This is a genomic window from Priestia sp. SRI_019 (genome assembly GCF_057586255.1).
This window is the reverse complement of the sequence record NZ_JBYCZN010000004.1, coordinates 113,517-171,187: the sequence shown is the minus strand read 5'-3', so window position 1 is coordinate 171,187 and position 57,671 is coordinate 113,517. Positions and strand designations below refer to the sequence as shown.

The following is a 57,671-nucleotide window of genomic DNA, read 5'->3' as shown; positions in this document are numbered from 1 at the left end:
TATCAGCCTTTGACTGATGAAGAAAGAGAAAAACTAACGGATAAACAAGCTGAGCAGTGGGATGATAAGGCGAAAAGCGGTTTGTTAAAAGGAGACTCAATTCTATCAAGCGGCCTAAACCAAATGCGTTCCAACTGGTATGCCTCTGTATCAGGAGTGAGCGGAGCATTTTCGCAGCTAACCGACATCGGTATTTCAACTAGTGCAAACTATAGCGATCGAGGCAAGCTAGTCATAGAAGGTGACGGAACTAAATTAAAAGAAGCAATTGAAAAAGATCCGCAGTCTGTCATGGATTTATTTATGAAAAGTGGAAGTACAACAAGTGAAAAAGGGATTGTACGACGTTTACGGGATACGATTACTCAAACCGTATCCAAAGTTGAGCAGCGCGCTGGCCGTTCAACATGGACAAGTGAACAATTTTTGCTTGGGCGGAATTTAAAAAGCGTAAACAGCCAAATTACTAGTTTTGAAAGCAGGCTCACACAGGTAGAGGACCGGTATTATCGGCAGTTTACAGCAATGGAAAAAGCCATTCAAAATGCAAATGCTCAAAGCGCGCAGTTATCGCAATATTTTAGTTAAGAAGGAGTGAACGTTTATGGCAGCAAATAATCCATATCAAGCGTATCAGCAAGGAGCTGTTCAGACTGCTTCTCCAGGAGAGTTAACGCTTATGCTGTATAACGGGTGTTTAAAATTTATCAAACTTGCACGAACAGGCATACAGGAAAAAAATATTGAGCTGAAAAATACGAATCTGTTAAAAGCACAAAATATTATTCAAGAATTAATGATTACCCTTGATACAAACGTGCAAGTTGCTAAGTCTATGATGGCTATGTATGACTATATTAACCAGTGTTTAATTGAAGCAAATACAAAAAATGACACAGCAAGCTTGGATGAAGCCGAACAATATGTAACAGAATTCCGCGATACGTGGAAGCAAGTTGTGCAGCTTCACCGCCAGCAAGTCCATGGAAGCGGCGGTCAAGCATAAATATGATTAACGACCTATATCAGCTAACGGATGAGATTTATCGGCTTATTCAAACATTTTGTGACAAAAATCGAGAAGAAGGCATTCAAAAGTTAGAGTATCTTCTATTAAAAAGACGTGACCTCATAGAGAAACTGCCGCCAAAAAATAGGGATAATGAATCGATGGGTAAGAAAATTGTCGAAATGAATAAGGAAATTGATCAAAAGCTCATCTTAATTCGGCATCAAATTATGGTAGATCTCCGTTTGCTAAAAGCGAAAAAAAAGCATAATAACAGCTATGTAAACCCTTACGAAACAAAAACGTTTGATGGGATGTTTTACGATAAAAAAAATTAATTCTGCGTAAAAAAATACAACCCTTCTTCTTATGGAGAAGGTCTATTTTTTTGGTTTTTTCATAAACTTTTCTCAGGTTCCATAAATTTTCACTAAATTTTCAAAAAAATTTAATAGTTTAGGAAGGGATTGTGTCGGGTATTGTAGAATTGTAGAGGTATAGCAATGGATTAAAGGAGGAGTTCGAACATGATGTATAACATTCGCGGTGAAAACATTGAGGTGACTCCAGCAATTAGGGAATACGTAGAGAAAAAGCTTGGTAAGTTAGAGCGTTATTTCGACGAAACACCAACTGCTGACGTAAATGTAAACTTAAAAGTCTACAATAACGATCAAAAAATAGAAGTCACAATCCCAATGAATGATCTCGTATTGAGAGCTGAAGAGACACACAGTGATTTATACGCAGCTGTCGATCTTGTCCTAGATAAATTAGAGCGTCAAATTCGTAAACATAAAACAAAAGTAAATCGAAAAATGCGTGAAAAAGGCGCTGAGAAGTATCTGTTCGCAGCATTAGAAAGCGAAGCGAACGTAGCTGTTGCAACTGAAGAAGATGAATTAGAGCTAGTTCGTACAAAACGATTTAATTTAAAACCAATGGATAGCGAAGAGGCTATTTTGCAAATGAATATGTTAGGGCATAGTTTCTTTGTATTTACAAACGCTGAGACCAACATTACAAACGTTGTATATCGAAGAAAAGATGGACGATATGGATTGATTGAACCAAACTAAGATTATAGGCTCTCTTAAACAAGAGCAGTAAAGTAAAAGCAGCGTGCCTCCGCACGCTGCTTTTTAGCTGCTTAAAAAAATAGTTCCATCACTACATAGCGCGTAGAAGATTTGGTGAATACACGCGTGGTTTCTTTCATGTTGAACACCTTATAAAAAGAGACTTTATTTTCTCGTGCGTTACACCAGATCTTTCTTACCCCAAGGTTCTTAGCTTTGAGAAAAACCTCCTCTAGTAGACGACTGCCATATCCTTTTCCTTGTTCATCTTTGAGAGTAGCAAATTTTCGAAATTGAGCTTCATCCCCTGTTATAAATAAAGAAACAACTGATTTTAACTCTCCTTCTTCAAACAGTCCATAGTGAATGCCTGATGGATCATCTTTCAGCTGAATATAACTGAAATCTTTATCAGGCCACATGACGGTATGTCGGACTTTCCAAGCTTGTTCTTTTGTAATCGATTGAACGTTCATTCTACATTCCCCTTTTTTATTGTAAGAGTGAGGAAGGGGAAATCACAATAGAAAATAACTCGTTAATAGAGTAGTACTCGTAAAGAGACAGACGAAAAAGGGTACAAGTTGCTACTTGTTTAGCTGCAATGTTACAATTTTACTCAGAATGTTTTATAATGAAAGATACAGATATGAATGAAAATAGTATAAAATGTACTGATTATAAATAGAGGAGCGTTTTAATATGCTTGGATTATTTAAAAAAGTGTTTGACGGCAATCAACGTCAAATCGGCCGTTTAGAAAAAATGGCGGACCAAATTGATGCGTTAGGTCCTGAAATTGCGTCTTTAACGGACGATCAGCTTCGTGAAAAAACAGCTGAATTTCAACAACGCTACCAAAATGGCGAATCGCTCGATAACCTATTAGATGAAGCTTTTGCGGTTGTACGTGAAGCAGCGAAACGTGTGTTAGGCATGTATCCGTACAAAGTTCAGTTAATGGGGGGTATTTCTCTGCATGAAGGGAATATCTCGGAAATGAAAACGGGTGAAGGTAAAACGTTGACAGCTACTATGCCTGTGTACTTAAACGCTATTACAGGAAAAGGTGTACATGTAGTAACAGTCAATGAATACTTAGCGAGCCGTGATGCTAGTGAAATGGGTCGTTTATACGAATTCTTAGGCTTGAAAGTAGGGTTGAATTTAAACCATTTAACGCGTGAAGAAAAGCAAGAAGCATATGCAGCTGATATTACGTATAGTACAAATAATGAACTCGGATTTGATTATTTACGTGATAACATGGTGCTTTACAAAGAACAAATGGTTCAACGTCCGCTTCATTTTGCCGTAATCGATGAAGTTGACTCTATCTTAATTGATGAAGCACGTACGCCGCTTATTATATCCGGCAGCGCGCAGAAATCAACTGCGCTTTATATTCAAGCTAATGCATTCGTTCGCACGCTTGATAAAGAAACCGATTTTACTTTTGATATCAAAACAAAAAGTGTTCAGCTAACCGAAGAAGGTATGTCAAAAGCCGAGCGGGCATTTGGCATTGAAAACTTATTTGATATTTCACACGTAGCACTAAACCATCACATCAATCAAGCGCTTAAAGCACATGTAACTATGCAAAATGATGTGGATTATGTAATTGATGAAGATCAAGTCGTAATCGTTGACCAATTTACTGGTCGTTTAATGAAAGGAAGACGTTTTAGCGACGGCTTACATCAAGCTATCGAAGCTAAAGAGAACGTTGAGATTCAAAATGAAAGCATGACGTTAGCTACAATTACATTCCAAAACTACTTCCGTATGTATGAAAAATTATCAGGTATGACGGGTACAGCTAAAACGGAAGAAGAAGAATTCCGTAATATCTACAACATGCACGTTGTTGTTATTCCGACAAACAAGCCAATTTCACGTGATGATAAAGCGGATTTAATTTATAAGTCAATGGAAGGCAAGTTTAATGCGGTAGTAGAAGATATTGCCGAGCGCCACGCAAAAGGACAGCCTGTTCTTGTTGGTACAGTTGCGATCGAAACATCTGAAATTTTATCAGCTTTATTAAAGAAAAAAGGCATTCGCCATCACGTGTTAAATGCAAAACAGCATGAGCGTGAAGCGGATATTATTGAAAATGCGGGTCACAAAGGCGCGGTAACAATCGCAACAAATATGGCCGGTCGTGGTACGGATATCAAACTAGGTGAAGGTGTCGTTGAAGCTGGCGGTCTTGCTGTAATTGGTACAGAGCGTCATGAATCACGCCGTATTGATAATCAGCTCCGCGGACGTGCTGGACGTCAAGGTGATCCAGGGGTATCTCAATTCTATCTATCCATGGAAGATGAATTAATGCGCCGATTTGGTTCAGATAATATGATGGCAATGATGGATCGCCTTGGTATGGATGACTCACAGCCAATTCAAAGTAAAATTGTAACAAGAGCTGTTGAATCCGCTCAAAAACGCGTTGAAGGTAATAACTTCGATGCGCGTAAACAATTGCTTCAATATGATGACGTGCTTCGTCAACAGCGTGAAGTTATTTACAAACAGCGCTTTGAAGTGCTTGATTCAGACAACCTTCGTGCGATTGTAGAACGTATGATTGAATCAACGCTACAGCGTGTGGTTGAAGTAAACACACCGCGTGAAGAATTAGAAGAAGAATGGAATTTACAAGCGATTATTGATTACGTAAATGCTAATGTTCTTGAGGAAGGTGAAGTCACAGAAGAAGATCTTCGCCGTAAAGAGCCTGAAGAAATGGTAGAACTGCTGGTAGATCATGCAAAAGCTCGTTATAATGAAAAAGAAGAGCAGCTCCCTGAAGAACAAATGCGTGAATTTGAAAAAGTTGTTGTTCTTAGAGCAGTTGATTCTAAATGGATGGATCATATTGATACGATGGACCAGCTTCGCCAAGGTATCCACCTTCGTGCGTACGGCCAAACAGATCCTCTTCGCGAATACCAAATGGAAGGTTTTGCGATGTTTGAAAATATGATTGCAACCATTGAAGAAGAAGTGACGAAGTATATCATGAAAGCAGAAATTAACAACAACCTTGAGCGTCAAGAAGTAGCACAAGGCCAGGCGGCTGTTCATCCAAAAGAAGGAGACGCGCCGGCTAAGAAGAAGCCAAAAGTAAATGCGATAGAAGTTGGCCGAAATGATCCTTGTATCTGCGGAAGTGGCAAAAAGTATAAAAACTGCTGCGGTAAAGAATCATAAAACAAGAGTCAATTAGTATAGAATGAACTAGTACAGGAAGGAAATGAGTCTTCTCATTTCCTTCCTGTGCGTCAAAAATAAAATAGAGGTGTTTAACTCATGGATTTAGTAGAAATTAAGCAAGAACTTGACAAAACAGCTAAGCGATTAGCGGACTTTAGGGGGTCTCTTTGACCTCGATACAAAACAAGCTCGTATCGATGAATTAGATGAGACTATGGCTGATCCAAATTTTTGGAATGACCAGCAGGCAGCTCAGACTGTTATTAATGAAGCCAATGGTTTAAAAGATGCAGTAAATCAATTTAACCACTTGGATGAAACATACGAAAATTTACAGATATCTCATGAACTTGTAAAAGAAGAATACGATGAAGATTTAGCAGAAGAACTAGTTAGTGAACTAAAAGAGCTTATTTCAGGCATGAACGACTTTGAATTACAGCTGCTTTTAAGCGAGCCGTATGATAAAAATAACGCCATTTTAGAACTGCACCCAGGTGCTGGTGGAACAGAATCACAGGATTGGGGTTCAATGTTACTACGTATGTATACGCGCTGGGCGGAGAAAAAAGGTTTCAAAGTAGAAACGCTTGATTACTTACCTGGAGATGAAGCTGGTATTAAAAGTGTAACGCTTTTAATTAAAGGTCATAATGCGTACGGGTATTTAAAAGCTGAAAAAGGCGTTCATCGTCTCGTTCGTATTTCTCCGTTTGATTCATCAGGCCGTCGTCATACGTCATTCGTATCGTGCGACATAATGCCGGAATTTAACGATGAAATTTCAATTGATATTCGTACGGAAGATTTGAAGGTTGATACGTATCGTGCAAGCGGTGCCGGAGGTCAGCATATCAATACAACAGATTCAGCTGTTCGTATTACTCACCTCCCAACTAATGTAGTCGTATCTTGTCAGACGGAACGTTCACAAATTAAAAACCGTGAGCAAGCAATGAAGATGTTAAAATCTAAGTTGTATCAATTAGAAATTGAAAAGCAGCAAGAACAGCTAGCTGAAATTCGCGGAGAACAAAAAGATATTGGGTGGGGAAGTCAAATTCGTTCGTACGTATTCCATCCGTACTCATTAGTAAAAGATCACCGCACAAATACGGAAGTCGGAAACACGCAAAGCGTAATGGATGGAGATCTAGATCCGTTTATCGATGCGTATTTACGTTCTCATATTTAATCAAAAGGCAGCATACTTAGGTATGCTGCCTTTTTTTAAATTGTTGGGACTTTGTAAAATTTGGATGAAGAAAAACGAGCGTAAAGAACTATTGTTAAAAAGAAAATCGAGAAAATACAGAAATTTAAAGGTTGCTGTCGTAAGTTCGCTTATTTTGTCAATGAAATAAAATGGTTAAAAATACCTGATTTGCGGCAAGTGCTTCTTTACAATCCTTTATACCCCTTTTACAAACAGGATTTATAATTTGAGTTAAATCATGAGGAAGGGGCATGTGCAGTGGAAAATAAATCATTAAACGAATTAATAGAGCAAGTGAAACAGAATAGCTTTTCTTCGAGTAAAGGGTTTGATAGACGGCGTTTTTTACAAGGAGCTGGAAAAGTAGCAGGAGTATCACTTGGCTTAACAATTGCTCAGTCTATTGGTTTAAATGCAGTAGAAGCTTCAGCTGCAGCGCCTAAATTTTCAAGTTATCCGTTCACTCTAGGTGTCGCATCAGGAGATCCTTTAGCAGATAGTATTGTTCTTTGGACAAGATTAGCACCAGACCCGTTGAATGGCGGGGGGATGCCTAATCAACCTATTCCAGTAAAATGGGAGCTTAGTGAAGATGAAGACTTTCATCGAATTGTCAAACGAGGAACAGAAGTGGCTAGACCTGAACTTGCTCATTCGGTTCACGTTGATGTAAAAGGATTAAAGCCGAGTCATATTTATTATTATCGATTTAAAAGCGGTCATGAGTTAAGCCCTGTTGGAAAAACAAAAACACTTCCTTCAGCAAATGCAGAAGTAGCCAGCATGACGTTTGCGTTCGCTTCGTGTCAGCAATATGAACATGGGTACTTTACAGCCTATGAGCATATGGTTAAAGAACAATTAGATTTTGTCGTTCATTTGGGTGATTACATCTATGAATATGGACCAAACGAGTACGTGGCTGCAAGCGGAAATGTTCGTACTCACAGCAGCGCAGAAATTCAAACGCTGCAAGACTATCGAAACAGGCATGCTCAGTACAGGTCAGATGCCAATTTGAAGTCTGCTCATGCTGCTTTTCCATGGATTGTGACGTGGGATGATCATGAAGTAGAAAACAATTATGCAAATGTAATTCCTGAAAAAGGCCAATCAGTAGAAGCATTTATCCAACGTCGCGCTGCAGCTTATCAAGCTTATTACGAACACATGCCTTTGCGCCAAACATCCTTGCCTCACGGAACGGATATGAGATTGTATCGTGATTTTTCATATGGCAAACTAGCTTCTTTTCAAGTGTTGGATACGCGTCAGTACAGAGATGATCAAGCAAACGGAGACGGAACAAAGCCGCAAACGCCAGAATCTCTTGATTCCAAACGTACGCTATTGGGGAATGAACAAGAAAAATGGCTGTTTACTAATCTTGAAAAGTCATCGTGTCACTGGAATGTGCTGGCTCAACAAATTTTCTTTGCACCAAGAAAATTTGGAACGGCTGCTAAGCCTACATACAGCATGGATGCATGGGATGGGTATACGGCGAATCGTCAGCGCGTCATGGATTTTATTGAACAGAAAAAGTTAGACAACGTCATTGTACTAACTGGAGATGTACACGCTAACTGGGCTTCTAACTTATACGCGGATTTTGCTAACCTTAATTCAAGAATTATTGGTGCAGAGTTCATCGGCACCTCCATCACTTCCGGAGGGAACGGAGCAGATAAAAGAGCAGACACGGATAAAATTTTAAGTCAAAATCCACACCTCACATTTTTTAATGATTATAGAGGATATGTAAGGTGTACGGTAACTCCTGATATATGGCAAGCCGATTATCGCGTTGTGCCTTTTGTAACAGAGCCTGGTGCAGAAATTTCAACTCGAGCTTCCTTTCAATATGAAAAAGATGGAAAAGGTATGAAGGAAGTTGAAGTAAATAACGTGCCGCGTGGACTAAAGATTTCTAAGGAAGTAGAGGAAGATCGTATGCGGGCACATGGGAAAGCACATGAAAAACAAGAGTTGAAAAAGAAAGAAAAAGTCCACCAGTAAACTGAGTAAGAAAAAGGAGGTCAAGTATGTTTTCTAATATTGGAATCCCTGGTTTGGTTATTATTTTAGTTATTGCGTTAATAATTTTTGGACCGTCTAAGCTGCCAGAAGTTGGAAGAGCGTTTGGACGAACATTAACTGAATTTAAAGGAGCAGCAAAAGGGCTTGTATCGGATGATGAAGGTGTTAAAGAAAAGCAGACCGCAACTGTTTCTGAACAAAAAGGGAATGAATCCACATCGTAAGTAAGGAAATAGACGAGGAAACTCGTCTATTTCTACTTGTCAGAAAGGAGAGAAAGACAATGGGAGAAATGAGCTTGATGGAGCACCTTGAAGAATTGCGTGTTCGTATTATTAAAACACTTTGTGCATTTGTAGTTTTACTTATTGTCAGTTTTGTATTTGTACAAGATATTTATCAGTGGCTAGTAAAAGGTTTGGACGGCAAGCTTGCGGTACTTGGACCAAGTGAAATCGTATGGATTTATATGGTGATTGCATTTGTTTTTGCGCTGGCCTTTACACTGCCAGTAGCTGCTTATCAAGTATTTCGGTTTGTTTCACCTGGTTTAAAAAAGGAAGAATATAAGGTTCTGATTACCTTCATTCCATTCTTTTTTCTTTTGTTTGTAAGCGGGCTGGGGTTCGGTTATTTTGTTCTGTTTCCAATGGTTTTAGCATTTTTAACGGGCTTGTCGAATGATCAGTTTTCACTGATGTTTACGGCGGAGCATTATTTCCGTTTTATGCTTAATCTGTGTTTACCGTTTGGGTTTTTATTTGAAATGCCTTTGGTTGTTCTATTCTTAACGCGCTTAGGGGTTCTAAACCCTTTAAGATTAGCTAAAGCAAGGAAGTTCTCTTATTTTGCTTTAATTGTGATATCTGTACTTATTACTCCTCCTGATTTTATTTCGGATATTTTAGTCATTGTCCCGCTTCTGCTTTTATATGAGCTCAGTGTCACAATTTCACGCGTAGTATACAAAAAACGTTTAGGAAACGAATCAATTGCTTAATCGTATACATAAGTGTGATGAGAGAATTCATGAAATTGAAACAAAGTCCTTGTAAACAGAGTGTTTTAAACATTCTGGAGTAGGTTATAATAGAGTGAAAACTCTACAGCAAGGGGGAGAAGGCTTGAAAAAAGTATTACTGACGTTAACAATCGGTCTAGCGCTTGTTTTGTCCGCGTGCGGCGGAGGAAGCTCTAAAAATGAATCTGCTGGTGAATCTTCAGCGAGTGCAGAAGACATTGTGAAGAAAAACTGTACAGGCTGTCACGGAGTAGATTTAGGAGGAGCGAATGGACCAAGCTTGCAGCATGTAGGCAGCAAGCACTCAGAAGCTGAAATTGAAAACATTATTAACAATGGTCAAGGCGGTATGCCAAAAGGACTAATTAATGAAGAAGATGCAAAAAAAGTTGCTGCTTGGCTGGCAAAGAAAAAATAAGACGGATATCCGTCTTATTTTTGTGTTAAAGCTGCTTTAATTCTTGGTTTAAAACAATGGCTTGCTTTTGAGCTTTGACATCTTTTGCTATGTCTCCAGGTGCATTGGCTTCTCCAATGATGTATCCACTAAAGGAAGAGCCAATAAAATCGACAATGTATTGAAATTGCATAATAAGAGGAAGAGCTTTTACAGATGCGCCTGTGCCCCCTACTACTAATACATACACGCGCTTATTTTTCATTTGTTCTTTAAAGTTGATTGTCGAATCTCTAAGACTTTCAGACCAACGATCCACAAAGTTCTTCATTAATCCGCTCATACCGTACCAGTAAAGAGGCGTAACAAATAAAATAGTGTCGCGCGCTGCCATCTTTTTCGCTATATCATAATAATCATCTTGTTGATTGGTAAACCCAAGTTCATCGTGACGCATATCAGTAATAGGGTTAATGGTATGCCGGCGCAAGTAAACTTCTTCCGTATTGATATCTTTTAAGACTGCTTTAGCTAATTCCTCCGTATTTCCGTTTTCTCGTGAACTTCCATAAATGGTGATCATGTTATCCCTCCTCATCGTTTTTCTTATTTATCATACCTTGTTTGTAAAAAAAGTAGACATGAATGTGCTTTGTCTAACGATATTCGTAAAAAATGAACAGCAAAAAACAACAGAATTAAAAATAAGGATAAATTCTCATACCCTGCTAAAAATATCCTACTTATGTCATATTTGAAATAAAAATGTAATATTTTTGGGGCTTATTTTCACGAAGAGTGATGTTATAATGAGAAAGCGCGTGAGAAGAGTCGAATTTTTGGTTTGGATTGTAGAGTTTTGTCGTATTTTGACAAGTTTTACATAGTATTAAAATAACACACTTGATTAGGTGATTACTTATGATTGAAATGCAAAATGTATATAAAACGTATCCGAACGGTGTAAAAGCAATCAATGGCATTAGCATCAAGATTAATCAAGGTGAGTTTGCTTATATCGTAGGACCAAGTGGAGCAGGAAAATCCACTTTTATTAAAATGATGTATCGTGAAGAAAAGCCTTCTTCAGGAAATATCATTGTAAACGGTGCAAATGTAGCAAAAATAAAAGATAGCAGAGTTCCTATCTTTAGACGTCATATTGGTGTAGTCTTTCAAGATTTCAAGCTGCTTCCAAAATTAACGGTCTATGAAAACATTGCTTTTGCACTAGAAGTAATTGAGCAAAGTCCCGAAGAAATTAAAAAGCGAGTGCTAGAGGTGCTAGAGCTTGTTAAGTTAAAGGGTAAAATGGATTCTTTCCCTGATGAACTATCTGGAGGCGAGCAGCAGCGTGTGTCTATTGCACGTTCAATTGTGAATAGTCCTAAGGTTGTCATCGCCGATGAACCGACAGGGAATCTTGATCCGGAGACTTCGTGGGAAATCATGGATATCTTTGAGGAGATTAATAAACGCGGTACGACTATTTTAATGGCAACGCATAACCGTGAAATTGTAAATACAATTCGAAAGCGTGTAATTGCGATTGAAAATGGAAATGTTGTGCGCGATGAAGTAAGAGGTGAATACGGATATGAAGGCTAGAACATTCGGGCGCCACTTACGTGAAGGATCTAAAAGTTTAGGAAGAAACGGCTGGATGACATTCGCATCTGCAAGTGCTGTTACCGTGACGCTCTTGCTTGTAGGCGTATTTTTTATGTTGATGATGAATTTAAACCACATTGCTAAATTGATTGAAAATGATGTGGAAATTCGTGTTCACGTTGATGCTGCAGCGACAGCAGATGATCGAAAAGCAATGAAAGAAAAGCTAGATGCAATTAAGCAAGTTGATACGGTGACGTTTTCTTCTAAAGATAAAGAGTTAAAAGATTTAATTAATAGTATGGGTGATGAAGGACAAGCTTTTGAACCGTTTGAACAGCAAAACCCATTAAATGATGTATTTGTTGTTAAAACAAAAGAGCCGACTGATGTCGCAAAAGTAGCTAAACAAATTGAGAAATATCCGTATGCAGCAAAAGTTCAATACGGACAAGATCAAGTTGAAAAGTTATTTAAAGTGCTGAAAGTAGCTCGTAATATTGGAGTAGTGCTGATTTTAGGGCTTCTATTTACAGCAATGTTCCTAATTTCAAATACAATTAAAATTACGATTGTAGCTCGCCGTGAAGAGATTGAAATTATGCGCTTAGTTGGAGCTACAAACTCCTTTATTCGCTGGCCGTTCTTTATTGAAGGTCTGTTTTTAGGAGTGCTTGGTTCTATTGTACCAATTGCAGTTATTATCGGTGTATACAGCGTTTTATATAATGAAGTTCAACCTAAGTTTGATGGATTCTTTGAACTTTTACCTGCCTTTCCATTCGTGCTTCAAGTGTCGCTATTATTAATAGTGATCGGCGGTCTAATTGGGATGTGGGGAAGTACATTATCCATCCGTAAGTTCTTACGAAAATAAGAATAGATTTTTAACATAATAGATTACAACAACCTCACATTTGATGTTTATCAAATGTGAGGTTGTTGTGTAATTACACATAAAAATAGAAAAAAGTGCTAATGGGGGTCTTGCTAATGCCCGTTTATACGGGGAAATATGTGCAGATGGGGAGAAACAAATGACACGTAAGACATTAGTAATGACAGCAGCAGTTTTAGTTGGACTAAGTGCGGCTTGGATAGGTAATGAAAAAATTGCTTATGCAGAAAGTGCCAGCACTACTAAACTCAGTGATTTAGAGAAAAAAAGTGATGATGTGAACCAAAATATTAATCAAAATAAAGAGAAATTAAAAGAGGTTCAAGAAAAGCAAAAAAACGAAGAAGCTGAGATTGCACGCTTGGATTCAGAGGTCGGACAAACGAATGCAGATATCCGCAGCCGTGAATCTGAAGTAGAAAAAGCAAAGCAAGACATCGAAAAGCTGAAAAGCGAGATTGACGTTGTAAAAAAACGAATTGAAAAACGAAATGAGCTATTAAAAAAACGTGCTCGTGCTTTACAAGAAAATGGCGGGTCTGTGGATTACATAGATGTACTGCTAGGCTCTGAAAGCTTCGGAGACTTTATTAGCAGAGTGAGTGCGGTTTCGACAATTGTAGGGGCTGACCGTGATTTGTTAATGCAGCATGAAGCCGATAAAAAGGCAAAAGAAGAGAAAGAAACAAAAGTTCAAAACAAGCTAACGGAAGTAAATCAAGCGCTTGAAGAACTTAAAAATCTTCGTGCGCAGCTGCAAAAACAAGTGGATGAAAAGAATCAGCTCATGCAAACGCTCAAAGATCAGGAAAAAGAATTTAATGAAGAAGCCGTTGGATTAGAAGAGCAAGCTTCTATTTTAGCTGATCAAAAAAATGCAGCACAAGCTCAACAGCAAGAAATTGAAACAGCCGGGGCAACAGAGGGGGCACCCCCTGTTACAAGCGGGTCGTTTATGAGGCCGGCAAAGGGCCCGGTAACATCTCATTTTGGGTATCGAGAAACGTTTGGAAGAGGACACTACGGTATTGATATTGGAAAGCGAGGAGAAAGTGTGCCAGTTGTAGCCGCAGCAAGCGGAAAGGTAATTAGAGCATATCATTCTTCTTCTTTTGGTAATGCCGTATTTATTCGTCACAATGTAGAAGGTCAGACGTGGGTTACAGTTTATGCTCATTTAGAGAGCTACAGCGTCTCAAGCGGTCAATCTATCAATAAAGGTCAACAATTAGGTTATATAGGGAACACAGGACGTTCGTTTGGTGCTCACCTGCATTTTGAATTGCATAAAGGCGATTGGAAAGGCAAAAGTTCCGCTGTAAACCCTGAAAGTTATATTAAATTTTAAGTTCCTAGCATACGTGGTACAAGCTCAACATATAGTTTAACAAAAAGGCATCGCACTTGATTTGTGTGATGCCTTTTGCTACAAATAACACATGCATCCTTTTTATTACATAGTTTTGGTTGTATCTATTATAATAAGAAGAGATGGCTTAAGGTTGAGGAGGATGAAAGAACTTGAATCGGAAAATCGTTGCACTATTAATGGCACTCTCCTTAGTTGTTGGAGCAGCAGGTACATATTTTGGCATTCAGTATGCAAATGCTGGAACGGTCAGTACCCCCCTTACAACTTCTTCAAATGATAGTAAAGTGGAAAAGGAAGAGCTAGACAAAATCAAGCAAGCTTATGAACTGATATCTTCAAAATATTACAAAGATGTAGATGACAAAAAATTATTAGATGGCGCAATCCAAGGGATGGTACAAACCTTAGGAGACCCTCACTCATCTTACATGGATAAGAAAACGGCACAGCAATTCACGCAGTCTCTTGATTCATCGTTTGAGGGAATTGGCGCTGAAGTAAGCATGGTAGATGGAAAAGTAACAATCGTAGCTCCGTTTAAACAATCTCCTGCGGAAAAAGCAGGATTAAAACCAAATGATCAGATTTTAAAGATCGATGGTAAAAGTATCGCGGGTCTGGAATTGAATGAAGCAGTATTAAAAATTCGCGGTAAAAAAGGCTCTACCGTGACATTAGATGTTCAACGACCGGGCGTGAAAGAAATGATGAAAGTAAAAGTTGTAAGAGATGAGATTCCAATTGAAACCGTCTATTCTTCTGTTAAAAATGTAAACAATAAAAAAATTGGCTACATGGAAATTACGTCATTCTCTGAATCAACGGGAGACGAATTTACGAAACAGTTGAAAAAACTTGAAAATAAAAATATTGATGGCTTAGTTCTAGACGTTCGAGGAAATCCTGGTGGCTATTTAACGAGCGTTGAAAAAATGCTTGATAAATTAGTGACGAATAAAAAGCCATATATCCAAATTGAAGATCGTAACGGTGAACGTCAAAAAGTGGTTTCTTCAATGAAAAAGCAAAAGGATTATCCAATTGTGGCCTTGATTGATGGAGGGAGTGCATCCGCTTCTGAAATTCTTGCCGGGGCATTAAAAGAAGCAGGAGGATACAAGCTAGTCGGTGAAAAATCCTATGGAAAAGGAACCGTTCAACAAGCTGTTCCAATGGAAGACGGCAGTAATTTAAAATTAACGTTCTATAAATGGCTAACGCCTGATGGAAACTGGATTAACGAAAAAGGTATAAAACCAACGGTAGAAGTCAAGCAGCCGGATTATTATTATGCAAATCCAATTCAAGTTGATAAAAAGCCATTAACACGTGATATGACAGGTGACCAAGTGAAGAATGCTCAAGTGATGCTAAAAGGCCTTGGCTTTGAACCTGGACGTACAGACGGATATTTTAGTAAAGAGACAGAAACAGCTGTAACTGCATTCCAAAAAGCCAATAAGCAAAAAGCTACAGGTGAAATCGATGAAGATACAGCAGCGCTTTTACAAACAAAACTTCTAGAAAAAATTAAATCAAAAGATGAAGATCGTCAGCTTCAAACGGCTTTAAAGCTAGTTAGTCAATAAGAAGTAGAAAAAGTTCCGTGCTTTTCCAAAGCACGGAACTTTTTTAGTAAAAACAACATTGTCGGTTAGTGATGCATTTTGATAAAATAAAGAAGCCTATGATACATAACAATCAATCGTAAATGTTGTAATAAAAATGTGAAAAATACAGGTGGTGAAAAAATGGATTTTGCATTAGAGCTCTTAAAAGGTATCGGGCGTTTGTTTTTACATCCGTTAACTTATCTATTTCTGCTCGTCTCGTTTTTTGTAGGTCTTTCTCGCGTCAAGAGAGAGCGTCAGAATTTTCATGTTCGCGTGTTTGATTTTATTTTAGAAGCAAAATATTTATTTTTTCCAGGTATCATTATTGGGTTGATTTTATCCGTTGTTACCGTGTTGCTAGGTGTCTATGTATCTATAGGAATGATTGTACTTGTAGCTGTTTTAACTTTTATCATAAGCGGTCCGTGGACGTTTAAATGGCTTTCTCCTTCTTACACCGTAGGACTGGCTGTGCTTGCAACCTTGCTTATTCCGGCATCTGGTTTCGGTGAAGGATTTATTCAAACGTGGTCTGTGCAAGCTCATAACGCAGATTTACCTTCTCTGACTATTTTAATGTCTCTGCTTGTATTAGCAGAAGGATATTTAATTTGGAAATTTGGAGCAAAAGGTACGTCTCCAGCCATTGTGAAAAGTAAAAGAGGGCAGGAAATTGGAGCTCATTACTCTCAAAAATTATGGGTTGTCCCGCTTTTTGTCTTAATTCCAGGCAGCGCCATTACGTCTGTGTTTCCATGGTGGCCTGTGTTATCTATTGATGGAACATCATTTAGCCTGTTTTTTGTTCCTTTTGCTATCGGTTTTTATCAGCGAATTCAAAGTATGGTGCCGTTTAAATCTATTGAATTTACCGGTAAGCGTGTATTAGCATTAGGCGTGGGATTAACGATCATTACGATTGCTGCTATTTTTTATCCTCTTGCCGCTGTAGCTGTTGTTATTCTAGCGATCATAGGAAGAGAGTGGATTCGTTTGCAGCAGCGTCGAAGCGATGAAAAAGCGCCCGCACTGTTTACTAAGCGTACACAAGGTTTGGTTGTATTAGGAATCATCCCTCATTCTCCGGCAGAGAAAATGGGTTTGAAAGTAGGAGAAGTGATTATTAAGGTAAATGGAATCGCTGTATCTGAGGTCCATAAATTTTATGAAGCATTACAAGTTAATAACCGTGCTTTTTGTAAGCTAGAAGTTATTGACGAAAATGGAGAAGTTCGCTTTACTCAGCGAGCATTGTATGACAACGAACATCATGAACTAGGTATTTTGTTTGTACACAATTATACAAAACGTGATTCACAAGCTGGTTAAAAGACAGATAAAAAGGAGAAATGTTTGTGGAAGTCAAAACGATTGCCGCAGTTTTTCTACCCGCCATATTGCTTGTTCTGTTTGCTAGAGTAACATATAACTTATATGTTGCCACAGCGCTGACGCTTTTGTTGATAGCTGTTTCTGTATATAAAGGGTACGCAGATTATCCGCTTATTATTTTAATAGATTTACTTTCAGCAGCCATTGGTTTTATATATGCAAAAAGAATGCTAGCAGCTGGAAAATAAAGATTGTTGGTTTGATAATAAGTTAATGGCTTATTATTAAACTGTACAAAAAAGCTCTCTGCACAACGTGGAGAGCTTTTTTGTGTAAAAAAAGTGAGTTAGAACTTATAACAATATTGTTTCGGTTCATTTAATGAGCGAGTATAATCAAATTAATTAGACAAATATGTTTACGAATAAAATATTTTAAACACTTGTGTATAAATTTATTTAAATAAGTGTACAGAAATGTGAGAAGGGTATAGAAAAATAAAATTATTAATCTGAAAATTTAGTTTATTTTTAATTTTAAAACATAAAAGGAGGTTTAGGATTGATGGAAGTATTAATGAGAACGATGTTTCAGTCGCTTGGCAAAAATCATTCAATGAACAAATTAGCTAAAAAGTATGGATTGAGGATGGGGGCAGCTCGTTTTGTTGCTGGAGACTCAACCGAATCAGCAATTCAAACATCTAAGGAGCTTAACAATAGTGGAAAAGTTGTTACACTTGATCATTTAGGAGAATTTGTTTTTACAGAAGAGGAAGCCAGGTTGTCTACTGCCATGTGCATTCAGACACTAGAAGCCATTGCAGAATCGGGCGTTCAATCAAATTTATCATTAAAGATGACTTCTTTAGGATTGGATATTAGCAAAGAGCTTTGTATGGAAAATATGCGCAGAATTCTACACACGGCCAGAATGAATAATATTTTTGTTCGAATTGATATGGAAGACTACTTGCACTGCCAAATCTCTCTTGATATGTATAAAGAATTACGCAAGGAATCTGATAATGTTGGAATTGTGATTCAAGCGTATCTTTATCGTACAGAACAAGATATGAATGACTTACATCAATATCAAGCTAATTTACGTCTAGTAAAAGGAGCTTATAAAGAATCACCAGAAGTATCATTTCCAGAAAAGAAAGACGTAGATGAAAACTATAAAAAAATCATTAAAATGCATTTATTAAATGGTCACTATACAGCTGTAGCAAGTCATGATGAAGAAATGATTCAGTACACAAAACGATTAGTAAGAGAAAATGGTATTTCAAATGACCAATTTGAGTTCCAAATGCTTTATGGAATTTGCGTAGAGCTGCAGGACCGTCTAGTAAAAGAAGGATATAAAGTCAGGGTTTATGTTCCTTACGGCATTGATTGGTTTGGGTATTTCATGAGACGTCTAGCCGAGCGTCCCGCCAACGTATGGTTCGTGCTGAAAAACTTCGCGAAATAAATTTCTAATTAAAGGGGACTGGTTGAAATGACAGTAAGTACAAAAATCTCAGTTTTTAAAAATGAACCGTTTACTGATTTTTCGTCAGAAGAGAATAAACAAGCGATGCAAGCGGCGTTACTGAAAGTGAAAAAAGAACTGGGACAAACATATCCTCTCACGATTGGAAAGGATAAAATCTCAACAGAAGAAGTGATTGTCTCTACGAATCCGGGAAAAGTAGATGAAGTGATTGGCAGAGTAAGCCGTGGCACTAAAGCTTATGCTGAGCAGGCAATGCAAGAAGCATCAGCAGCCTTTCAATCATGGAAGAACGTCCCGCCTGCTGAACGTGCTGATTATTTATTCAAAGCAGCAGAGCTGATGAGAGAAAGAAAGTATGAATTTTCTGCCATGCTCGTTTATGAAGTGGGGAAAAACTGGGCAGAAGCTGATGCGGATACAGCGGAGGCAATTGACTTTATGGAATTTTATGCCCGAGAAATGATTCGTTTAAGTGAAACGAATGAGCATCGTCCTTTAACGCCGGTAGAAGGTGAAAAAACAGAGATGACGTATATTCCTTTAGGCGTAGGAGTAGTCATTTCCCCTTTTAATTTTCCGCTTGCCATCATGGCTGGAACGACTGTAGCTGGAATTGTATCTGGAAATGCGGTTATTTTAAAGCCGGCTGATTCTGCACCGGTTATTGCTGCGAAATTTGTTCAATTGATGGAGGAAGTCGGTCTTCCGTCTGGTGTTCTGAATTTTATCCCTGGAGATGGCATAGAAGTTGGGGAATATTTAGTCGAACATCCTCAAACTCGTTTTATTTCTTTTACGGGATCAAGAGAAGTAGGATGTCGCATTTATGAACGTGCTTCAAAAGTACAGTCTGGACAAATTTGGTTGAAACGCGTCATAGCTGAAATGGGAGGAAAAGATGGCGTTGTAGTAGATGAAACGGCAGACTTAGAAGCGGCAGCGCAAGCGATCGTAGCATCTGCGTTTGGATTTCAAGGCCAAAAGTGTTCCGCTGGCTCTCGAGCGATTATTGTAGAATCTGTTTATGAAGAGGTTGCCCAAAAGGTAGCCGCGTTAACAAAAGAATTAACCGTCGGACTGCCTGAAGACAACCCTTCTATGGGACCTGTTATTGATCAAAAAGCGTATGAAAAAGTATTAGCCTACATTGAAATTGGCAAAGAAGAAGGAAAGCTTATTGCCGGGGGAGCTAAAGCTCCCGGAAATGGCTACTATATAGAACCTACAGTATTCAAAGATGTGGATTCAAAAGCACGAATTATGCAAGAAGAGATTTTTGGGCCGGTCCTTGCGTTGACAAAAGCAGCTAACTGGGAAGAAGCCATTGAGATTTACAATGAAACTGATTACGGTTTGACGGGAGCCTTTTTCTCTGAAGCCGAAGAGAGGATTCAAAGGGCATTAGCTACCATGCACTGCGGTAACTTATATATTAACAAAAAATGTACAGGAGCATTAGTTGGCGTTCATCCTTTTGGCGGTTTTAATATGTCCGGAACGGACTCGAAAGCCGGAGGGTATGATTATCTTCTGTTATTTACACAAGGGAAGATGACAGCGAGAAAACAGAAATAAGTTAAGTCTATAGGAAATCAAAAAATTTGACACGAAGCATCTTTAGCTTCGTGTCGAATTTTTTGATTAGTTTAGTCCGTATTCTTTGATTTTGTTGTAAAGGGTGCCCCGTGAAATGCCAAGCAGATCTGCTGCTGCACTTTTGTTTCCATAGGTTTTTTGAAGAGTCTCTTCTATTAGCCTAGCTTCTTGAAGAGAATCTTCTTCTTTTTGAACTTCTGTGAAAGAACTTGCATCCTTCAGATTGTCAGGAAGGTGCGTAAGGGTAATCAACGACTGATCACTTAGAAAAATCATTCGTTCAATCGTATTTCTCAGCTCGCGAATATTGCCTGGCCAATCGTATTGCATAAAGGCTTCGAGAACTTCAGAGCTAATGAAAGGAGCCTTCTTTTTATACTTCTTGCTGAATTCCTGTACAAATTGCTGAGTCAATGCTTCGATGTCTTCCTTATGGTCTCGAAGCGGCGGAATAATAATGTTGATGACGGTCAGCAAATAGTAAAGATTTTCATGGAATTCACCGGCTTTTAGCAACTCTTCCAAAGGCGTCGTGGTAGAGGCTACAATTCGGGTTTGAACTTGAATTTCTTCCGTGCCTCCAACGTGATAAAAGGATCGTTCTTCCAAGTAACGGAGAAGCTTAACTTGAATTTCAAGAGGCATTTTATCAATTTCTTCAATAAATAACGTCCCGTTGTGAGCCTGCTCCAGTTTTCCCGCAATGGTTGTTGGATCTTCTGAAAAGACATCTTTTTGATGACCAAAGAGCTCAATTTCCAGGAGTCCCGATGGAATAGTGGCGCAATTTAAAGATAAAAAAGGTTCTTTATGTTTAGATCCCCCGTAGTGGATGGCCTGAGCCAGCATTTCTTTCCCAGAACCAGGTTCTCCTGTTAATAAAATAGGCATATCTGTAGATGCCACTTTTTTGGCAATGTCAACGGCTTGCTTAATTTCAGGACTGATACCCGCGAAAGAAGAAAACGGATTATCTTTTGGAATGAGAAGAGACACATCAATTTCTTCATTTAATCTTACAATATTGGTAATGTCATGTTCAGTTGCGACTCCACCTATAACTCGATTGTTTCTTATAATAGGAGATGCATTGATGAGCACGTGAGTTTGTTCATTAGGACGATGATACGTTCCGCGTACAGGGCGCCCTTCATTTAGAATCGTATGTAGAATGATGGATTCATCTTTGAAATGCTCTCCGATTTTTCTACCCATAATATCATCTCTCTGAATCTTATACGTATGTTCCGCAGCAGTATTCCACAAGATTACATTTCCTTCATTATCGACCGCTGTCACTGCATCATTAATGGTTTCTGCCAATGTATCAAAATAGGAAGCTAATATCTCATTTTGGCTATGCAAATGTGTAATCCACTGTGAAGGTGTTACAAGTCCTATTGTGGTTTCTTGGTTTTCTGCTTGAATGAGGACTGGTCTGTTCCAGTTTGTGTTGGCTTGTAAATTGGCTAACGTAGAAGTAGAAGATGAAGGCCAATTTGTATCCGCTATTACTTTTTTTATAGACGATGCCTCGTCATGACCTGTTAACAGGTATCGTTCATCTTTTTGTATTACATAAAAGGTACTTGCTGTGACTATAACGAAGTCATAGTTTGAAAGTTCAGATTTCACTTTAGCTAAAGAAGTTGATTCTTCAACTGTTATAAAGGAGTTATTTATAAGAACTTGATCAACGCTTGCCATACTAAACCCCTCTCAGTACATATTTTTTATACTGTATCATAATTTAGAAATTGGCGCAAAAGCCTATCTTTTTCAAACAATTACGCAGCTTACTTTCTTTTATTGCTTTCATCTAAAGAGTTGTATTCCCTTCGAAAAGGGTAGTATAAGAATTTAGTGGGTAATAAAGTAACAGGGTAAAAAATAAAAACAAACAAACACTATATAAGATTAATACTCATTAGTTTCATTTATGATTATAAAGTGATAAAATACGAATATCAGTTCGTGTTTTCGGTTTTTACATATCGTAATAAAAAATAGATAAAACAAGAAAATGGAAACGGAGGCCTTCATTTGAAAGATCAGTTTGAATTAGTATCCCCATATCAGCCGCAAGGTGATCAGCCAAAGGCAATTGAAAAGATTGTGAAAGGAATTAAAGAAGGTAAGCAGCATCAAGTTTTATTAGGTGCTACAGGAACGGGAAAAACCTTCACCATGTCTAATGTTATTAAGGAAATAAATAAGCCGACACTAATTATGGCTCATAACAAAACGCTTGCTGGTCAATTGTACAGTGAGTTTAAAGAGTTTTTTCCTAATAATGCAGTTGAATACTTTGTCAGTTACTACGATTACTATCAGCCTGAAGCCTATGTACCTCAAACAGATACATTTATTGAAAAAGATGCAAGCATTAATGATGAAATTGATAAACTTCGTCACTCGGCAACTTCTTCTCTCTTTGAACGAAAAGATGTCATTATTATTGCCAGCGTGTCCTGTATTTATGGCTTAGGGTCTCCGGAAGAATACAAAGAAATGGTCGTATCTCTTCGAGTAGGAATGGAAAAAGAGCGCAATCAGCTGCTTCGTACGCTAGTGGATGTACAGTACGAAAGAAACGATATTGACTTTAAGCGCGGAACGTTTCGCGTTCGCGGCGATGTTGTGGAGATTTTTCCTGTATCTCGAGATGAACACTGTATTCGCGTCGAGTTTTTCGGAGATGAAATTGACCGCATTCGAGAAGTTGACGCTCTAACAGGAGAAATTATTGGAGATCGTGAACATGTAGCTATCTTCCCGGCATCTCACTTTGTCACGAGAGAAGAAAAAATGCGCGTTGCTATTCAAAACATTGAAAAAGAATTAGAAGAACAGCTAGAGAAGCTAAAAGAAGCAGGAAAGCTTTTAGAAGCGCAACGCTTGGAGCAGCGCACGCGCTACGATCTAGAAATGATGAGAGAAATGGGCTTTTGTTCGGGAATCGAGAACTACTCTCGTCATTTAACGCTTCGTCCCGCTGGTTCTACACCTTATACACTGCTGGACTTCTTCCCGGAAGATTTCCTTCTTGTTGTGGATGAATCACACGTTACGATTCCTCAAGTTAGAGGAATGTACAATGGAGACCAAGCGCGTAAACAAGTGTTAGTAGATCATGGTTTCCGCTTGCCGTCCGCATTAGATAACCGCCCGCTTAAATTTGATGAATTTGAACAGCATATTAACCAAATTGTCCATGTTTCTGCAACACCAGGTCCTTACGAACTTGAGAAGGCACCTGATGTAATTGAACAAATTATCCGTCCAACGGGATTATTGGATCCAAATATCGAAGTTCGACCAATTGAAGGACAGATTGATGATTTAATTGGAGAAATTCACGACCGGATTAAGCGAAATGAACGAGTGCTCGTTACGACGTTAACAAAGAAAATGTCTGAGGATTTAACGAACTACTTAAAAGAAATTGGCATTAAAGTTCAATATCTTCACTCTGAGGTGAAGACGCTCGAGCGTATTGAAATTATCCGAGAGCTGCGGCTTGGAAAATACGATGTGCTTGTAGGAATTAACTTACTTCGTGAAGGTTTAGATATTCCGGAAGTTTCGTTAGTAACCATATTAGACGCGGATAAAGAAGGATTCTTGCGCTCAGAACGATCGCTTATTCAAACCATCGGACGTGCTGCGCGAAATTCTAATGGACATGTCATTATGTATGCAGATCGCATCACAAATTCCATGGACATTGCTATCAATGAGACCAAGCGTCGTAGAAGTATTCAAGAAGCTTACAATGAAGAGCATGGTATTACACCGACAACGATTCAAAAAGAAGTTCGAGGCTCAATTCGTGCAACAGTAGTAGCAGAAGATACAGAAACGTATGAAGAAGCACCGGCATTTGATAAGCTCAACAAAAAAGAAAAAGCAAAGCTCGTAGAAGAAATGGAACAAGAAATGAAAGAGGCAGCCAAAGCGCTTAATTTTGAACGCGCAGCTGAGCTTCGTGACTTGATTCTAGAATTAAAAGCGGAAGGGTGATAAAACATGGCGATGGAAAAAATCGTGGTAAAAGGTGCACGAGCCCACAATTTGAAAAATATCGATATTGAAATCCCACGAGACAAATTAGTGGTATTAACAGGGTTATCAGGTTCTGGTAAATCTTCTTTGGCTTTCGATACAATCTATGCAGAAGGACAAAGACGTTATGTCGAGTCGCTTTCGGCATATGCAAGACAGTTTTTAGGTCAAATGGATAAGCCCGATGTAGATTCAATCGAAGGATTGTCGCCTGCTATTTCAATCGATCAAAAAACAACGAGCCGAAACCCTCGTTCAACCGTCGGAACTGTGACCGAAATCTATGACTATTTGCGCCTTTTGTTTGCTCGTGTAGGAAAGCCGATTTGTCCTAATCATGGAATTGAAATTACATCTCAAACGATTGAGCAAATGGTAGATAGAATTTTAGAGTACCCTCAACGCACAAAACTTCAAGTACTGGCACCTGTGGTATCTGGCCGAAAAGGTACCCACGTAAAAGTGCTAGAAGATATTAAAAAGGAAGGGTACGTTCGCATTCGAGTAGACGGAGAAATGCGTGAAATAACAGAAGAAATTGAACTGGAAAAAAACAAAAAGCATTCCATTGAAGTAGTGATTGATCGCGTTGTTGTAAAAGAAGGTGTAGCCGCTCGTTTGTCGGACTCTTTGGAATCAGCTCTTCGCCTTGGAGAAGGGAAAGTAATTATTGATGTGGTAGGTGAAGAAGAACTGCTTTTTAGTGAGCATCATGCTTGTCCAAAATGTGGTTTCTCCATCGGAGAACTTGAGCCCCGCATGTTTTCATTTAATAGTCCGTACGGGGCGTGTCCAACGTGTGACGGGTTAGGAACGAAATTGGAAGTGGATAAAGATTTAGTTATTCCTAACTATGACTTAACGCTTCGCCAGCACGCAATTGCACCTTGGGAGCCAACAAGTTCTCAATACTATCCGCAGCTGCTTGAAGCCGTATGTACACATTACGGCATCGATATGGACGTGCCGGTGCGAGATATCCCGGAACACTTATTTGATAAAGTATTATATGGCAGCGGCAAAGAAAAAATTTACTTTCGCTATGAAAATGATTTTGGCCAAGTAAGAGAAAATCATATCGAATTTGAAGGCGTGCTTCGGAATGTAGAGCGCCGTTATCATGAAACAAGTTCAGATTATATCCGTGAGCAAATGGAAAAGTACATGGCTCAGCAAGCTTGCCCAAAATGTAAAGGAAATCGCTTAAAACGCGAAAGCTTAGCGGTGCTTATTGACGAAAAGCATATAGGAGATACAACCCGCTTCTCAGTAAAAGAAGCATATGATTTTTTTGAAAGTCTCAGCCTATCTGAAAAAGACATGAAGATTGCGGATATGATACTGCGTGAAATTCGTGAGCGTCTAAGCTTTCTCATTAACGTGGGGCTTGATTACTTAACATTGAACCGCTCTGCTGGAACTCTCTCAGGAGGAGAAGCACAGCGGATCCGTTTAGCTACTCAAATTGGTTCTCGTTTGACGGGGGTTCTTTATATTTTAGATGAACCTTCTATCGGTCTTCATCAGCGTGACAATGATCGCTTAATTCGCACGATGCAAGATATGCGCGATATTGGAAATACGTTGATTGTTGTAGAACATGACGAAGATACGATGATGGCAGCTGATTATTTAATTGATATCGGACCAGGAGCCGGGGTACACGGGGGGGCTGTTGTTTCTCAAGGTACGCCTCAGGAAGTGATGAAGGATGAAAACTCTTTAACGGGTCAATATCTATCAGGAGAGAAGTTTATTCCTCTTCCAGCGGAAAGACGGTCAATAGATAAAGATCGGATGATTGAAATTATAGGAGCAAAAGAAAATAATTTAAAAAATGTAAAAGCAAAGCTTCCGTTAGGTATGTTCACGGCTGTTACAGGTGTATCTGGATCAGGTAAGAGTACGCTGGTAAATGATATTCTTCATAAATCATTGGCGCAAAAGCTGCATAAAGCAAAAAGCAAAGCAGGAGAACATAAAGAAATCAAAGGCATTGAACACTTAGATAAAGTCATTGATATTGATCAGTCTCCCATAGGCCGTACGCCTCGTTCGAACCCTGCAACGTATACAGGTGTATTCGATGACATTCGAGATGTATTTGCCCAAACAAACGAAGCAAAGGTGCGCGGATATAAAAAAGGCCGTTTTAGCTTTAACGTGAAAGGCGGCCGCTGTGAAGCTTGTCGAGGAGACGGTATTATCAAAATTGAAATGCATTTCTTGCCAGATGTATACGTCCCTTGTGAAGTCTGCCACGGCAAACGATATAATCGTGAAACTTTAGAAGTGAAATACAAAGATCAAAACATTTCAGATGTGTTGGATATGACCGTTGAAGATGCGCTTCACTTCTTTGAAAACATTCCAAAGATTAAGCGGAAGCTGCAGACCATTTACGATGTAGGACTTGGCTATATCACGCTTGGACAGCCGGCTACTACTTTATCCGGTGGAGAGGCACAGCGTGTAAAGTTAGCTTCAGAGCTTCACCGCCGCTCAACAGGAAGAACGCTGTACATTTTAGACGAACCGACTACCGGTCTTCATGTCGATGATATTGCACGATTATTAAAAGTTCTCCAGCGTTTAGTTGAAAATGGAGATACGGTTCTAGTGATCGAACATAATTTAGACGTCATCAAAGCTGCTGATTACCTGCTTGATTTAGGACCTGAAGGTGGAGATAAAGGCGGACAAATTGTGGCTACGGGTACGCCAGAAGAAGTGGCAAAAGTAAAAGAATCCTATACGGGTCATTATTTGAAGCCAATTTTAGAACGTGACCGTAAGCGTATGGAGAAAAAAGTTGAAAAAGCAGAGGCATTAACTCGTTAAAAGACACCAGCATTGGTGTCTTTTTTATAAAGAATGAAACTTTTTAACTCATTAAAACGTAATACATGATATAAGGAGCTGATTATTATGGAAGGAAATCGCATACTATCTTCCTTAAATTATTTTAGCGTTTTCTTTGCACCATTTTTATTACCTATTATTATTTATTTTGTTGTTCATAACATAGAAGTAAAGAAACATGCAAAAACTGCATTTTTGTCACATTTATTACCTATCGCTACAGCGATCTTATTCTTATTTTTCTTGCTTCCTGCTCTTACTGGCTCTAGTGGAACGGTATTTATTCTTTTAATTGTAGCTTTAGTTGTTGTTTCTTTAGTTAATGTTGTTGTATTTGTATGGAATATTGTAAAAGGGATACAAATATTAAGCAGATAAAAGTTAAATGACTAAAACGTAAAGAGGAGATGGAATGTATGAGTGAAAAGCGCAAACAAATTTTACAGATGGTAGAAGAAGGAAAGCTTAGCGTAGATGAGGCTTTAACTTTGTTAAATTCACTGGAAAAAGACTCAGCTAATGATTCTTCCTATGCTACGCCTGATAAAGCTGAGCTCTCCCCTTATATAGGAGGAAAACAGAAAAAAACGTACGCTTCTAAGTCATCTCAAAGCTCTTTAAAAGAAAAATTATTTACATTTGTAGATCAAACGGTAAAAAAAGTAAAAGAAGGAGATTTAGATTTTAACTTTGGTCCTTCGATTGATGTTCAGCACATCTTTCAACAATCAGAAGCATATATTCAAGAGATTGACGTAGATTTAGCAAATGGAAGCGTCCAACTCCGACCTTGGGGAAGTACAGAAGTACGAATAGAATGTGAAGCTGCTATCTACAAAGTAGAGAATTCGGATGAAGCGCGCCGCACTTTCTTGCAGCATACGGCATTTTCCATCGAAAATGGCAAATTGCGCTTTGCAATTCAGCAAAAGCAAATGAAGGTGAAAGCGATTATTTATATTCCAGAAATGGAATATGAACGCGTCAAGCTCCGTATGTTTAATGGTTCAATCGATGGGGAAAGACTAAGCGTACGAGACCTGAAAGCCAAAACAGCTAATGGTACCATCCGCTTTTACGATGTGAACAGCCATTCTCTTGAAATGGAGACATCAAACGGGCATATGGAACTTTCTCGAATACTCGCTTCGAAATGTGAGCTTGAAACAATTAATGGAACGGTTAAATTTGATGGAGATACAAAAAAGATTGATGTTCAGACATTTAACGGAGATATTGATACGTATTTAAAAGGAGAGCGCATTGAAAAGGCATTTTTCAAAACGACTACAGGAAGCATTACGCTCTATACGCCGCCTCATCTCTCCGTTGATGGAGATTTGAAATCTAACTTTGGGAATTTTACGTGTACACTTCCTGAGATGGAAATAGTAGATGAGAAAAAAGAAACGGTGATGAAACAACTTCGTTTCAAAGCAAATGTCGCTTCGCCGAAAGGCTATAAATTGTTAGCTGAATCCAAAACGGGCTCAATTGTTATAAAATAGAAAACGCTTGTTTTAGCAAAAAAACAAAGGAGATGATTAACGTGCGAAAGTTGTATCGTTCGCGAACAAATCGCAAGCTTGCGGGTGTTATCGGCGGTATTTCTCAGTATATCGGAATAGATGCTTCACTACTCCGCGTATTGTTTATCATCAGTTTATTTTTTACAGTAGGTACTCCGGTCATTTTATATATGATTTTTGTGTTTTTAGTTCCAAATGAAGAAGGAGATTTCTAAAGATGTTATTGCGTGGAATCATTAGTATTTTAATCAATGCCCTCGTATTAATCGTAATTGCAGGTTATATCGACACTTTCCACTTGGAATCAGTCAGTGCAGCTATTATCGCCAGCTTGATTCTATCTATTTTGAACGTGTTTGTTAAGCCAATTTTAATTTTACTTACCCTGCCGGTGACATTTCTTACGCTTGGGCTGTTTTTATTCGTCATTAATGCCATTACGCTGATGATTACACAAAGTGTTATGGGAGATTCTTTTAATATTGACGGGTTTGGTACAGCACTTTTAGCCTCAATAATTATGTCGCTTTTAAATGCGCTTATTCAACGAGTGATTGTTGAACCGCTTCAAAATAGAAGATAACTTTCTTGCAATATTTAATTTTCTAAAAAAGATGGTAAGGCGATGCAGCCTATGCCATCTTTTTTTTCTTTTCTTTCCGTATTAATGATAAAATAAAATGGCTAGAACCAAACGCGACATAAAAGCGAGAGTTGGATATACTGTAGACATGAACAGGTATATGACTGTTCATAAAAGGAGGATGCACGGTGGTTAAAGTACGTACAAAAGACATCATTGAGAAATTTAAATTAGAGCTTATTAGCGGAGAAGAAGGAATCGACCGCCCTATTTCAACAAGTGATATTTCACGTCCAGGTATTGAAATGGCAGGTTATTTTACATATTACCCAGCGGAACGTATCCAGCTGTTAGGTAAAACAGAACTATCATTTTTTAAACAATTGGATGATGAACAAAAAAAAGTTCGAATGGAAAAGATGTGTACAGATATCACACCGGCTATCATTGTTTCGCGCGAAATGGATGTACCGAAAGAACTTATCGAAGCTTCAGAGCGTGAATCAGTTCCTGTGCTGCGTTCAAGCTTTAAAACAACGCGACTTTCCAGCCATTTAACGAATTTTCTTGAAAGCCGGCTAGCACCTACTACTGCTCTGCACGGTGTATTAGTGGATATATATGGAATTGGTGTATTGATTATGGGGAAAAGCGGCGTTGGTAAAAGTGAAACAGCCTTAGAGCTTGTTAAGAGGGGACATCGTCTAGTAGCCGATGACTGTGTGGAAATCCGTCAAGAAGATCAAGACACGCTTGTAGGAAATGCGCCTGGTTTAATCGAGCATTTGCTTGAAATTCGAGGACTAGGGATCATCAATGTGATGACGCTATTCGGCGCAGGAGCTGTACGAAGCTATAAGCGAATTTCACTTGTTATTCAGTTAGAGACATGGGATCAGCAGAAACATTATGATCGCCTTGGTTTAGAAGAAGATAAAATGAAAATTATTGATACGGACGTTACAAAAATTACATTGCCAGTACGTCCGGGACGAAACTTAGCTGTTATCATTGAAGTGGCAGCAATGAACTTCCGCTTAAAGCGTATGGGTATTAACGCAGCAGAACAATTTTCCGCACGTCTAACAGATGTAATTGAAGAAGGAGATCGTGAAGATTTATAAGAAAGGGTGTTAACTTGTGGAAGCAACTATTCAGCCGTTAGATCGCGTGTTCCTTGAAATTGGCCCTCTAACGGTCTACTGGTACGGCGTAATTATCGGTGTAGGTGTTCTATTAGGTCTTTATATTGCGACAAGAGAAAGCGTAAGAAGAGGCTTATCAAAAGATACATTTGTTGATCTCATCTTATTTGCTGTGCCAATAGCTATTATTTGTGCACGAATTTATTATGTATCCTTTGAATGGGGATACTATTCAAAGCATTTAAATGAAATACCTCAGATTTGGCAAGGTGGGATTGCCATTCATGGTGGCTTAATCGGAGGCGTATTAACTGCCATTGTATATTCGAAAGTAAAAAAGATTTCATTTTGGAAGCTGGCTGATATTGCTGCGCCTAGTTTAATCCTTGGCCAAGCCATTGGGCGCTGGGGCAACTTTATGAATCAAGAGGCACACGGGGGACCGGTTACCCGTGCTTTTTTAGAAGGATTGCACCTTCCAAATTTTATTATTAACCAAATGTATATTAACGGTACATATTATCATCCTACGTTTTTATACGAATCATTATGGGATTTTGCCGGATTTATCCTGTTGATGGTACTTCGCCGCACCAGTCTGCGAAAAGGAGAAATTTTCTTATCTTATTTAATCTGGTACTCAGTTGGACGCTTCTTTGTAGAAGGGCTTCGCACGGATAGTTTAATGCTGACGCATACACTCAGAATCGCTCAAGTTGTTTCACTTGTACTGATTGTAATAGCCATTATTTTAATTATTGTGCGCCGCGTGACGGGAATGAGTAAACAGAAATACTTAGAGAATGAAGAAGCACAATCTAAGGTGTAAATGAAGAAAAGCTACAAGATTTACACAAACTTGATTTGACACAAGGGAAGGAAATGAATAATGACGATTAATACGGTTTTGTTTGATTTAGACGGTACGTTAATTGATACCAATGAATTAATTATTGCTTCGTTTACTCATACGCTTAATCACTATTATCCTGAACAATATACTCGTGAAGATATTTTACAGTTTATGGGACCTCCTTTATACGACACGTTTGTAGAAATGGATAAAACGAAAGTAAACGAAATGATTGAGATGTATCGCACGCATAATCTAGCTAATCATGATTTGCTTGTTAAAGAATTTGAAGGCGTAATTGAAACAGTTAAATGGCTGCACGAGCAGAATTATAAATTAGGTATTGTCACAACAAAGCAAAGAAATACGGTCATGATGGGGCTTAAGTTAACAAAGTTAGACCAGTTCTTTGATACGATTGTGGCAATTGAAGACGTAACAGATGCAAAGCCGCATCCTGAGCCAGTAGAAAAAGCACTGAAGCTGCTTGATGCTAAACCTGAAGAAGCACTGATGGTGGGAGATAACCATCACGACATCGTTTCTGGCCAAAGAGCTTATACGAAAACAGCTGGAGTTGCTTGGAGTGCAAAAGGAAGAGATCATATCGCTTCTTATAATCCTGATATTATTTTAGAAAATATGACGGATTTAATTGATATATTAAAAGGAGAACGTCAGTGAGAAAAACGACGCGCTATCCGGTTAAAGGAGCTAATTCCCTTTGGCATGTCTATAAGACCGTGCCTTTTTGGAAAGTAGTGCGCAACTTCCTAATCATTCAATGCGCTCGCTATACGCCTTTTCTTTCGATGAAAAACTGGCTGTATAAAACGTGCTTAGGGATGAAAGTAGGGCCTCATACATCCTTTGCCCTTATGGTGATGCTCGATATTATGTTTCCTGAAAAAATACAAGTAGGACGCAATACGGTCATTGGATACAATACAACTATTCTCGCTCATGAATATCTGATAACGGAATATCGTCTTGGAGATGTCATCATTGGGGATGAAGTGATGATTGGAGCAAATAGCACCATCCTTCCAGGTGTAACAATCGGCAATGAAGCGGTTGTAGCGGCTGGAACGGTGGTTCATAAAGATGTAGCACCCGGTTTCTTTGTTGGAGGTAACCCTATGCGTGTCATCTATACAAAAGAAGAAATGGAAAAGCGCAGGGAAGCAGAACCTAAAGCCACAACTTAGCAAGAACTAAGCTGTGGTTTTTTTTGTAAATTTGAACAGCTGGCGGTTGACGGCTGACTTTATCGGGTGTAAACTATCAATAACTTTAATTTGTTATTTCGCTAATACATTAGCGTGATAAAGTGAAAACAACCTATCAATGGTTCCTTAATAGATAAAATCAAGCTTAAAGGACGTGTCGGAATGTCAAAGTTATTTATGTTTGAAAAACCCCTTGGAATGAGAGATACTCTGCCAGCTCTTTTTGAAAGAAAAAAACAAGTTCGCAATCAGCTGGCAGATGAAATCAGCAGCTGGGGCTATCAATATATGGCAACGCCTACGGTGGAATATTACGAGACGGTAGGAAGCGCATCAGCTATTTTAGATCAGCAATTGTTTAAACTTTTAGATAAAGAAGGGCATACACTTGTGCTGCGACCGGATGTAACAACGCCATTTGCACGTGTGGCCGCTTCAAAACTTTTAAATAATTCTCCTTTGCGCTTAGCTTATGAAGCAAATGTATTCCGAGCTCAGCAGCGTGAGGGCGGCCGCCCGGCGGAGTTTGAACAAATAGGCGTTGAGCTAATTGGAGATGCTACGATGAGCAGCGATGCTGAAGTGATTGCTCTTATGATCGGCGCATTAAAAAGAGCGGGACTTAAATCATTTAAAGTGGCAATTGGCCACATCGGGTTTGTTAATTCGCTTTTTTTAGAAATTGTCGGAAATGAAGAACGTGCTAACGTACTTCGCCGCTTTTTATATGAGAAAAATTACGTGGGCTATCGTAATCATGTAAAAGATTTGAATCTATCTTCTATTGATAAACAGCGTCTCCTTCAGCTGCTTAACCTGCGCGGAGATGAAAAGAAGATTGAAGAAGCGGTTGAACTAGTTGAAAACGAAGCTGGTAAAAAAGCAGCCGGTGATTTGAAGAAGCTATGGAATATGCTTGATGCGTACGGTGTGACGGATGAAATTAAAATTGATTTTAACTTAGTCAGTCATATGAGCTATTACACAGGTATTTTATTTGAAGTCTTTGCTGAAAACGTTGGTTTCCATATCGGTAATGGAGGACGTTATGACCAGCTTCTTGAAAAATTTGCGTCTAAAACACCAGCTACAGGATTTGGAATTCAGCTCGACCGCTTAATTGAAGCGCTGGGTGAAGAAGTATATGAGCCTTCAGCAGTATACGGCATATTATATAGCCAAGAGCGTTTAGATGAGGCATTAGCTTTAGCTGCTGAACAGCGCAAGCAAGGATACCGGGTAGTGACTCAGGAGATTGCAGGCGTTGATGATGTTGATGTATTTACGGCACAGTTTGAAGAAGTCACGTTTCTAATTGGAAAACGAGGCAAGGGGGGTCAATAATGAGTGAACTATTAACAATTGCAATGCCAAAAGGACGTATTTTTGAAGAAGCAGCTGAACTTTTGCGTCAAGCAGACTTTCAATTGCCACCAGAATTTGACGATTCGCGCAAGCTGATTGTAGACATTCCTGAAGAGAACATGCGCTTTATTTTAGCAAAACCAATGGACGTTACTACTTACGTAGAATACGGGGTAGCGGATCTTGGTATTGCAGGTAAAGACGTAATGTTAGAAGAAGAACGAGATGTCTATGAGCTGTTGGATTTAAATATTAGTAAATGTCATCTGGCCGTTGCCGGTTTGCCTAATGCTAAAAAATCAGAAATTGCTCAAAAAGTGGCAACCAAATATCCAAATGTAGCATCTACTTATTTCAGGGAGCAAGGAGAGCAAGTCGAAATTATTAAATTGAATGGTTCCATTGAATTAGCGCCTTTAATCGGCCTGGCTGATCGGATCGTTGATATTGTATCAACGGGACAAACACTAAAAGAGAACGGACTTGTTGAATTGGAGCACATTGAAGATATTACATCGCGTTTGATTGTGAACCCTGTGAGCTATCGTTTAAAAGACGAACGAATTGATGATTTAGTGAATCGTTTAGCCCAAGTGGTTCAACCTGTATAAAAGAGGTGACATACATTGAAAATTACACGTGTAACAGAACAAGTGAGCTTAAAACGTACGATTGATCAAGGGACGAGTGCTCAAAGAGAAATTGTCGTAAATATTTTAAAGCAGGTGCAAGAGCAAAAAGACGAAGCTTTAAAAAGGTATACAGCCCAATTTGACGGCGTTGAGCTTTCTTCTTTACTTGTGACGGAACAAGAAAAGAAGCGTGCTTATGAGCTGGTTGATGCAGACATGCTGTCAATCATTCGTGAAGCGGCTGACAACATTCGTGATTACCACGAAAGAATGGTTGAGCAGTCTTGGATGACAACAAAAGAAGACGGCACTATTTTAGGGCAGAAAGTAACGCCTTTAGATGCAGTAGGTGTTTATGTACCGGGAGGCCTTGCGGCGTATCCTTCTTCCGTTTTAATGAATGTTATTCCTGCTCAAGTGGCAGGGGTAAAACGTATTGTGATGGTTTCACCTCCAGGAAAAGACGGCGCGCTGCCTGCTGGAGTAGTGGTAGCAGCGAATGAGCTTGGGGTCGAAGAGATTTATAAAGTAGGGGGAGCTCAAGCGGTAGGAGCACTTGCCTATGGAACAGAAACAATTAAACCCGTCGATAAAATTGTAGGCCCTGGTAATATCTTTGTTGCATTAGCGAAAAGAGAAGTATATGGATTAGTAGACATTGACTCAATTGCTGGACCTAGTGAAATTGTCGTACTAGCAGACGAAACGGCTAAGCCGAACGAAGTGGCAGCTGATTTATTATCTCAAGCAGAACATGACAAATTAGCTTCAAGCATTTTAGTAACGCCTTCTATGAAATTGGCCGAAGCTGTTAAAGAAGAAGTGGAAAGACAAGTGGAATCTTTACCTCGTAAAGAAATTGCAAAACCTTCTATTGATAACCATGGTGCTATTTATGTGACCGGGTCATTAGAAGAAGCGATTGAAGCTGTTAATCAATTAGCTCCTGAGCATTTAGAAATTATGACTGAAAGTCCGCTTGAACTTTTAGGTTCCATTCGTCATGCCGGTGCTATTTTTCTAGGAAGATACAGCTCAGAACCTGTTGGCGATTATTTTGCGGGACCAAACCATGTTCTTCCAACCAATGGGACAGCGAAATTCTCAAGTCCTTTATCAGTTGATTCATTTGTGAAGAAGTCTAGTATCATTTCATACAGCCAACAAGCCCTGCAGAAAAATGTCTCGAAAATCGCAGCGTTTGCTCGTTTAGAAGGGCTAGAAGCTCATGCAAGGGCGGTTGAAGAACGCTTTAAAAAATAAGGTGGAGATTAAAAGAAAAGAGTCGAAATGTTCTTTTCTTTATCTATTACATGCATAGTTGAAAGGAGTTTCACAATGAGAGAGTCAAGTATTAAACGTACAACAAACGAAACGGATATTGCATTAGCGATTGGAATCGATGGAGAAGGAAAAGCGAGCATTGATACAGGCGTTCCTTTTTTAAATCATATGCTTGATTTATTTACAAAACACGGACAGTTTAACCTTGATGTAAAAGCAGATGGAGACACGGAGATTGATGATCACCATACAACGGAAGATATCGGTATTTGCCTTGGTCAAACGTTCAAAGAAGCGCTCGGTGATAAAAAAGGAATTAAACGCTATGGAAATGCTTTTGTACCAATGGATGACGCATTGGCTCAAGTGGTAGTAGATTTAAGCAATCGTCCTCATTTTGAATTTAAAGGTGACATTCCCGCGTCGCGCGTCGGTACATTTGATACAGAGCTTGTGTATGAATTTTTATGGAAATTTGCATTAGAATCTCGCATGAATGTACATGTAATTGTACACTACGGCAAAAATACACACCACATTATTGAAGCGGTGTTTAAGGCTTTAGCACGTGCTTTGGACGAAGCGACAACGATTGATCCGCGTGTCAAAGGTGTGCCTTCGACGAAAGGGATGTTGTAAATGATTGGAATTATCGACTATGGGATGGGCAACTTATACAGCGTAAGTAAAGCTCTTGAACGATTAAACTATGATTATATTATCTCGGCAGATCCTGCAGAACTAAGAAAGGCAAAAGGGCTGATTCTTCCTGGAGTTGGAGCATTCAAAGATGCGATGGAACAGCTGAATCAAACAAAGCTGACGGACTTTATTAAAGAAGAAGTAGCAAAAGGAATGCCTTTGCTTGGAATTTGTTTAGGTATGCAGCTTTTATTTGAAGAAAGCGATGAAAACGGCGTAACAAAAGGGCTGGAACTGTTAAAAGGGAGAGTCGAGCGTATTCCCGGTATTACTGCCGAAGGACAGACATATAAAGTTCCGCACATGGGCTGGAACTCTTTAAATTTTCATCAGCCGTCTGCTCTGCTTGATGGAATCAGTGAAGGTCACGTGTACTTTGTTCACTCTTATTACGTAAAAACAAATGACCAAGACGTGCTTTTAGCAACAAGTCCTTATGATGTTGAAGTTCCAGCAGTTGTTGGAAAAGAACACGTATTTGGCACTCAATTCCACCCTGAAAAAAGCAGTGCAATCGGAATGCAAATGCTGCAAAATTATGCAAACTTCGTAGAGAAAAGGAGCCCATCATATGAGCAAATTTGAAATATATCCAGCCATTGATATGCGCGGAGGAAAGTGCGTCCGTTTGCTTCAAGGAGATTACTCAAAAGAAACGGTGTACGGAGATTCTCCGGTAGATATGGCCACACAATTCGCAAGTGAAGGCGCTCAGTGGATTCACATGGTTGATTTAGACGGTGCAAAAGCGGCCAAGCGCGTGAATGATGAATTTGTGCTAGGCGTGAAAAAGAAATTAGATGTAAGTGTGCAAATTGGAGGAGGCATTCGCTCAGAAGCTGACGTTGCTTACTATTTAGAAAACGGAATTGACCGCGTTATTTTAGGAAGTGCAGCTATTTCTAATCCTGAATTTGTGAAAAAAATGCTGAAGGAATATGGTGCGCGTATTGCTATTGGTATTGATGCACGTGATGGCTACGTTGCGACGGAAGGCTGGGTGGAAACATCTACAATCAAAGCGACAGAACTAGGAAAAGAATTGGCTAATGCTGGTGCGGAAACATTTATTTTCACGGATATTTCTACGGATGGCATGCTGTCTGGTCCTAATGTGGAAGGGATTGTTGAAATGGCCAAGGCTACTGGAAAAGGTGTGATTGCATCAGGGGGAGTTAGTAAACTTGCTGATCTAGATGCACTAAAGAAGTATGAAGCTGACGGCGTTATTGGTGCGATTGTAGGGAAAGCACTTTATACAAATAAGTTTACAGTAGCTGAAGCACTTCAAGAGGTGAAAGCGTAATGATTACAAAACGAATCATTCCTTGTTTAGATGTAAAGGACGGTCGTGTGGTAAAAGGAGTTCAGTTTGTGGAACTTCGAGATGCAGGAGATCCTGTAGAGTTGGCGAAGTTTTACGATGAAGAAGGCGCAGACGAATTAGTCTTTTTGGATATTTCTGCTTCTCATGAAGGACGCAAAACAATGGTACATGTTGTAGAAGAAGTAGCATCTCAGCTAGCGATTCCTTTTACGGTGGGCGGAGGAATTAATGCATTAGAAGATATGAAGAGAATGCTTCGTGCTGGTGCAGACAAAGTGTCATTAAATACAGCGGCCGTACTCAATCCAGCACTCATTACAGAAGGGTCCGACTTTTTTGGAGCTCAGTGTATTGTGGTAGCCATCGATGCTAAGTACGATGAAAGTTTACAATCATGGCGAGTCTATACACACGGAGGCCGCAACGCAACGGACTGGGAAGTAATCGACTGGGCAAGAGAAGCAGTGAAGCGCGGTGCGGGTGAGATCTTGTTAACGAGTATGGATAAAGACGGCGAAAAGTCAGGGTTTGATTTAGCATTAACCAAAGCAGTGAGCCAAGCAGTGAGCGTTCCTGTTATTGCTTCTGGCGGCGCAGGAAATGGTCAAGATTTTGTCGATGCGTTTGAAAAAGGAGAAGCTGACGCGGCTTTGGCGGCTTCGATCTTTCACTATAAAGAAACATCTGTAAAAGAAATTAAAAGCTATGCAAAACAACAAGGAGTGAGCATTCGATGACGATTGAAAACATTAAATTCAACAGTGATGGACTTGTACCGGCTATTGTACAAGATGCTGTGAGCAAAGAAGTTTTAACATTGGCTTATATGAACGAAGAATCACTTCAAAAATCAATTGATACACGTGAAACGTGGTTTTACAGCCGTTCTCGACAAGAGTTGTGGCACAAGGGCGCAACCTCGGGAAACACACAAAAGATTGTAAGCATGGCATATGACTGTGATGCTGATTCGCTGGTTGTAAAGGTGGAGCCTCAAGGTCCTGCTTGTCATACGGGGGCTTACAGCTGTTTTAATGAAACAATTCTTGGTGAAAATAAACAAAATGATAATCGGTTTGCTATTATTAATGAGCTAGAAGAAGTAATCGCTAAGCGTGAAGCTGAAATGCCAGAAGGAGCTTATACGACGTACTTGTTTGATAAAGGCGTAGATAAAATCCTCAAAAAAGTAGGAGAAGAAGCTGGTGAAGTCATTATTGCAGCAAAAAATCGTGACCATGATGAGCTGAAGTGGGAAGTTGCAGATTTATTGTACCACGTACTTGTTTTACTTCGTGAGCAAAAGTTGCCTTTAGACGATGTCCTATCAGTATTAAAAGAGCGTCACTCTAGCTAATAGCTACATAGTGAAAAGAGAGAAGGAGTTGTCTCATTTTAGATAAAAGAGGCAAAACCTTCTCTTATTTGCGTCAAGAAACGACTGCTTGCAGGTTCCTTTTTTGAATAGAGGTATTAAACTTCTTGGCAAATGTGATATACTACGAACGTCGAAATTATCAACTTATTTGGAGGGCTTAATGGAAAAACACTCAAAAGTAATTCAAAAAATGGCACAAGTAATTCCATTTTCGCAAACGGGTGACTTCTATTTCGAAAAAGCGCTGCAGGCGTTTGAAGAAGAGGAGTCAGATAAAGCGCTCAAGTATTTAACGCGTGCAAACAAAGAAAATGCCCGTAATCCACAGCTTCTTACAAACGTTGGAGTAGCTTTAACGGAGCGGGGAGATTATCAAGATGCCAACGAGCTTTTTCTCCATGTAATTCATCATATGGACGATACATTAGGAAGCTGTTACTACTATATAGCCAACAGCTATGCGCATCTTGGACTGTTTGAAGAATCAAAAAAATACGCGATGTATTACATTGAGCATTTTCCAAATGGTGACCTCTTTCGATCGGCTACAGATCTGTTAGATTTACTATCAATTGATGTGGATGAAGAAGATGAAGAGCCTAAAAATCAGCTAGGCGACATGCTGATTATAAAACAAGAACAAGCAAAAAGACTGCTTGAAGCAACGAATTTTGAAGAAGCAGTGGATTTGTTAACTGAAATAATTGATGAGTATCCAGAATTCTGGTCTGCATATAATAATTTAGCGTTAGCTTATTTTTATTTAAATAAAATTGATGAGGCAATGGATTTGCTGAATGAAGTATTGGAGAAAAACCCTGGAAATCTTCATGCGTTATGCAATCAGCTGATTTTCTATTATTATTGCCATAAGCATAAAGAAGTTGAGGAGCTTACAGACGGGCTTAGCCGCGTTTATCCGATGTCCTTTGAACACCGCTATAAGCTTGGAGCTACATTTGCGTTGATTGGTCAATACAAACTATCATACAGATGGTTGAAGAAGCTTTATACACAAGGATTTCAAGGAGACAACTCATTTCATTATTGGCTCTCATATGCCTCTTACTATACTGGACGTGAAGCGTTCGCTAAAGAAATGTGGAAGCTGGCATTGGAAGACGTTCCTGATAAAGAAGGAGAGGAGCCTTGGCGCATCAGTCAAAAAGCTGCGAAGGTTTTTCAATCGAAAGTGGATATTACAGCGAAAAAGAAATGTGCAACAAAAAATGTTCATGATCAGCTTTACAGCCTGTATATGGCGAAGAAGCTTCCTGAACAACAGCGTCTGCTTCTTTTAGAAGAAATCAAGTCGTCCATACATATGAGTACACTTTTAGATGAAGTATATACGTATGTATGGCAGGATAAACACCATGTGATTTTTGAGGTGGCAGATGTTATTGAACTGGAGATGGAATCGCAGACTGAAAGTGATATCCAGGATCTTTTAAGCTTTTGGTTTTATGTATATGTACAGGTATATAAACAATCCTATGATTTTCAGCATGTGAACGTAAATGCATGGGCCGCAGCCGTCACATATATATGGGCGAAAGAACAAAACCAGTCTATTACTCAAGCCGATGCGGCAAAACAATATTCCATTTCCGCTGCAACAGTGAGAAAGTACAGTAAAATTGTGAATACGTTATTAAATTGAGCAAAAAAATAGACGATAATAGGAAGAACATATTAGGATAGTGGTAACGAAATAATTATCCATAAATTTGGAATCAACTACGAAGGAATTTCCTAAAAGGAGTGTAAAGCAATGACAGAAGAAAAAATTTATGATGTCATTATTATTGGGGCAGGCCCAGCAGGTATGACTGCTGCTGTATATACATCTCGTGCAGATTTATCAACACTAATGATTGAACGCGGAATTCCAGGCGGTCAAATGGCTAATACGGAAGATGTAGAAAACTATCCAGGTTATGATCATATCCTTGGTCCTGACCTTTCTAACAAAATGTTTGAGCATGCAAAAAAATTTGGTGCGGAATATGCGTACGGTGATATTAAAGAAATCATCGACGGAGAAGAATACAAGACAGTTCGTGCAGGCAGCAAAGAATATAAAACACGTTCAGTAATCGTTGCTACTGGTGCTGAATATAAAAAATTAGGTGCGCCAGGAGAGAAAGAACTAGGCGGCCGCGGCGTATCTTATTGTGCTGTATGTGACGGTGCATTCTTTAAAGGTAAAGAGCTAGTCGTTGTAGGCGGTGGAGACTCTGCGGTTGAAGAAGGCGTATATTTAACACGCTTCGCAACAAAAGTAACAATTATTCACCGACGCGATGAGCTTCGCGCGCAAAAAATCCTACAGCAGCGTGCATTTGATAACGAAAAAGTTGATTTTATTTGGAATACAACGGTCAAAGAAGTAAAAGAAAAAGACGGTAAAGTAGGCAGCGTAACGTTAGTAGACACAAAAACAGGTGAAGAGCGCGAGTTTGGTGCGGACGGCGTATTCATTTATGTTGGAATGGTTCCACTAACAAAACCATTCGAAAGCCTAAACATCACGAATAAAGAAGGATATATTGAAACGAACGAGCAAATGGAAACGAAAGTACCAGGTGTGTTCGCAGCTGGAGACGTTCGTGAAAAGGCTCTTCGTCAAATTGTAACAGCTACAGGCGATGGCAGCATTGCTGCTCAAGCGGCTCAGCACTATGTAGAAGAGTTAAAAGAAAAGTTAAAAGCTATTCAGCAATAAGGCTGAAATCAATCTTTTACAAAACGTAATTCGGTTTTAACTGTTCTGTAACACCTGTGAAACATTGATGGGGTACTATATAGATAGTAATTGACCCCCTTTTATAAAATATATGTATGTCGGGCATAGGACGTGTTCCTATGCCTCTTTTTTGTGACTATAACAGATTGAATTTACGTATATAACAGCAATGGATTATTTTCAGAAAATTTAGTAATAGTTAGTTCATCTCCGTTGTGAGAGAAGTTTGTTTCGTAGTATAATAAAAGAAAATGTCAGTATACATATGATGAGGTGGAAAACATGCAAAGGGTCACAAATTGTGTATTAATGAAAGATGATAAAGTATTGTTGCTTCAAAAGCCACGACGAAACTGGTGGGTGGCCCCGGGCGGGAAAATGGAGCAAGGAGAATCTGTAAAAGACTCTGTTGTACGAGAATTTCGTGAAGAAACGGGAATTTATTTGAAAAATCCCACTGTAAAAGGTATCTTTACTTTTACGATGAAAGAAAACGATCAAATTTCATCTGAATGGATGATGTTTACTTTTTTTGCTACAGATTTTGATGGGACAAATGTGCTAGAATCAGAAGAAGGCAAACTCGGTTGGCATAATTTGAGTGAAGTAAGTGAATTGCCGATGGCACCGGGAGATCATCACATTATCGATTATGTAGCAAAAGGGTCGGGTGTTATTTATGGCAACTTTACGTATACAACAGATTTCGAGTTATTATCTTACCGAATTGATCCTTGTTAATGATAAATAGACATGTATGCATAGATTGAGGGGGATGGAAAATGAGTACTGGGTCTGTAAGCGATATTCAATTAGTGATTATTACTGGAATGTCAGGTGCAGGAAAAACAGTAGCAATTCAGAGTTTTGAAGATTTAGGGTTCTTTTGTGTAGATAATTTACCCCCTACATTGCTACCGAAATTTTTAGAACTCATGAAAGAGTCAGGGAATAAAATGAATAAAGTTGCTCTTGTTATGGACTTGCGAGGCAGAGAGTTTTTTGAAAGCCTGTTTGAAGCATTAGATAACATGAGTGAAACAACGTGGGTCACGCCACAAATTTTATTTTTAGATGCAAAAGATTCTGTATTGGTGACGCGCTATAAAGAAACGAGACGTTCACATCCGCTAGCTCCTTCGGGTTTACCTTTAGAAGGAATTGGTATGGAACGTGAGCTTCTTGAGGAGTTAAAGGGAAGAGCTCAGCTTATTTATGAGACGTCAGAGTTAAAACCAAGAGAGCTTAGAGAAAAAATTTTAACTCAGTTTTCGTCGCACGCTTCACAGGTTTTTACTGTTAATGTGATGTCGTTTGGTTTTAAATATGGTGTGCCTATTGACGCTGATTTAGTCTTTGATGTGCGCTTTTTGCCAAACCCTCACTACATTGACCATATGCGTCCTAAAACGGGGCTTGAAGAAGAGGTTTCTTCTTACGTATTAAAATGGACGGAAACTCAAAAGTTCATTGAAAAAGTAGTAGACTTACTTTCGTTTATGCTTCCACAGTACAAGCGAGAAGGTAAAAGCCAGCTGGTCATTGCTATAGGCTGCACAGGCGGACAGCATCGCTCCGTCACACTAGCTGAATATTTAGGTCACCATTTCCAGAATGAATACAAAACTCATATTTCTCATCGTGACATTGAGAGGAGAAAGGAAAATCATAGATGAGCAGTGAACAGCTTCCAAAAGTTGTCGTCATTGGGGGAGGAACGGGTTTACCAGTGCTGTTAAGAGGGTTGAAGGAATACCCTCTTGATCTTACAGCCATCGTGACCGTAGCAGACGACGGGGGAAGTTCTGGCCGATTGCGCGATGAACTTGAAATCCCTGCTCCTGGTGATATTCGAAATGTGCTAGTTGCTTTATCTGATGTAGAGCCACTAGTTGAAGAGCTTTTTCAGCATCGATTTGATACAGGAAATGAGCTTACAGGCCACTCTCTTGGCAATTTGTTGCTTGCAGCTATGACGTCTATTACTGGCGATTTTGTGCATGCTATACGAGAAATGAGCAAAGTACTAAACGTCAGAGGGAAAGTACTTCCAGCAGCTAATCAAAGTGTTGTGCTGCATGCGGAGATGCAAGATGGATCCATCGTAACAGGTGAATCTAAAATTCCAGAAGTTAATAAAAAAATTAATAAAGTATTTTTATCGCCCGCTGATGTGAAACCGCTTGTCGAGACAATAAAAGCTATTCGACGCGCTGATTTAATTGTGTTGGGGCCCGGAAGTCTTTATACAAGTATTTTGCCGAATTTACTGGTTCAGGATATTTGTAACGAGCTTTGTTCGACAAAAGCAAAGAAAGTGTACGTATGCAACGTGATGACGCAGCCGGGTGAGACATTAGGCTTTAAGGCAAGTGATCATATTAAAGCGCTTTACAATCATATGCCGTGTGCATTTTTAGATGCGATTATTGTCAATAATGCACCTATTCCAGCACCTTTGAAAAAGAAATATCAAGTAGAGCAGGCTCAGCCTGTAGAATATGATCGTGAAGTATTGCTAAAGTTAGGGTTAGAAGTGATTGAAGATCAAATTATTCAGTATGACGGCAGCGTAATTAGGCATGATACAAAAAAAGTAGCAAAGCTTGTGTATTCTATGCTGACATCGCTGCAAGGTAAAGCGAATACGGGTGTTTAACACTATTTCCGTATGTAGATTGGAGGTGAAGTTATGTCATTTGCATCAGAAACAAAAAAAGAGTTAACGAATTTAGAAGTCAAAGATTGCTGTGCAAAAGCAGAGCTTTCTGCATTAATTCGAATGAATGGTTCACTTTCTTTTTCGAATAAAAAATTCACGGTTGATGTTCAAACAGAAAACGCAGCGATTGCTCGGCGCATTTATGTCCTGCTTAAGAAAAATTATGATGTGTCAGTAGAACTGCTTGTGCGTAAGAAAATGCGGTTGAAGAAAAACAATGTGTATATTGTTCGATTAGTAGAAAAAACGAGAATGCTTTTGGAAGACTTAAAAATTGTAGAAGAAGGATTTACGTTTACACATCGTATTTCACCAGAGCTAGTACAAAAGAAGTGCTGTAAGCGATCCTACTTAAGAGGCGCATTTTTAGCCGGCGGTTCTATTAATAACCCAGAGACATCATCATACCATCTTGAAATCTTTTCATTGTATGAAGAGCACAACGAAGCTTTATGCAATTTAATGAACGAATTTCAATTGAATAGTAAAACATTAGAACGGAAAAAAGGCTATATTAACTATTTGAAAGAAGCTGAAAAAATTACGGAGTTTCTAAATATCATTGGAGCCCATAACGCTCTTTTACGGTTTGAGGATGTAAGAATCGTCCGAGATATGCGAAATTCCGTTAATCGCTTAGTTAATTGTGAAACAGCTAACTTAAATAAAACGATCGGAGCGGCTATTCGTCAAGTGGAAAACATTCGTTATATTGATGAAACAACTGGATTAGACATCTTACCAGAAAAGCTAAGAGAAATTGCTCGTTTGCGTGTGGAATACCAAGACGTTACGTTAAAGGAGCTTGGTGAGATGGTATCTGGAGGTCAAATTAGCAAATCGGGCATTAACCATCGGTTGCGTAAAATTGACCAAATAGCAGACAAGCTTCGCGCCGGTCAGCCAGTCACATAAGGGGAATTGCAAGGGGGAGGATTTTATCATGGAAAAACAAGTAGAAGTAAAATTAAAAACGGGATTACAAGCTCGTGTTGCGGCACTGTTTGTGCAAGAAGCAACTCGTTTTACATCGGATGTGTACTTGAAGAAAGATGAGAAAGTAGTCAACGCTAAAAGTATCATGGGGTTAATGAGCTTAGCGATTAATAATGGTTCTCTCATTACGCTCATTGTTGAAGGGGTAGATGAAAAAGAAGCAATGGATGCGTTAGTAGCTTACGTAGAGAACGATGCATAAAAAAGCCTTTCCCGCAGGGGGAAAGGCTTTTTTTTATTTAGGGTCGTTTTCTAATACTTTGTCAATTAGACCGTATTCTAAAGCGCGTTCAGCAGTCATGAAATTATCACGATCTGTATCACGTTGTAGCACTTCTAACGGTTGACCTGTACGCTCAGCTAAAATTGAATTTAGTTTTTCGCGTAAGAATAGAATACGTTTTGCCGCAATTTCGATTTCAGTAGCTTGTCCTTGAGCACCACCAAGAGGTTGATGAATCATTACTTCGCTGTTTGGAAGAGCAAAACGTTTGCCCTTTTCACCAGCAGCCAGTAAGAAAGCACCCATTGATGCAGCCATACCGATACAAATTGTAGAAACTTTTGGCTTAATGAATTGCATCGTATCGTAGATAGCCATTCCAGCTGTAATAGAGCCACCTGGACTGTTGATATAAAGTGAGATATCTTTTTCTGGGTCTTCAGCAGCTAAGAATAGAAGCTGAGAAACGATTGAGTTAGCTACATTATCGTCAATAGCACTACCTAAAATAATAATGCGGTCTTTTAATAAACGTGAATAAATGTCATAAGCACGTTCACCACGGTTTGTTTGTTCAATAACTGTAGGAATTAAGTTCATATTAAATTCCTCCTTAACAAGAATAATTTGTTATGTACCTATAATACACGTATGGTCAATAAAGGTCAAACAAAAGAACCTCTACTACACATATTCGCTTAAAACACTATGTATTCCTCTTTGACATTATTAAAATTTTTCCCCCTTCTAAAAAAAATAAACGTAGTATTCTATTGAAAAGAGAAGTTTTCTCTCCTATAATGGAAGTTGTGACAAATATGCCCTCGTAGTGTAGTGGATAGCACAAGAGATTCCGGTTCTCTTAGGGTGGGTTCGAATCCTGTCGAGGGCGTCTTAAAACGTTGCGGATTACGCAACGTTTTTTATTTTGAGTAAAAAGGCTCATCTTCTCAAAAAATAATATTTATTTTCCTCCTATAACCCTTTATACGCGTAAGGAAGCAAGAAATTAATTCCATTGTACCGGTTGCGGAATTTGTCAGAATACTATAAAACAGTATATAAGGAAAAGAAAAACGGAGGAGGAATAAATATGAAATATATGAACAAACTTTTCATTGTCAGTGCATCGGTAGCACTATTGCTGTCTGCATGCGGGACGAACGACGATGCTGCTCAGCCGAAGTCTAATGATCAAGCAGAAAATGTTCAGCAAGATAAGGCTTCTAAATCTGATCAAACATCAGGCGCTGCAAAAGAAGATTCGAAAAAAGATGCGGATTCTTCCGAGGTCTCAGCCAAACCTTCAGGAAGTCAATCGTCAACTAGCAAAACAGCGGAAGATGGACAGTCAACGTCTTTTTCAGAAACAAAACTAACAAAAAGCCCAGAACAAGATTATTCTATTCAAGTAATGGACGGTTATAAACTAACGGGTGAAGAACCAGGAAAAGATGCGTTAGTATTAACTTCAGATGATTCTCAATTTATGCGTATCGAAATGCTTTCATCAGAAGCATCGATGGACGACGCTGCTCAATCTGTTAAACAAACGGCAACAGCAGTTAATAAAAATGCAGCAGAGAAAAAGAATCTTGAAGAGAATGGAATCTTCAAAGATTCTGTTTGGTATGAAGCCACATCTGGCGATCATACGGTAAACGCTGTGTTGGTTAAAGGAAAGAAACCAATGAAGCTAACCATCTTCACGAAAAACAATGAAGAAAACCTGGATAAGTTTATGCAAATGGCACAGACCATTCAATAAGTAACTCTTCTATTATTATACACATGCAGAAAATTCGACATGACGAAGAAAACGTCATGTCGGATTATTACTCGGATCATGCGGTCGGTGCGAATTATAATGAAAAGTTATAAAGGTGCATAGCTCTATTACTTTTTTGATGGTTAGTAATTAAAAATAGGATGAACCGCTTCGTTAACAAAGGTTGACGGAGATTTTTTGATGAAAAAATTACATATAAAAAATAGTTACATGCTCTTTGAAAGCGTTTTTATAGTAAAATAGATGAAGGGGAGGGGAGAAATAATGGAGATTGGATTATTTCAGCAGCAGTCGTTAAAGCTGACGATGTCAAAAGAATTATCACAAGCTATTTCTCTTTTACAATATTCATCGATGGATATTGTAGCGTTTTTACATGAGCAGGCGCTTCAAAATCCGCTTATAGATTTTTCAGAGCTGCCCGTCTATACATCTCACAATCAAAAAAATCATGCAACTTCTGATTCAACAGATTATATGAGCAGTATACCAGCTCCTAAAGAAACGCTGTACGAACATTTAATGAATCAATCCGCATTATTAAAATTAGATGAATGTGAGCAGGCAGCCGTTGAGTTTGTTATTAATAGCCTGGATGATGCTGGCTATTTGCATGATGAGTTAATTATACTTGCTAACCAGCTTGGCCAAGGTCAAGAGCAGGTTGAGAAGGCTCTCCAGCTTGTGCAGCAGATGGACCCGGCAGGAGTAGGGGCGAGAAGTTTACAAGAGTGCTTAATGCTTCAATTAAAAAGAAGTAATCAATGGACAGAAAAAATAGAGCAAATTTTGACACATCATTTTGAGGAATTTGCGTATAAAAAATGGATGAAAATCTCAAAGTTATGTCAAATCTCACTTGAAGCTCTTCAACAATTACATGAACAGATTAAGAAATTAAATCCTCGTCCTGGATCGTTTTATATGAAGTCCAATGAACGATTCATTGTACCGGATTTTATTGTAAAAATTGAAGATGGAAATGTCGTTGCTTATGCAAATGAGGATTTGGAACCTCGTCTTTCAGTGAATGAACAATACAAACTTCAGCTGAAAAATAGGCAGAACCAAGAAATGTTTTCTTATTTGCAAGAGAAATATCGTGAATTTCAGTGGATTATGAAAAGTTTACACACACGCAAAGATACATTAAACGCATTAATAAATACCTTACTCGTTGAACAAGAAGCCTTTTTTAAAAAGGGTCCTTCGTATTTGAAGCCGTTAACAATGAAGGAAGTAGCGGAACAAACGTCTGTGCATGAATCAACGATTAGCCGTGCTACTCGGCACAAATATATTCAAACGCCTTTTGGCACCTTTTCAATGAAATCTTTTTTCTCAACTAGTATTCAACTGGGCAACAACGAAGCGACTTCTACAACTCACGTAAAAGAACTGCTTAAAAAGCTAGTAGCAGAAGAAAACAAACAGCGTCCGCTTTCAGATCAGCAGTTGGCTAACGTTTTGCAAAGCAATTATAACGTTACTATTTCAAGAAGAACGGTAGCCAAATATCGAGATCAATTAAACGTTCTGCCATCCAGTCAACGAAAACTTTTTGTCACGCAGTAAAGGAGTGGGAATGTGGAAGTCGTACTGTATACCAAAAATGGCTGTCACTTATGCGATGATGCAAAGAAGCTGCTTGCAGAGCTGCAGTCGGAGTTTCCCTTTCAGCTTATTGAACGAGATATTTACAAAAACGATGAGTGGCTGGAAAAGTATCACCTTGCCATTCCCGTGGTAGAAATGGATGAAGAAGAAGTGGAATATGGAAAAATAACAGGTATTCCATTAAGAAAACGCTTACTTTTAAAAATAGGCAACACATGAGTTGAATAAAGGATTCACTCCTGTTAGAATAGATTTTGTAGCAGGGTGAATTTTTTTTGCGCAAGGTGGGACATAATATGTCTATACGGGACAAAAAATGTCCAGCGAGTTTATGCCTTAAGGGGATTTTAACATGCGTTCTTTAATAGAAGTACAACGAAAATTATTACCTGAACTTCTCTCAGTTATGCAAAAGCGCTATCAAATCTTGCAATACATACGTTTAATGCAGCCGATTGGCCGCAGAAACTTAGCTGTAAGCCTTGGGCTAACAGAGCGTGTGTTACGAAGCGAAGTAACATTCTTAAAAGAACAAGATTTGATTGACATTTACCCTAGTGGAATGACGCTTACAAATGAGGGAGAACTCCTTCTGGCTGAATTAGAAGAAGTAATGAAGGAAGTTTCAGGACTTCGATTATTGGAAACAACATTAAAAGAGGCGTTTTCTTTATCAGAAGTTGTTGTTGTATCTGGAGATAGTGATCAGTCTCCTTGGGTCAAAAATGAAATGGGTCGAGCATCTGTTTCGTGTATCAAGGAGCGCCTTGTTGGTAAAAAAAATACCGTTGCTGTTACAGGTGGTACCACGCTTGCCGCCGTTGCTGAAATGATGACACCTGATTTAAAACACCCTGATGTACTTTTTGTACCTGCTCGCGGAGGGCTAGGTGAAAATGTACAAAACCAAGCAAATACGATTTGTGCTAAGATGGCTGAAAAGTCCATGAGTCACTATCGCTTGCTTCATGTTCCAGATCAGCTTAGTGATGAAGCATACCGATCTATTATCGGTGAACCATCTATTAAAGACATGCTTCATTTAATTAAGTCCGCTGGTATGGTTGTTCACGGAATAGGAGACGCTATGACAATGGCAGAACGCCGTAAAACACCACAAGCAGACTTAGAAAAAGTGAAAAATGGACATGCTGTAGGTGAGGCATTTGGATACTATTTTAATCATCAAGGCGAAGTTGTTCATAAAGTTAAAACAGTTGGCATACAACTCGATGATTTAAAGAACAATAAATGTGTTATTGCTGTTGCAGGAGGTTCATCAAAAGCGAAGGCAATTAAAGCGTTTATGCAACAAGCGCACGATTCGATTCTCATTACAGATGAAGGCGCCGCAAAAGAGTTAGTAAGGGATTTTAATTAATCCCTCATATAAAAAATACTTTTTACATTCAAGGAGGAAATACCCATGTCAGTAAAAATTGGTATTAACGGATTTGGTCGTATCGGCCGTAATGTATTCCGCGCAGCTTTAAAAAATGATAACGTTGAAGTAGTAGCAATCAACGACTTAACAGATGCTAACATGCTTGCTCACCTTTTAAAATATGATTCTGTACACGGAAAATTAGATGCAGAAGTAGTAGTAGATGGTAGCAACTTAGTAGTAAACGGTAAAACAATCGAAATCTCTGCTGAACGTGACCCAGCTCAATTATCTTGGGGCAAACAAGGCGTAGAAATCGTTGTTGAATCTACTGGATTCTTCACAAAACGCGCTGACGCTGCGAAACACTTAGAAGCAGGAGCTAAAAAAGTAATCATCTCTGCTCCAGCATCTGACGAAGATATCACAATCGTAATGGGTGTTAACGAAGACAAATACGATGCGGCTAACCACAACGTAATTTCAAACGCTTCTTGTACAACTAACTGCTTAGCGCCATTTGCTAAAGTGTTAAATGACAAGTTCGGTCTTAAACGCGGAATGATGACAACAGTTCACTCTTACACAAACGACCAACAAATCTTAGACTTACCACACAAAGATTACCGTCGTGCTCGTGCAGCTGCTGAAAACATCATCCCAACTTCAACTGGTGCTGCTAAAGCTGTATCTCTAGTATTACCTGAATTAAAAGGTAAATTAAACGGTGGAGCTATGCGTGTTCCAACTCCAAACGTTTCTTTAGTAGACTTAGTTGCTGAACTTGACAAAGAAGTAACTGTTGAAGATGTAAACAACGCTCTTAAAGAAGCTGCTGAAGGCGATCTTAAAGGCATCCTTGGTTACAGCGAAGAGCCACTAGTATCTGGTGACTACAATGGTAACATCAACTCTTCTACAATCGATGCATTATCTACAATGGTAATGGAAGGTAACATGGTTAAAGTTATCTCTTGGTACGATAACGAGAGCGGATATTCTAACCGTGTAGTAGACCTTGCTCAATACATCGCTGCTAAAGGACTATAAGAATAACTTAAAATTCGCTTCTATTTTATTCAATAAGACAGAAATCGACTAGACTTTCCTTTTTTATTGGATATCTGAAAATAGAACGACTATAATAAGACTTGCTAAGGAAGAGAGGGGCATACCCCCTCTTCCTTGATTTATGTATTGGCTTCTACATGAAAAAGCGTCATAAGCAGCTAACTGGAGTTTCACTTTATATAGAAAGGCGCCAATATATAAAATGAAATCTACGGTGGCTTGTGGATTGATGATTACATAGAAGCCTACTTGCTTAGTACCATAAATACTTAAGGAGGCCTTTTAACGATGAACAAAAAAACGTTGAAAGACATCGATGTAAAAGGAAAGCGAGTATTTTGTCGCGTAGACTTTAACGTACCAATGAAAGACGGAAAAGTAACAGACGAAACTCGTATTCGTGCAGCTATTCCTACTATTCAATATTTAGTAGAACAAGGTGCAAAAGTAATTTTAGCTAGCCATCTTGGACGTCCAAAAGGCGAAGTTGTTGAAGAGTTACGTCTAAATGCTGTTGCAGAACGTTTACAAGCTCTTCTTGGTAAAGACGTTGCAAAAGCTGACGAAGCTTTTGGCGAAGAAGTAAAGAAAACAATCGACGGCATGAGCGAAGGCGATGTTTTAGTACTTGAAAACGTACGTTTTTACCCAGGTGAAGAGAAAAACGATCCTGAATTAGCAAAAGCATTTGCTGAATTAGCAGACGTGTACGTAAACGATGCATTCGGTGCAGCTCACCGTGCGCATGCTTCAACAGAAGGAATTGCACAACATATTCCAGCAGTAGCAGGTTTCTTAATGGAAAAAGAGCTTGATGTGCTTTCAAAAGCATTATCAAACCCAGAACGTCCATTTACTGCAATCGTTGGTGGAGCAAAAGTTAAAGACAAAATCGGTGTAATTGACCACTTGCTTGATAAAGTAGATAATTTAATCATCGGTGGAGGACTTTCTTACACATTTATTAAGGCACTAGGCCATGAAGTAGGTAAATCACTTCTTGAAGAAGACAAGATTGAACTTGCAAAATCTTTCATGGAAAAAGCTAAGAAAAACGGAGTAAACTTCTACATGCCAGTGGACGTGGTAGTAGCAGATGACTTCTCAAATGATGCTAATATTCAAGTTGTATCAATTGAAGATATTCCAAGCGATTGGGAAGGCTTAGACGCAGGACCGAAAACGCGTGAAATCTATGCTGACGTAATCAAAAACTCTAAGTTAGTTATTTGGAATGGACCAATGGGTGTATTTGAATTAGACGCATTTGCTAACGGAACAAAAGCAGTAGCAGAAGCTTTAGCAGAAGCAACTGACACATATTCAGTAATCGGCGGAGGAGACTCTGCAGCAGCTGTTGAAAAATTCAACTTAGCTGATAAAATGAGCCATATTTCTACAGGTGGCGGTGCGTCACTAGAGTTTATGGAAGGTAAAGAACTTCCAGGCGTAGTTGCATTAAACGATAAGTAAGTTTATGTTTCAGTAAGACGGAGGACCGACCTGACGACTGATAATATAAAAAATTATCAAGCAGCGAAGATGGATGACCAAGAGATAAAAGGGACCGAATCACTTTTAACAGCACCCTCTTGGACATCTGACGCGTGAAGGGAAAACCCACAATAAACAAAGGACGGTGTTATACATGCGTAAACCAATTATTGCAGGAAACTGGAAAATGAACAAAGTACTTTCTGAAGCAACTAGCTTTGTTGAAGAAGTAAAAGGAGCAGTACCATCTCCTGAAAGCGTAGAATCAGTAGTATGTGCACCTGCACTATTTTTAGATCGTTTAGTAGAAGCGACTAAAGGCACAGACTTAAAAATTGGTGCACAAAACATGCACTTTGAAGAAAACGGTGCGTTCACTGGAGAAGTGAGCCCTGTTGCTTTAGCAGACTTAGGTGTGAACTATGTCATTTTAGGACACTCTGAGCGTCGTGAAATGTTTGCTGAAACGGACGAAACAGTAAACCAAAAAACAATTGCTGCATTCAAACACGGTTTAACACCAATCGTTTGCTGCGGTGAAACAAACGAAGAGTACGAACAAGATCAAACAAAAACAGTTGTAGCTAATCAAGTACAAAAAGCATTAGCTGGTCTAACTGATGAGCAAGTAAAACAAACGGTTATCGCATATGAGCCAATCTGGGCAATCGGTACAGGTAAATCTTCAACTGCTGAAGGTGCAAACGAAGTTTGTGCATACATCCGTAGCGTTGTTGCAGAACAATTCTCTCAAGATGTTGCAGATGCTGTACGTATTCAATACGGCGGTAGCGTAAAACCTGCTAATATCAAAGAATATATGTCTCAATCAGACATTGACGGAGCTTTAGTAGGTGGAGCAAGCTTAGAAGCAGATTCTTTCTTACAGCTTTTGGAGGCTGGTAAGTAATGAGTAAAAAGCCAGTAGCATTAATCATCTTAGATGGTTTTGCATTACGCGATGAAGATAAAGGTAATGCGGTAACACATGCAAAAAAACCAAACTTCGACCGTTTCTGGAACGAGTATCCTCATGCTACACTTCAGGCGTCTGGAGAAGCTGTAGGCTTACCAGAAGGCCAAATGGGTAACTCTGAAGTAGGTCACTTAAACATCGGCGCAGGCCGAATTGTGTACCAAAGCTTAACTCGTGTAAACGTAGCAATTCGTGAAGGCGAGTTTGAACAAAACGAAACGCTTCTAGCAGCTGTAAAGCACGCAAAAGAAAAGGGCACAAACCTTCATCTTTTCGGGCTTTTATCTGATGGCGGTGTACACAGTCATATCGAACATCTATATGCATTATTGCGTCTAGCTAAGAGTGAAGGCTTAGAAAAAGTCTACATTCATGGCTTCTTAGATGGTCGTGACGTAGCACCTCAATCTGCTGAAACGTATTTAAAAGAACTTAATGAAAAAATTGAAGAGTACGGCGTTGGTGAAATTGCAACACTTTCAGGACGTTACTACTCAATGGACCGCGACAAACGCTGGGAGCGCGTAGAGAAATCATACCGCGCAATGGTGTACGGCGAAGGTCCATCATATACAAGCGCTGAAGAGTGCGTAAAAGATTCGTATGAAAATGGAATCTATGACGAATTCGTTTTACCTTCTGTTATTACAAAAGAAGACGGATCGCCAGTTGCGACAATTCAAGACGAAGATGCAGTTATTTTCTACAACTTCCGTCCAGATCGCGCAATTCAAATTTCAAATACGTTCGCAAACGAAGATTTCCGTTCATTTGATCGCGGTGAAAAACATCCGAAAAACTTACATTTTGTATGTTTAACTCACTTTAGCGAAACAGTTGACGGATATGTAGCCTTTAAGCCAAATAACTTAGATAACACGCTTGGTGAAGTATTATCTCAAAATAACTTAAAGCAGCTTCGTATTGCCGAGACAGAAAAATATCCTCACGTAACGTTCTTTATGAGCGGTGGACGTGAAGCAGAGTTTCCTGGTGAAACACGTATCTTAATCGATTCACCAAAAGTAGCAACATATGACTTGAAACCTGAGATGAGTGCTTATGAAGTGACGGACGCGTTGCTTGCAGAAATCGAAGGCGATAAGCAAGACGCTATTTTATTAAACTTTGCAAATCCTGATATGGTAGGCCATTCAGGTATGTTAGAACCAACGGTAAAAGCGATTGAAACAGTAGATGAGTGCTTAGGCAAAATCGTAGATGCAATTTTAGCTAAAGGCGGTACAGCAATCATCACAGCAGACCATGGTAATGCTGATGAAGTGATTACGCTTGAAGGTAATCCAATGACGGCTCATACAACGAATCCTGTTCCAGTAATCGTAACCAAACAAGGCTTAGAGCTTCGTGAAGACGGTATTCTAGGAGATCTAGCTCCTACAATGCTTACTCTTCTAGAGGTAGCACAGCCAAAAGAAATGACAGGTAAAACATTAATTAAATAATTAATTATAAAGGAGAGTTTTAAAATGCCAGCAATTCTTGACATTTATGCACGCGAAGTATTAGATTCTCGCGGTAACCCAACAGTTGAAGTTGAAGTATATACTGAATCAGGCGCTTTCGGACGCGCTTTAGTACCAAGTGGTGCTTCTACTGGTGAATACGAAGCAGTAGAATTACGCGATGGTGACAAATCTCGCTACCTAGGTAAAGGTGTATTAAAAGCAGTAGAAAACGTAAACGAAATTATCGCTCCTGAATTAGTAGGTATGGACGTAACTGATCAAATCGGTATCGACCGCCTTATGATCGAGTTAGACGGTACTGAAAACAAAGGTAAATTAGGTGCCAACGCTATTCTTGGTGTATCTATGGCAGTAGCTCACGCAGCAGCTGATTTCGTAGGTCTTCCATTATACCGTTACCTTGGTGGATTCAACGCTAAGCAATTACCAACTCCAATGATGAACATCATCAACGGTGGTTCTCATGCTGATAACAACGTTGACTTCCAAGAATTCATGATCTTACCTGTAGGAGCTCCTACATTCAAAGAAGCAATCCGTATGGGTGCTGAAGTATTCCACGCGTTAAAATCTGTTTTAGCTGCTAAAGGCTTAAACACAGCTGTAGGTGACGAAGGTGGTTTCGCTCCTAACTTAGGTTCTAACCGTGAAGCATTAGAAGTAATCGTAGAAGCAATCACAAAAGCTGGTTACGAAGCTGGTAAAGACATCCAATTAGGTATGGACGTAGCTTCTTCTGAGTTCTTCAACAAAGAAACTGGTAAATATGATTTAGCAGGCGAAGGCCGTACAGGCGTAACTTCTGCTGAAATGGTAGATTTCTACGAGCAGTTAGTTAACGAATTCCCAATCGTTTCAATCGAAGACGGTTTAGACGAAAATGACTGGGATGGTCACAAGCTATTAACTGAGCGCATTGGCGGAAAAGTACAGCTTGTTGGTGACGATCTATTCGTAACAAACACGAAAAAACTTGCTCAAGGTATCGAACAAGGCGTAGGTAACTCTATCCTTATCAAAGTTAACCAAATCGGTACATTAACTGAAACGTTCGAAGCTATCGAAATGGCTAAACGTGCTGGTTACACAGCAGTAGTTTCTCACCGTTCTGGTGAAACTGAAGATGCAACAATCGCTGATATCGCTGTTGCAACAAACGCTGGTCAAATCAAAACTGGTTCTATGAGCCGTACAGATCGTATTGCGAAATACAACCAATTACTACGCATCGAAGACGAGCTAGGTGTTTTAGCTGTATACGATGGCGCTAAATCTTTCTACAACTTAAAAAAATAAGTTGAAAGTATAAAAAACGGATGACGATTGTCATCCGTTTTTTTACGTTAAAATCCGGTGTATTTCACTGCCATTACTTGTACGAGAGGGTTTTTTATGATAAATTAACCTTAGCGTAGTGCGCGTACTTTATCCCCGGTAATGCCAATCAGAAGGGATGAAGAAACCCCGCTGATTGACTATTACTTGGTGTAGGAGGTGTGTCTTAGTGCATACATTGCTGATTACTTTGCTAGTGATTGTTTCAATTGCTTTGATTGTTGTGGTCGTTTTACAATCAAGTAAAACTACTGGATTATCTGGAGCTATTTCCGGTGGAGCTGAAACGTTATTTGGGAAACAAAAAGCACGTGGAATTGACTTAGTTTTACACCGTTTGACAGTAGTGTTATCTATCTTATTCTTTGTGTTAACACTTGCTGTATCTTATTTCAAACTTTAATATGTTACTGGATAGACTGCCACCTAATGCATATGTACTTGGTGTATACCAACTTATGTATTAGGTGGTTTTTTAATGGGCGTGTTGAATACTTTAATTTCATTTTTAAGTAATGATATAATATACTTTTAGAAAAAAGTACTAAATATAGTATAAAAGCGTAAAAGTGGACGGCCACATCTCTTGTTATGTGATGACCGTCACATAAATACATGTTTTTTTCTATTAGGACTGCAGATATTATAACTAAAAGGAGTTAAATGATATATGAAAATTGCACAACCAAAGCCATTTACATTTGAAGGCGGCGAAAAAGCTGTTTTATTACTTCATGGTTTTACCGGAAATTCTGCTGACGTTCGTATGTTAGGTCGTTTTTTAGAGAAAAAAGGATACACATGCCACGCACCTCATTACAAAGGACATGGCGTAGCCCCTGAAGAACTTGTTCATACTGGTCCAAAAGATTGGTGGAAAGATGTCATGGACGGCTATGAGTTTTTGAAAAGCAAAGGTCATGAAAGTATTGCCGCTGTAGGTCTTTCACTAGGTGGCGTAT

At 39.1% G+C, this 57,671-nt stretch carries 58 protein-coding genes and 1 tRNA gene (2 of these 59 cut by a window edge); 55 read left to right on the top strand and 4 right to left on the bottom strand.

Features of this window, described 5'->3' with window-relative positions:
- From fliD to hpf, 4 genes are all read left to right on the top strand, one after another.
- On the top strand, positions 1–588 hold the 3' end of the coding sequence (fliD, locus tag AC2YJL_RS21785) for a flagellar filament capping protein FliD (protein ID WP_251568957.1). 1,212 nt of this gene lie to the left of the window's left edge; the window shows 588 of its 1,800 coding nt (coding positions 1,213–1,800); its start codon lies off the left edge, out of view; the stop codon is at positions 586–588.
- Between the two features lie 16 nt (positions 589–604).
- Positions 605–1,006, top strand: a complete 402-nt coding sequence (fliS, locus tag AC2YJL_RS21780) for a flagellar export chaperone FliS (protein ID WP_025752547.1) — start codon at positions 605–607, stop codon at positions 1,004–1,006.
- Between the two features lie 2 nt (positions 1,007–1,008).
- Positions 1,009–1,347 (top strand): flagellar protein FliT, encoded by a 339-nt coding sequence (gene fliT, locus AC2YJL_RS21775; protein ID WP_230933792.1) that lies wholly within the window; start codon positions 1,009–1,011, stop codon positions 1,345–1,347.
- A 189-nt stretch (positions 1,348–1,536) separates the two neighbouring features.
- A complete protein-coding gene (gene hpf, locus AC2YJL_RS21770) occupies positions 1,537–2,088 on the top strand; it encodes a ribosome hibernation-promoting factor, HPF/YfiA family (protein ID WP_013059750.1) in 552 nt (183 codons plus the stop codon).
- Positions 2,089–2,159: 71 nt separating this feature from the next.
- Here the strand turns inward: hpf and AC2YJL_RS21765 are convergent, their stop codons facing one another.
- A complete protein-coding gene (locus tag AC2YJL_RS21765) occupies positions 2,160–2,564 on the bottom strand; it encodes a GNAT family N-acetyltransferase (protein ID WP_195695706.1) in 405 nt (134 codons plus the stop codon).
- A 226-nt stretch (positions 2,565–2,790) separates the two neighbouring features.
- Between AC2YJL_RS21765 and secA the strand changes: the two genes are divergently transcribed.
- The 6 genes from secA (at position 2,791) to cccB (ending at position 10,005) form a co-directional block, all read left to right on the top strand.
- Positions 2,791–5,307, top strand: a complete 2,517-nt coding sequence (secA, locus tag AC2YJL_RS21760) for a preprotein translocase subunit SecA (protein ID WP_014457805.1) — start codon at positions 2,791–2,793, stop codon at positions 5,305–5,307.
- Between the two features lie 99 nt (positions 5,308–5,406).
- A protein-coding gene (gene prfB / locus AC2YJL_RS21755; RefSeq protein ID WP_114896991.1) for a peptide chain release factor 2 occupies positions 5,407–6,505 on the top strand; the annotation gives its coding sequence in 2 pieces (ribosomal slippage) (positions 5,407–5,469 and positions 5,471–6,505; 1,098 coding nt in all).
- 306 nt (positions 6,506–6,811) lie between these two features.
- Complete coding sequence (locus AC2YJL_RS21750; RefSeq protein WP_407819219.1) at positions 6,812–8,545, top strand: alkaline phosphatase D family protein; 1,734 nt, start codon at positions 6,812–6,814, stop codon at positions 8,543–8,545.
- Positions 8,546–8,571: 26 nt separating this feature from the next.
- Complete coding sequence (locus AC2YJL_RS21745) at positions 8,572–8,790, top strand: twin-arginine translocase TatA/TatE family subunit (RefSeq protein ID WP_195695708.1); 219 nt, start codon at positions 8,572–8,574, stop codon at positions 8,788–8,790.
- 59 nt (positions 8,791–8,849) lie between these two features.
- Positions 8,850–9,566 carry a twin-arginine translocase subunit TatC gene (gene tatC, locus AC2YJL_RS21740; RefSeq protein ID WP_230933790.1) on the top strand — a complete coding sequence of 239 codons (717 nt, stop codon included), beginning with the start codon at positions 8,850–8,852 and terminating at the stop codon, positions 9,564–9,566.
- Between the two features lie 124 nt (positions 9,567–9,690).
- Positions 9,691–10,005: a cytochrome c551 gene (gene cccB, locus AC2YJL_RS21735; RefSeq protein ID WP_013059743.1), complete on the top strand. Its 315-nt coding sequence runs from the start codon at positions 9,691–9,693 to the stop codon at positions 10,003–10,005.
- Between the two features lie 25 nt (positions 10,006–10,030).
- Here cccB and AC2YJL_RS21730 read toward each other — a convergent pair whose 3' ends face one another.
- Positions 10,031–10,567 carry a flavodoxin family protein gene (locus tag AC2YJL_RS21730; protein WP_369361651.1) on the bottom strand — a complete coding sequence of 179 codons (537 nt, stop codon included), beginning with the start codon at positions 10,565–10,567 and terminating at the stop codon, positions 10,031–10,033.
- Positions 10,568–10,905: 338 nt separating this feature from the next.
- On the opposite strand from AC2YJL_RS21730, the gene ftsE reads away from it, so the two are divergent.
- From ftsE to pruA, 8 genes are all read left to right on the top strand, one after another.
- A complete protein-coding gene (ftsE, locus tag AC2YJL_RS21725) occupies positions 10,906–11,592 on the top strand; it encodes a cell division ATP-binding protein FtsE (protein ID WP_013085414.1) in 687 nt (228 codons plus the stop codon).
- On the top strand, positions 11,582–12,472 hold the full coding sequence (ftsX, locus tag AC2YJL_RS21720; protein WP_369361650.1) for a permease-like cell division protein FtsX: 891 nt from the start codon (positions 11,582–11,584) through the stop codon (positions 12,470–12,472). Before ftsE ends, ftsX begins: the two co-directional genes overlap by 11 nt.
- A 160-nt stretch (positions 12,473–12,632) precedes the next feature.
- Positions 12,633–13,841, top strand: coding sequence for a murein hydrolase activator EnvC family protein (locus tag AC2YJL_RS21715; RefSeq protein WP_195695711.1), 1,209 nt, complete (start codon positions 12,633–12,635; stop codon positions 13,839–13,841).
- A gap of 173 nt (positions 13,842–14,014) precedes the next feature.
- On the top strand, positions 14,015–15,454 hold the full coding sequence (locus AC2YJL_RS21710; protein ID WP_369361649.1) for a S41 family peptidase: 1,440 nt from the start codon (positions 14,015–14,017) through the stop codon (positions 15,452–15,454).
- 162 nt (positions 15,455–15,616) lie between these two features.
- Positions 15,617–16,807: a PDZ domain-containing protein gene (locus AC2YJL_RS21705; RefSeq protein ID WP_025752562.1), complete on the top strand. Its 1,191-nt coding sequence runs from the start codon at positions 15,617–15,619 to the stop codon at positions 16,805–16,807.
- Between the two features lie 26 nt (positions 16,808–16,833).
- Positions 16,834–17,058, top strand: a complete 225-nt coding sequence (locus AC2YJL_RS21700; RefSeq protein WP_013085410.1) for a DUF2198 family protein — start codon at positions 16,834–16,836, stop codon at positions 17,056–17,058.
- 316 nt (positions 17,059–17,374) lie between these two features.
- The gene (locus AC2YJL_RS21695) at positions 17,375–18,289 is read left to right on the top strand and encodes a proline dehydrogenase family protein (protein ID WP_369361656.1); all 915 of its coding nucleotides are present in this window, start codon (positions 17,375–17,377) and stop codon (positions 18,287–18,289) included.
- A 27-nt stretch (positions 18,290–18,316) separates the two neighbouring features.
- The gene (gene pruA / locus AC2YJL_RS21690; RefSeq protein ID WP_195695714.1) at positions 18,317–19,888 is read left to right on the top strand and encodes an L-glutamate gamma-semialdehyde dehydrogenase; all 1,572 of its coding nucleotides are present in this window, start codon (positions 18,317–18,319) and stop codon (positions 19,886–19,888) included.
- A 66-nt stretch (positions 19,889–19,954) separates the two neighbouring features.
- On the opposite strand, the gene AC2YJL_RS21685 is transcribed toward pruA, so the two are convergent.
- The gene (locus AC2YJL_RS21685; RefSeq protein WP_230933786.1) at positions 19,955–21,616 is read right to left on the bottom strand and encodes a sigma-54 interaction domain-containing protein; all 1,662 of its coding nucleotides are present in this window, start codon (positions 21,614–21,616) and stop codon (positions 19,955–19,957) included.
- A gap of 336 nt (positions 21,617–21,952) precedes the next feature.
- On the opposite strand from AC2YJL_RS21685, the gene uvrB reads away from it, so the two are divergent.
- The 25 genes from uvrB to AC2YJL_RS21560 all read left to right on the top strand — a co-directional run bounded on the left by uvrB (position 21,953) and on the right by AC2YJL_RS21560 (position 45,532).
- Positions 21,953–23,932 carry an excinuclease ABC subunit UvrB gene (uvrB, locus tag AC2YJL_RS21680; protein WP_050688914.1) on the top strand — a complete coding sequence of 660 codons (1,980 nt, stop codon included), beginning with the start codon at positions 21,953–21,955 and terminating at the stop codon, positions 23,930–23,932.
- Between the two features lie 6 nt (positions 23,933–23,938).
- Complete coding sequence (uvrA, locus tag AC2YJL_RS21675) at positions 23,939–26,815, top strand: excinuclease ABC subunit UvrA (protein WP_230933785.1); 2,877 nt, start codon at positions 23,939–23,941, stop codon at positions 26,813–26,815.
- An 87-nt stretch (positions 26,816–26,902) separates the two neighbouring features.
- Positions 26,903–27,214, top strand: coding sequence for a hypothetical protein (locus AC2YJL_RS21670; protein WP_013059730.1), 312 nt, complete (start codon positions 26,903–26,905; stop codon positions 27,212–27,214).
- A 38-nt stretch (positions 27,215–27,252) separates the two neighbouring features.
- Positions 27,253–28,344: a DUF4097 family beta strand repeat-containing protein gene (locus AC2YJL_RS21665; protein ID WP_050688916.1), complete on the top strand. Its 1,092-nt coding sequence runs from the start codon at positions 27,253–27,255 to the stop codon at positions 28,342–28,344.
- A 41-nt stretch (positions 28,345–28,385) separates the two neighbouring features.
- A complete protein-coding gene (locus AC2YJL_RS21660) occupies positions 28,386–28,580 on the top strand; it encodes a PspC domain-containing protein (RefSeq protein WP_013059728.1) in 195 nt (64 codons plus the stop codon).
- A gap of 2 nt (positions 28,581–28,582) precedes the next feature.
- Positions 28,583–28,948, top strand: coding sequence for a phage holin family protein (locus tag AC2YJL_RS21655; RefSeq protein ID WP_153253955.1), 366 nt, complete (start codon positions 28,583–28,585; stop codon positions 28,946–28,948).
- A gap of 188 nt (positions 28,949–29,136) precedes the next feature.
- Positions 29,137–30,072, top strand: coding sequence for an HPr(Ser) kinase/phosphatase (gene hprK, locus AC2YJL_RS21650; protein WP_013059726.1), 936 nt, complete (start codon positions 29,137–29,139; stop codon positions 30,070–30,072).
- Positions 30,073–30,088: 16 nt separating this feature from the next.
- Positions 30,089–30,922, top strand: coding sequence for a prolipoprotein diacylglyceryl transferase (lgt, locus tag AC2YJL_RS21645; protein WP_251568958.1), 834 nt, complete (start codon positions 30,089–30,091; stop codon positions 30,920–30,922).
- 60 nt (positions 30,923–30,982) lie between these two features.
- Positions 30,983–31,630 (top strand): pyrophosphatase PpaX, encoded by a 648-nt coding sequence (gene ppaX / locus AC2YJL_RS21640; RefSeq protein WP_153253953.1) that lies wholly within the window; start codon positions 30,983–30,985, stop codon positions 31,628–31,630.
- On the top strand, positions 31,627–32,154 hold the full coding sequence (locus tag AC2YJL_RS21635) for an acyltransferase (RefSeq protein WP_144633527.1): 528 nt from the start codon (positions 31,627–31,629) through the stop codon (positions 32,152–32,154). The genes ppaX and AC2YJL_RS21635 overlap by 4 nt, the downstream gene beginning before the upstream one ends.
- 183 nt (positions 32,155–32,337) lie before the next feature.
- Positions 32,338–33,519, top strand: a complete 1,182-nt coding sequence (locus tag AC2YJL_RS21630) for an ATP phosphoribosyltransferase regulatory subunit (RefSeq protein ID WP_043977360.1) — start codon at positions 32,338–32,340, stop codon at positions 33,517–33,519.
- Positions 33,519–34,151: an ATP phosphoribosyltransferase gene (gene hisG, locus AC2YJL_RS21625; RefSeq protein ID WP_013059721.1), complete on the top strand. Its 633-nt coding sequence runs from the start codon at positions 33,519–33,521 to the stop codon at positions 34,149–34,151. Before AC2YJL_RS21630 ends, hisG begins: the two co-directional genes overlap by 1 nt.
- 15 nt (positions 34,152–34,166) lie before the next feature.
- The gene (hisD, locus tag AC2YJL_RS21620) at positions 34,167–35,435 is read left to right on the top strand and encodes a histidinol dehydrogenase (protein WP_050688919.1); all 1,269 of its coding nucleotides are present in this window, start codon (positions 34,167–34,169) and stop codon (positions 35,433–35,435) included.
- 75 nt (positions 35,436–35,510) lie between these two features.
- Positions 35,511–36,095: an imidazoleglycerol-phosphate dehydratase HisB gene (hisB, locus tag AC2YJL_RS21615; RefSeq protein ID WP_025752581.1), complete on the top strand. Its 585-nt coding sequence runs from the start codon at positions 35,511–35,513 to the stop codon at positions 36,093–36,095.
- Complete coding sequence (hisH, locus tag AC2YJL_RS21610; protein ID WP_028409649.1) at positions 36,096–36,743, top strand: imidazole glycerol phosphate synthase subunit HisH; 648 nt, start codon at positions 36,096–36,098, stop codon at positions 36,741–36,743.
- Entirely contained in the window at positions 36,730–37,464 is a 735-nt protein-coding gene (gene hisA / locus AC2YJL_RS21605; protein WP_050688920.1) for a 1-(5-phosphoribosyl)-5-[(5-phosphoribosylamino)methylideneamino]imidazole-4-carboxamide isomerase, read from the top strand. Before hisH ends, hisA begins: the two co-directional genes overlap by 14 nt.
- Positions 37,464–38,222, top strand: a complete 759-nt coding sequence (gene hisF / locus AC2YJL_RS21600; protein ID WP_025752585.1) for an imidazole glycerol phosphate synthase subunit HisF — start codon at positions 37,464–37,466, stop codon at positions 38,220–38,222. Before hisA ends, hisF begins: the two co-directional genes overlap by 1 nt.
- Positions 38,219–38,842 (top strand): bifunctional phosphoribosyl-AMP cyclohydrolase/phosphoribosyl-ATP diphosphatase HisIE, encoded by a 624-nt coding sequence (gene hisIE, locus AC2YJL_RS21595; protein ID WP_013059715.1) that lies wholly within the window; start codon positions 38,219–38,221, stop codon positions 38,840–38,842. The genes hisF and hisIE overlap by 4 nt, the downstream gene beginning before the upstream one ends.
- A gap of 181 nt (positions 38,843–39,023) precedes the next feature.
- Entirely contained in the window at positions 39,024–40,526 is a 1,503-nt protein-coding gene (locus AC2YJL_RS21590) for a tetratricopeptide repeat protein (RefSeq protein ID WP_050688922.1), read from the top strand.
- Positions 40,527–40,637: 111 nt separating this feature from the next.
- Positions 40,638–41,591 (top strand): thioredoxin-disulfide reductase, encoded by a 954-nt coding sequence (trxB, locus tag AC2YJL_RS21585; protein ID WP_025752588.1) that lies wholly within the window; start codon positions 40,638–40,640, stop codon positions 41,589–41,591.
- A 303-nt stretch (positions 41,592–41,894) separates the two neighbouring features.
- Positions 41,895–42,353 carry an 8-oxo-dGTP diphosphatase gene (locus AC2YJL_RS21580; RefSeq protein ID WP_013059712.1) on the top strand — a complete coding sequence of 153 codons (459 nt, stop codon included), beginning with the start codon at positions 41,895–41,897 and terminating at the stop codon, positions 42,351–42,353.
- Positions 42,354–42,394: 41 nt separating this feature from the next.
- Positions 42,395–43,288, top strand: a complete 894-nt coding sequence (gene rapZ / locus AC2YJL_RS21575) for an RNase adapter RapZ (RefSeq protein ID WP_013059711.1) — start codon at positions 42,395–42,397, stop codon at positions 43,286–43,288.
- The gene (locus AC2YJL_RS21570) at positions 43,285–44,271 is read left to right on the top strand and encodes a gluconeogenesis factor YvcK family protein (protein ID WP_013085391.1); all 987 of its coding nucleotides are present in this window, start codon (positions 43,285–43,287) and stop codon (positions 44,269–44,271) included. Before rapZ ends, AC2YJL_RS21570 begins: the two co-directional genes overlap by 4 nt.
- 33 nt (positions 44,272–44,304) lie before the next feature.
- Positions 44,305–45,249: a DNA-binding protein WhiA gene (gene whiA, locus AC2YJL_RS21565; protein ID WP_251568959.1), complete on the top strand. Its 945-nt coding sequence runs from the start codon at positions 44,305–44,307 to the stop codon at positions 45,247–45,249.
- A gap of 28 nt (positions 45,250–45,277) precedes the next feature.
- Positions 45,278–45,532: an HPr family phosphocarrier protein gene (locus tag AC2YJL_RS21560; RefSeq protein ID WP_013059708.1), complete on the top strand. Its 255-nt coding sequence runs from the start codon at positions 45,278–45,280 to the stop codon at positions 45,530–45,532.
- Positions 45,533–45,565: 33 nt separating this feature from the next.
- On the opposite strand, the gene clpP is transcribed toward AC2YJL_RS21560, so the two are convergent.
- Complete coding sequence (gene clpP, locus AC2YJL_RS21555) at positions 45,566–46,153, bottom strand: ATP-dependent Clp endopeptidase proteolytic subunit ClpP (RefSeq protein WP_013059707.1); 588 nt, start codon at positions 46,151–46,153, stop codon at positions 45,566–45,568.
- A gap of 220 nt (positions 46,154–46,373) precedes the next feature.
- Here clpP and AC2YJL_RS21550 point away from each other — a divergent pair.
- The 12 genes from AC2YJL_RS21550 to AC2YJL_RS21495 all read left to right on the top strand — a co-directional run.
- Positions 46,374–46,445, top strand: a tRNA-Arg gene (locus AC2YJL_RS21550).
- A gap of 201 nt (positions 46,446–46,646) precedes the next feature.
- The gene (locus tag AC2YJL_RS21545; protein ID WP_195695726.1) at positions 46,647–47,321 is read left to right on the top strand and encodes a hypothetical protein; all 675 of its coding nucleotides are present in this window, start codon (positions 46,647–46,649) and stop codon (positions 47,319–47,321) included.
- Positions 47,322–47,606: 285 nt separating this feature from the next.
- On the top strand, positions 47,607–48,917 hold the full coding sequence (gene rpoN / locus AC2YJL_RS21540) for an RNA polymerase factor sigma-54 (RefSeq protein ID WP_251568960.1): 1,311 nt from the start codon (positions 47,607–47,609) through the stop codon (positions 48,915–48,917).
- Positions 48,918–48,929: 12 nt separating this feature from the next.
- Positions 48,930–49,178 (top strand): glutaredoxin family protein, encoded by a 249-nt coding sequence (locus AC2YJL_RS21535; protein WP_195695728.1) that lies wholly within the window; start codon positions 48,930–48,932, stop codon positions 49,176–49,178.
- A gap of 133 nt (positions 49,179–49,311) precedes the next feature.
- Positions 49,312–50,340, top strand: coding sequence for a sugar-binding transcriptional regulator (locus tag AC2YJL_RS21530; protein WP_013085386.1), 1,029 nt, complete (start codon positions 49,312–49,314; stop codon positions 50,338–50,340).
- Positions 50,341–50,385: 45 nt separating this feature from the next.
- On the top strand, positions 50,386–51,393 hold the full coding sequence (gap, locus tag AC2YJL_RS21525) for a type I glyceraldehyde-3-phosphate dehydrogenase (protein ID WP_098658961.1): 1,008 nt from the start codon (positions 50,386–50,388) through the stop codon (positions 51,391–51,393).
- A 309-nt stretch (positions 51,394–51,702) separates the two neighbouring features.
- Positions 51,703–52,887, top strand: coding sequence for a phosphoglycerate kinase (locus AC2YJL_RS21520; protein ID WP_013059701.1), 1,185 nt, complete (start codon positions 51,703–51,705; stop codon positions 52,885–52,887).
- Positions 52,888–53,062: 175 nt separating this feature from the next.
- Positions 53,063–53,818 (top strand): triose-phosphate isomerase, encoded by a 756-nt coding sequence (tpiA, locus tag AC2YJL_RS21515; RefSeq protein WP_013059700.1) that lies wholly within the window; start codon positions 53,063–53,065, stop codon positions 53,816–53,818.
- Positions 53,818–55,350: a 2,3-bisphosphoglycerate-independent phosphoglycerate mutase gene (gene gpmI / locus AC2YJL_RS21510; RefSeq protein ID WP_195695729.1), complete on the top strand. Its 1,533-nt coding sequence runs from the start codon at positions 53,818–53,820 to the stop codon at positions 55,348–55,350. Before tpiA ends, gpmI begins: the two co-directional genes overlap by 1 nt.
- Before the next feature lie 24 nt (positions 55,351–55,374).
- Complete coding sequence (eno, locus tag AC2YJL_RS21505; protein WP_195695730.1) at positions 55,375–56,670, top strand: phosphopyruvate hydratase; 1,296 nt, start codon at positions 55,375–55,377, stop codon at positions 56,668–56,670.
- A 208-nt stretch (positions 56,671–56,878) separates the two neighbouring features.
- The gene (gene secG, locus AC2YJL_RS21500; RefSeq protein ID WP_013059697.1) at positions 56,879–57,112 is read left to right on the top strand and encodes a preprotein translocase subunit SecG; all 234 of its coding nucleotides are present in this window, start codon (positions 56,879–56,881) and stop codon (positions 57,110–57,112) included.
- A 267-nt stretch (positions 57,113–57,379) separates the two neighbouring features.
- Positions 57,380–57,671, top strand: partial view of an alpha/beta hydrolase gene (locus tag AC2YJL_RS21495; RefSeq protein WP_013059696.1) — the start only. It continues 449 nt past the right edge of the window; 292 of the gene's 741 nt are visible here — the first part of the coding sequence; its start codon is at positions 57,380–57,382; its stop codon lies beyond the right edge, outside the window.

Excerpts from the sequence above, each read along its gene's own strand:
- fliS (WP_025752547.1), top strand. The coding sequence starts at position 605 with ATGGCAGCAAATAATCCATATCAAGCGTATCAGCAAGGAGCTGTTCAG.
- fliT (WP_230933792.1), top strand. The coding sequence starts at position 1,009 with ATGATTAACGACCTATATCAGCTAACGGATGAGATTTATCGGCTTATT.
- hpf (WP_013059750.1), top strand. The coding sequence starts at position 1,537 with ATGATGTATAACATTCGCGGTGAAAACATTGAGGTGACTCCAGCAATT.
- AC2YJL_RS21765 (WP_195695706.1), bottom strand. The coding sequence starts at position 2,564 with ATGAACGTTCAATCGATTACAAAAGAACAAGCTTGGAAAGTCCGACAT.
- secA (WP_014457805.1), top strand. The coding sequence starts at position 2,791 with ATGCTTGGATTATTTAAAAAAGTGTTTGACGGCAATCAACGTCAAATC.
- AC2YJL_RS21745 (WP_195695708.1), top strand. The coding sequence starts at position 8,572 with ATGTTTTCTAATATTGGAATCCCTGGTTTGGTTATTATTTTAGTTATT.
- tatC (WP_230933790.1), top strand. The coding sequence starts at position 8,850 with ATGGGAGAAATGAGCTTGATGGAGCACCTTGAAGAATTGCGTGTTCGT.
- AC2YJL_RS21730 (WP_369361651.1), bottom strand. The coding sequence starts at position 10,567 with ATGATCACCATTTATGGAAGTTCACGAGAAAACGGAAATACGGAGGAA.
- ftsE (WP_013085414.1), top strand. The coding sequence starts at position 10,906 with ATGATTGAAATGCAAAATGTATATAAAACGTATCCGAACGGTGTAAAA.
- ftsX (WP_369361650.1), top strand. The coding sequence starts at position 11,582 with ATGAAGGCTAGAACATTCGGGCGCCACTTACGTGAAGGATCTAAAAGT.
- AC2YJL_RS21715 (WP_195695711.1), top strand. The coding sequence starts at position 12,633 with ATGACACGTAAGACATTAGTAATGACAGCAGCAGTTTTAGTTGGACTA.
- AC2YJL_RS21705 (WP_025752562.1), top strand. The coding sequence starts at position 15,617 with ATGGATTTTGCATTAGAGCTCTTAAAAGGTATCGGGCGTTTGTTTTTA.
- AC2YJL_RS21695 (WP_369361656.1), top strand. The coding sequence starts at position 17,375 with ATGGAAGTATTAATGAGAACGATGTTTCAGTCGCTTGGCAAAAATCAT.
- pruA (WP_195695714.1), top strand. The coding sequence starts at position 18,317 with ATGACAGTAAGTACAAAAATCTCAGTTTTTAAAAATGAACCGTTTACT.
- AC2YJL_RS21685 (WP_230933786.1), bottom strand. The coding sequence starts at position 21,616 with ATGGCAAGCGTTGATCAAGTTCTTATAAATAACTCCTTTATAACAGTT.
- uvrA (WP_230933785.1), top strand. The coding sequence starts at position 23,939 with ATGGCGATGGAAAAAATCGTGGTAAAAGGTGCACGAGCCCACAATTTG.
- AC2YJL_RS21670 (WP_013059730.1), top strand. The coding sequence starts at position 26,903 with ATGGAAGGAAATCGCATACTATCTTCCTTAAATTATTTTAGCGTTTTC.
- AC2YJL_RS21665 (WP_050688916.1), top strand. The coding sequence starts at position 27,253 with ATGAGTGAAAAGCGCAAACAAATTTTACAGATGGTAGAAGAAGGAAAG.
- AC2YJL_RS21655 (WP_153253955.1), top strand. The coding sequence starts at position 28,583 with ATGTTATTGCGTGGAATCATTAGTATTTTAATCAATGCCCTCGTATTA.
- ppaX (WP_153253953.1), top strand. The coding sequence starts at position 30,983 with ATGACGATTAATACGGTTTTGTTTGATTTAGACGGTACGTTAATTGAT.
- AC2YJL_RS21630 (WP_043977360.1), top strand. The coding sequence starts at position 32,338 with ATGTCAAAGTTATTTATGTTTGAAAAACCCCTTGGAATGAGAGATACT.
- hisG (WP_013059721.1), top strand. The coding sequence starts at position 33,519 with ATGAGTGAACTATTAACAATTGCAATGCCAAAAGGACGTATTTTTGAA.
- hisB (WP_025752581.1), top strand. The coding sequence starts at position 35,511 with ATGAGAGAGTCAAGTATTAAACGTACAACAAACGAAACGGATATTGCA.
- hisH (WP_028409649.1), top strand. The coding sequence starts at position 36,096 with ATGATTGGAATTATCGACTATGGGATGGGCAACTTATACAGCGTAAGT.
- hisA (WP_050688920.1), top strand. The coding sequence starts at position 36,730 with ATGAGCAAATTTGAAATATATCCAGCCATTGATATGCGCGGAGGAAAG.
- hisF (WP_025752585.1), top strand. The coding sequence starts at position 37,464 with ATGATTACAAAACGAATCATTCCTTGTTTAGATGTAAAGGACGGTCGT.
- hisIE (WP_013059715.1), top strand. The coding sequence starts at position 38,219 with ATGACGATTGAAAACATTAAATTCAACAGTGATGGACTTGTACCGGCT.
- AC2YJL_RS21590 (WP_050688922.1), top strand. The coding sequence starts at position 39,024 with ATGGAAAAACACTCAAAAGTAATTCAAAAAATGGCACAAGTAATTCCA.
- trxB (WP_025752588.1), top strand. The coding sequence starts at position 40,638 with ATGACAGAAGAAAAAATTTATGATGTCATTATTATTGGGGCAGGCCCA.
- AC2YJL_RS21580 (WP_013059712.1), top strand. The coding sequence starts at position 41,895 with ATGCAAAGGGTCACAAATTGTGTATTAATGAAAGATGATAAAGTATTG.
- rapZ (WP_013059711.1), top strand. The coding sequence starts at position 42,395 with ATGAGTACTGGGTCTGTAAGCGATATTCAATTAGTGATTATTACTGGA.
- AC2YJL_RS21570 (WP_013085391.1), top strand. The coding sequence starts at position 43,285 with ATGAGCAGTGAACAGCTTCCAAAAGTTGTCGTCATTGGGGGAGGAACG.
- whiA (WP_251568959.1), top strand. The coding sequence starts at position 44,305 with ATGTCATTTGCATCAGAAACAAAAAAAGAGTTAACGAATTTAGAAGTC.
- AC2YJL_RS21560 (WP_013059708.1), top strand. The coding sequence starts at position 45,278 with ATGGAAAAACAAGTAGAAGTAAAATTAAAAACGGGATTACAAGCTCGT.
- clpP (WP_013059707.1), bottom strand. The coding sequence starts at position 46,153 with ATGAACTTAATTCCTACAGTTATTGAACAAACAAACCGTGGTGAACGT.
- AC2YJL_RS21545 (WP_195695726.1), top strand. The coding sequence starts at position 46,647 with ATGAAATATATGAACAAACTTTTCATTGTCAGTGCATCGGTAGCACTA.
- rpoN (WP_251568960.1), top strand. The coding sequence starts at position 47,607 with ATGGAGATTGGATTATTTCAGCAGCAGTCGTTAAAGCTGACGATGTCA.
- AC2YJL_RS21530 (WP_013085386.1), top strand. The coding sequence starts at position 49,312 with ATGCGTTCTTTAATAGAAGTACAACGAAAATTATTACCTGAACTTCTC.
- gap (WP_098658961.1), top strand. The coding sequence starts at position 50,386 with ATGTCAGTAAAAATTGGTATTAACGGATTTGGTCGTATCGGCCGTAAT.
- AC2YJL_RS21520 (WP_013059701.1), top strand. The coding sequence starts at position 51,703 with ATGAACAAAAAAACGTTGAAAGACATCGATGTAAAAGGAAAGCGAGTA.
- tpiA (WP_013059700.1), top strand. The coding sequence starts at position 53,063 with ATGCGTAAACCAATTATTGCAGGAAACTGGAAAATGAACAAAGTACTT.
- gpmI (WP_195695729.1), top strand. The coding sequence starts at position 53,818 with ATGAGTAAAAAGCCAGTAGCATTAATCATCTTAGATGGTTTTGCATTA.
- eno (WP_195695730.1), top strand. The coding sequence starts at position 55,375 with ATGCCAGCAATTCTTGACATTTATGCACGCGAAGTATTAGATTCTCGC.